Source organism: Leucothrix pacifica, assembly GCF_003172875.1.
GTDB lineage: Bacteria > Pseudomonadota > Gammaproteobacteria > Thiotrichales > Thiotrichaceae > Leucothrix > Leucothrix pacifica.
On sequence record NZ_QGKM01000076.1, the window covers coordinates 1 to 57,671 of the forward strand.

Sequence of the window (57,671 nt, forward strand, 5' to 3'; positions counted from 1 at the left end):
CCCAACTGAGGATTTTAGGATTATGTTTTTTGGCTTGTAACCATGTAATCACTGCACCTGCCGCAACAGCAATACTTTCGGTAGGTAAAGACATCTCAGGCGCTCTGATACGGTATAACAGCATAATGATGGCAAGCGCATGTAAAAAGACGGATACCCAGAACCACACATTCGCCCATTTTTTGTTCGCTCTGGATTTATTGGTATACCAATCCGCTTGATTATCAATACGTTGGGCTTGATACACCTCAAGACGTCTAATACCTGACAACGCTCTGATATTGGCCATCGACTCGGTAATCGCTTCAAACCCAACAGAGACATCCAAAGCATCACTTAAACGCCTGTTTTGACTCAGGATCTTTTTCATATCATCAATAAATAGAGTCGTCACTGCCTCATGAGTATGACTATCATCATAAGGCTCTGCCCGCATTGCCCAGCGCCATGCCCTGGTTTTTACTGACTCCGCTACGGCACGACCGTTATACCACGTGTCATCAGGCCGCTTTAGCCGTAAATAAATAAGTATTCCGAGCGTTAGCAGAAATAAAATAGCCGACGCGATCGCACCGAACTCATCAGAGGGCCACAGGTAAGTCACTGTCGCTGCCACTACCAATAGAAACAGATATAGCTTTAAGCCTAAGAAATAATTAGCCTGTGCATTAACCGATGCAGCATCTGCTGAGCGAAACAAACCGGGTAATTGATCATCATCTAATATCGGTTGACTCATTTATATCTCGCTATCTTGTTGCTTGTTTAGCCACTCAGTAATATCCGCCAACACCTCATCCTTCTCCGGCTCATTGATCAACTCATGGTACAGGCCATTATAAATCTTCAATGTCTTATCCTCTGACGAGATCAGTTGGTACAAGCGATCAGCGCCGGCAGGGTCTACGATCAGATCATCAGTCCCTTGCAAAATCAACATGGGCAGGCGGATATGATGTGCCTCTTTATTCACTCGCGCCATCGCATCGACCAGCTCTGCTAATAAGCGCACGGAGGTTTTCCCTTTTTCAACCAAAGGATCATTATTGGCAAGCTCAACCACCAAAGGATCACGTGAAATATACTGACCTTGAATCGACGACATACCGTATTTAGGGAAAATAGCCGACATCAACTTACCACCATAGCGCTTTAAAGGCGGAACGCCGCCGATAACTTTGAGTGCAGGTGCTGACAAAATCGTCCCGGCGAATTCTTGTTGATGATCAATCAAATAATGAGTGGCGATTAAACCGCCCATGCTGTGACCAAATAAATACAATGGCAGATCAGGATGCTGCTGTTTGATTTCAGTTAAATACTGAGTAATGACCTGAGTGAAATCAGAGAAATGAGTGATGAATTTTCGATCACCATCAGAACGACCATGACCGATATGATCCCAGCTATAAACCGCATAGTTCTGCGGTAACAGGCAATCCAATAAGTTACTGTAACGACTACTGTGCTCACCCAAGCCATGAACGAGCAAAATGACTGCCTTAATCTCTTGGTCAGGCAGCCAGCATTGTTGGAAGATCCTATTATTCTTAAGATCTGTCATGTAGCTTTGGGTATATTTCATTGCTACTTCCCAACGAGTTATATCAAATCAACCATCTGTTTTAGGCGTTGATGGTTTACGGCGGCGCCTTGGTCCCCGGGTTTTCTTCGCGCCCGATGGCTGCTTGTCTGACTTGCTACCACCCGAGCGGGAGCGGTTATGACCATGTCCCGACTTACCACTCTTTGCTTTATTATGACCTTGTACACGGTCACGTTGCACCCGCTTAGGCTTGTTCAACTCTGGCAACAAATCACTGGTCACATCGGCCATTGGAATTTTCGCACCGATATATTTCTCAATGTCCGGCAGATAGAACGCAGTATCTTCACAGGCAAAGCTATGTGATTCACCAGACGCCCCCGCACGTGCGGTACGGCCGATACGATGCACATAATCTTCTTCAGACTGAGGCAAATCAAAGTTAAACACATGTGTCACATCATCAATATGTAAACCACGCGCTGCAACATCCGTCGCAATCAATACCTGATGCTTACCCTGTTCAAATTCTGAGAGGTAGCGTTGACGTTTGTTCTGTTTCACATCACCTGAAATCATGACCGCATCAATACCGTTACCGCGCATGAAGTCATCAATGTTTTCCGCATTCCGCTTGGTATTTACAAACACAATGCAGCGCTTCGGACCAAGCTTTTGAATCAAACCGATCAGTAACGGAATTTTCTCGTCATTAGATGGATAGTAAACCCATTGCTCGACCCGATCCGCACTTTTGGTATCCGCTTTAATCTCAACCTTTTGCGGGTTGTTCATATGCTCATATGCCAGTTCCAGAACCCTGGAGGACAAGGTCGCAGAGAACAGCATATTCAAACGTTTCTCAGGATTAGGCAAACGACGCATCAAAAAACGAATATCTTTAATGAACCCCAGATCGAACATACGATCCGCTTCATCCAAAACCAAACACTGACAACGTCGCAAGCTGTACAACTTTTGCTTATAAAAATCGATCAGGCGACCCGGTGTGCCAATCAGGATATCCGCACCGGCAGCGATAGCATTTTTCTGCTTCTCATAACCTGTGCCGCCATAGGCCAACGCAATCTTCAGTCCACTTTCATTAGTAAAAACCTCTGCATCCTTCGCCACCTGAATCGCCAACTCGCGCGTTGGCACCATAATCAACGTACGTACATGACGTGCTTCGTGATTTTCCAATGGATTTGACAGCAAATGCTGAATAACCGCCAGCATGAAGGCTGCGGTTTTGCCGGTTCCGGTCTGAGCCAGACCCGCAACATCCTTACCTGCCAAAGAGATAGGAAGGCTTTCTGCCTGTATCGGGGTGCAAAATTCGAAGCCGGTTTTTTCTACTGCTTTTTCGATTACCGGTAGCAGCCCGAGGTCGCTGAAGCGAACGTCTGATAAATGTGTTGTATTAGTCATGTTCTGAGCTTAACACGTCATCATTAATAAGCGTATTTGTTTTGGGGATATTGAAATCGCTCATCACCTCCTCTCAAAACCGTAGCATCCTGCTCTAAGTCCGGCATTACTGTTACGAAGACCTTTCGCGCTTGCGCGTCGGTGAAGTAATGATAATGTCGGACTTGGAGCACACTACATTTTAAGACAAACTCTTATCGACGATTTCGAAGACGTCGTTGGAGATGCCATTGGTTTGATGAATTCGCTCCAGACATGCCTTCATCAACTGCGCACGAACAGGTTCTAACTGTCGCCATTTCGCTAGCGCACGCACCAGTCTTGAAGCAACTTGCGGATTACGCGTGTCCAAATCAATCACGAAGTCAGTCAGGAACGTATAACCTTCACCATCTGCACGGTGGAAGTTCACCGGATTAGCCATGGCGAACCGCCCTATCAATGAACGAATCTTGTTAGGGTTGTTCGCATCAAATGATGGGTGAGATTGCAAAGCTTTTACTTGCTCCAGGGTATTTGGCAAGCTGGAACCGGCTTGAATCATAAACCATTTATCCATCACCAAAGGATTGTCTTTCCACTGAGTTTCAAATACTTCCAGAGCTTTGGTTCTCTCAGGACAATCGATGTCAGCCAAAGCACTTAGTGCAGCCAAACGATCCGTCATATTGTTAGCATTTTCAAACTGTGCAAAACACTGCTGATGGATCATCTCATCATCGATACTCGCAAGATAAGACAGACAAACATTTTTCAGACGGCGGCGCCCCATACTAGCCGCATCAATGGCATACTCCTCATCTTGATTCAGGCTGTCATAGCACGCATCAAGCGATAAGCGCATGCCGTTGGCGAGCGTGCGAATGAAAAACTCACGCACCTCATGAATCGCTTCAGGATCAGCCTCGGCGACTTCACCCGCAATGTCAGATTCACCCGGCAGACTCAAGGCTTCAGCACGTAAAGCATGATCTAAGTCTTGGTTATCAAGCACTTGTTGATAGGCATTCACCACCTCAGGGGATACGCCAATAGCGCGCCCTGCTTTGCGGTCTTCCAGCATCTGTAGCATCAGTTGCTGTGCCAAACGTTGACTCGCTTCCCAACGATTAAAATCATCGCTGTCGTGTTGCATGAGGAAAATATAGTCCTCTGTGCTGTAATCAAAGTGGTATTTCACTGGGGCCGAGAAATCACACAACAAAGAAGGTAATGGCTTTTCAGCAACATCCACAAAGGTAACGCTCTGTTGCTGCTCGGTAATTTTGACAACACGCTGCGTATCCGCGGCAATATCATTATCATCCGTTTTCAGCACAATAGTCTTACCTTGAGGATTCAACAGAGATAATTTAAACGGAATCAGGAATGGCGCTTTGTCATCAGACTCTGGCGTTGCAGGGCAACTTTGCACGAAGTTCAGAGTGCAACGTTTGTTGGCAGCGTCATAATCCATGGTCACGGCAACTTCTGGTGTACCAGCTTGGTCATACCACGTCTGCATTTGTGACAAATCAGCCTCATTGGCATCCGCCATTGCCGCAAGGAAGTCTTCAGTGGTTACCGCTTGACCATCATGACGCTCAAAGTACAAATCCATGCCTTTGCGGAAACCCTCACGACCCAGTAAGGTATGATACAAGCGCACAACTTCCGCGCCTTTCTCATACACCGTCACGGTGTAGAAGTTATTAATTTCAATAAATGAAGCTGGGCGGATGGGGTGTGCCATTGGGCTGGCATCCTCCGCAAACTGATGCGTGCGCAACATACGCACGTCTTCAATACGTTTGACCGGACGTGAATGCAAGTCAGCAGTGAATTCCTGATCACGGAATACCGTTAAACCTTCTTTTAAACTTAACTGGAACCAATCACGGCAAGTGACGCGGTTACCTGTCCAGTTATGGAAGTACTCATGACCAATCACCGCTTCGATATTGATGTAATCCACATCGGTAGCGGTGTCAGGACTCGCGAAGACCAATTTAGAGTTAAAGACATTCAGTCCCTTATTCTCCATTGCCCCCATATTAAAGTCATCAACCGCCACAATCATGTAGATATCAAGATCGTATTCCAGACCAAAACGCTCTTCGTCCCACTTCATGGCACGTTTCAGTGATTGCATCGCATGATCACAACGCGACACATTATGCGCTTCGGTGTAGATTTCTAACGCTACTTTACGACCCGACATCGTGGTGTATTCATCACTGACGCACGATAAATTACCTGCTACCAAGGCAAACAGGTAAGCCGGTTTAATAAAAGGGTCATGCCAAACAGCAAAATGGCGTCCATTATCAAGGTCACCCTTTTCTATACAGTTTCCATTTGAAAGCAGTACAGGATTCGTTGCCTTGTCTGCTGTCATTCGCGTGGTGAAAATCGACATAACATCCGGACGGTCCAGGAAGTAAGTAATTTTACGGAAGCCTTCTGCCTCACACTGCGTACAGTAATTACCACTAGACTGATATAAACCTTCCAGAGACGTATTTTTCTGTGGATAGATACGACTCTGTACTTCCAACTCAAAGGCTTGCGGTAAGTCCCGCAAGCTTAGATGAGTCTCATCCAACTCATAACTATTCTCATCTAATAAAACACCATCAATCTTAACGCTTAGCAGTTCTTGCGACTCACCATGTAAAGCTAGCGTCGTGGCATCCGGTTGCTGTGGATGGCGATGATACTTCACCGTTGATGTCACAATTGTCGACTCATCATTCAAGTCAACATTCAGGTGGATTGTCTCTGCCTCATAAAAAGGCACCTGATATTCTTCCAAGCGAATGACCTGTGCTTGTCCTTGTTTCATATCTAAAATTCTCTTTTCGTAAATTATTAACGAACCACCTGATCAAAAATTAGACCAGAATTAATCTATAAATCGTGTAAGAAGCTCAACCTGACATTATGGTAATCTTTTGAGAATACTCGGCTTCGGCAACTTAAACCCTTTGGACGGGATAATTGGCGTATCCGCTGTGCTTGTATCATCTGACTGACTATCGGGCTTAATATCACTGACTTCAATAAGGGGGGCAGATTGATTTGCCAGCGCCTCTAATTCACGGTGCGCTTTCTTCGCCCGAACTAAATACCCACCAAGTGCCCCACCTGCCGTGGTGATTGTCATTAACCCAAAGGTCAGCAACTCAATCACCAACATCAAAATACCCGCACCAACCGTGGCAGCAAAGGCCAGACCGACCTTAAGGTTAGCGCCGCGATGTGTCTTTCGTGACTCGCTGGCGATCTGTTTATGTGTTTTATCAATCAGCTTAGACTTCGCTTTTTCCGCTTTGACATGGATATTTTCACGCTCTTTTGCGAACGCTAATTTGGTTTTATTAACCGCTTCCTGAGTGCTGTTCTTTGCGACAGAACCAAACCACAATGCGACAAATATTCCCAACAGGACAATCGGCAAAAGCACCGCAATCCATGCTTTCCCTTCGATAGGTTGTGGAATAAATAAACATATCCCGAGTGTCGCCAGCTGTAGGAGCAGTACTCCGGGCAAAAAACGCAGCATAAAATGAACCTATTTAGCTGATGATGAATCCAATAGAGGTTATCATACCGTATTAAATATTGGGTCTTAGGATTAATCTACCAATGCAAAACGTTGATCAACACGAAATCAAGAAATTCGAAGATATCGCTCACCGCTGGTGGGATGCAGAGAGTGAATTTAAGCCTCTGCATCAAATCAACCCGCTGCGATTGAATTATATTGAGCGACTTGCCGGGGGCTTGGCTGGTAAGAAAGTGATCGACATTGGCTGTGGTGGCGGAATCCTATCTGAGAGCATGGCACTTCGTGATGCAGAGGTTACTGGTATTGATATGGGTGAAACACCTCTGTCAGTGGCTCAGCTTCACAGTCTCGAAGCAGGCGTTGAAATTGATTACCAGCAAATCACCGCTGAGGAAATGGCTGCCCAACGCCCTGCTCAATATGATGTCGTGACCTGCATGGAAATGCTGGAACACGTTCCTGACCCGGGCGCAATTATCGCAGCGTGTGCTGCACTCGTTAAACCGGATGGACATATTTTCTTTTCCACAATCAATCGCAATCCCAAATCGTTTGCGATGATGATTGTTGGCGCTGAATATTTTTTGCGCATGTTACCTAAGGGTACCCATGAGTACGCAAAATTTATTCGCCCATCTGAATTAGAAAGCTGGGGCCGTGAAAGCGGTTTAAAGTTGGAAGACATAAGCGGGATGACTTATAACCCTGTCTTCCAAAGTTACAAAATTGGGAACGACGTGGACGTCAATTACCTGATGCATTTTACTAAGGACAAACTGTCATGATTCGATCTTTAAACAAAAGATTACTCTTCATATTATCGTTAATCGCAGTACTCGGCTTAACAGGCTGCTCCGTAAGATACGACAATGTCGCTGTTGACCCGGTCAGCAAGCGTACTATTGTTAAAAATATGGATTTGAGAACTCAACAAGAAGTAGCAGCAGTGACGAAAGCGCTGATGTCTCTGGGCCCTAATATTGACCCCGCAGAAGCACGTCTGCTTGCACACGAAGCGGTAAACTACCCTAAAGTATTGGCTAACCAGTACAACTTAGTTCGGCCTGCTTACCTACAAAATATCCTCGTAAACTATGGTTACCGTGAGAATGGTCTATGCTGGCAGTGGACGCGTGATATGGCGAAGCACATACAGGCACGCCAATGGAAAAGTTTTGACTTCTTCCACGGCACCGCAAACCGCCGTCGCTACAATGAGCACAACTCACTGGTTGTAGCAGCGAAAGGTAAAGGCGTTCGTGAAGGCATGTTGCTTGACCCTTGGAGAGACTCGGGTAAGCTTTACTGGAAGCGTACCACGGAAGATCCTAAGTACTACTGGACTCGTTTCACAAACTAAGTAATGACGGGTAGTCTGAGTTCGATCATCAAGCTACCCACAGTTACTCAAAAGGGAGCCCTGTTTGGCTCCCTTTTTTTATCGTTTGCAAAAGGATTAGCAATCGTGAAATCAATATCGCTCACCGTGACATTCGTCAGCCTATCTTTGTTACTTAGTGCCTGCTCGGATAAAAAGACATCGGAATATCAGAACTTGTCTGAGAAACCACCGTTATCCATCGTACCGCACTCATCTGAAGTGAGTGAGTCAGTTATTCAAACCCGACTGCGCTTGCATCTGGACAATCTACAGCAAAAACTGGAACAGGATATTCCGGCAACCTTGTATGACTCACCTGGTGAGGTGAAGCAAAAATGTGTGCGAATTTTTGGCAAAAAACACTGCGAAGAGTTTCAGGTCGGTGGATGGGCTAAACGCACTGGCCCTGTGCAGTTACACGCACTCAACAATGGTTATTTACGTGTGCAAATTCCGCTGCAATACAAACTAAATGCCACTGCTGATGGCCGCTTGATTCGTGGCTTATTGCGAGAAGTCGATTTTAAAACCGCCTCATTCACCGCAGTCGCTGACTTAAGACCAGTGATGGATACAAACTGGCGTCTAAACCTACTGCATCAAACGCAGATTGTTTGGCAAAAGCCGCCACAGGTAAGCGTATTAGGCATTCGCTTTGATATTCAGAACCAAATTGAAAAGCCCCTGAAAAAAGCACTCAACAAGGCGCTGGCGAAGCAACAAAAGAAACTGGCCAGCGACGACCGGATCTATCAGCAGATGGAGAAATTCTGGACTCGTCTACAAACACCGCGCTCACTCAGCGATAAATTTCCTCTCTGGATTCGCGCTAACCCCAGCGAACTCGCGTTATCAGAACTTCGTATTGTTGGTGATGCCATAGAACTGGACTTATCACTTCGTGCAAAGCTACGCACAGCCAGTGATGAAGCCTCCTTAAGTGCTGCAGCGACACCACTCCCACCGCTTAGTCATACCGCTATCAGCGCTTCTCAAATACGCATCAATCTGCCGCTAGCGTTGGACTATCAGGTCATGGCCGAGCGCTTGCAGCAAGGTTTAAAAAACAAACCCATTAATATCAGCGAGCGCAATACCAGCATTCAGGTGAATGAAGTTGAGATTTATCCCAATAATGACCGACTGGTCTTAGCGACTAAAGTGACGCTTAATGGCTTTAACAATTGGTTTAATAGTGATGGTGAGATTTACATTTCCGGACGTCCGGTGGTGGATAATCAAACTAAAACCGTGCGACTTGCGGAGGCAGCGTTTTCCCGCCAGCTGGATAGTCCGTTTTGGAGTGTGGCGACTCAGCTTATGAAGAACCAATTACTGGAGAGTTTGCAAAAGTCTTTAGTACATGATTTTTCTCACGATTATCAGCAGTTATACGACTCGTTAAATCAGCAATTACAGGGAAAGCAGTCTGGTGATATGCGCTTGCAGGGTGTTTTTCAGGGATTGGTGATTAAGGATATTTATCCGGATTTGGATGAGTTGCGGCTGGTGTTGGAGGCTTCTGGGGTGGTGGATGTTGAGGTTGTGTTGGATTAGTTGCTTTCTAAGTCCGCAATAACATATTTGTAACTTCCTCGAAGCGACTATTTCGCAGTGTATTGCTAAATAGTCTTGACTATTCCGCAATTCACTGCAAAATAGTCAATCATGAAAAGAACTCAACAACCCCTTATTAAGAAAGACTTATCACGTAAAATGGTCTTTCTGACCGGCCCCCGTCAGGTTGGAAAAACCAGCTTAGCCAAAGCCATCGCAGCAGATTACAAGTCATCAGTCTATTTAAACTATGACAGCATGGCTGACCGGAAAATGATAATTGATATGGCTTGGCTACCTTCCACTGATTTGTTGATTCTTGATGAATTACATAAAATGCCAGAGTGGAAAAACTACCTTAAAGGTCTCTATGACACTAAAGTTGAACGACTACAGATTCTGGTCACTGGCAGCGCTCGTCTTGAAACCTTCCGCCAAAGCGGCGATTCACTAGCCGGACGTTTTTTCAGACATCGTCTAAATCCATTGTCATTAGCTGAAATTCCGGAGGAAGACGAACACACTTTGGACTTATTAATGGAACGTGGGGGCTTTCCCGAAGCTTATTTAGCCGAGTCGTTGGCTGAGTCAAACCGCTGGCGTTTACAGTATATCGATGGCCTGATCCGTACCGATATACTCGACTTTGAAAAAATCCACGACTTTCGTGCGATCCAACTCACCTTAGAACTGCTGCAAAACCGCGTAGGATCACCGCTCTCTTATTCGAGCTTAGCGCGTGATGTCAGTGTTTCCCCCAATACGATTAAACGCTATATCGAAATTTTTGAAGCTTTGTACATCATATTTCGGGTTACTCCTTATCATCGAAATATCGCTCGCTCTTTACAGAAAGATGCCAAAATTTATTTCTATGATACGGGCATGGTGAAAGGTGATGATGGCGTCAGATTTGAGAATCTAGTCGCTATCAGCTTACTCAAACACCTGAATGCCATTGAGGACTATCAAGGCAAGCCGACAGCACTCCGGATGCTACGCACAAAAGAACAAAAGGAGATTGATTTTGTATTGGTGGTCGATGAAAAGCCGGTGCAAATGTTGGAGATAAAACTATCTGATCCCACCATCAGTCCGTCGTTACGCTATTTCTATGAAAAATATAATATACCGGCAGTACAGCTAGTGAAAAACCTGCGCCATGAACGAGCAGATAATGGAATCGAGGTACGACGTGCGCTTAACTACCTTGGCCAGCTTGAGTTGTGAACACCAAATCTGTGAGTAGCCGCCACCAAGCTACTCTATGATCCAATCACCCGCGGCTCCGCCTCAAGCCAAACCCCAAACCGCTCCTCAACAGACTTCTGAATCCGCTCTGCCACCGCCCAAACCTCAGCACCACTAGCATCACCATGATTCACCAACACCAACGCATGCTTCTCATAAACACCAGCATCGCCATCCCGAAAAGCCTTCCATTCACACTGATCAATAAGCCAACCAGCCGAGGTTTTGATTAACCCATTGTTTCCCGCCACCGGATAGCCCGGAATACTCTCAAACCGCGCCTTCAACTCATGCCATTGCTCAATCGGCATTATCGGATTTTTGAAGAAACTCCCCGCATTACCAATCACTTTAGGATCTGGCAATTTACTCTGCCGAAGCGCAATAACAGTATCGCTGATGAGTCGAGCACTCGGCTCCTGCCCTGCTATCGCCGAATCCACCCCAGCATAAGCCGTAATCCACTGCGCTTGTTTAGGCAGACGAAATGTAACAGCGATAATCAACCACCGGTCCGGCTGCTGACTCTTAAAAAAGCTATCACGATAAGCAAATTGGCAATCTTCGACGCTAAATTCTCGGTGTTCTCCGGTCAGCAAATCAACAGCCTGCAATGACTGCATGCGATCGGCCAATTCCACCCCATAGGCACCAATATTCTGCATCGGTGCAGCGCCAACCGTTCCGGGAATCAGCGATAAATTCTCCAGTCCGGCATAGCCCTGATCAATCGTCCAACGTACAAACTCATGCCAGTTTTCACCGCCAGCGGCTTGCACATAATAGGCATCATCATCTTCAGACACTTGTGTGCGACCTTTGAGATTGATCAATACCACCAAACCGTCATAGCCACTGCGAAACAACATATTGCTGCCGCCACCGAGTAACAAACAAGGCGTGTCAGTGTGCTCTGCGCGCCATTGAATCAGGGCATCCACATCTTCCGGCGCGTTAATTTTTGTAAAAAAACGAGCGGAAACATCAATACCAAAGCTATTGAGTACTTTTAATGAGTAATTTTCTTGTATTTGCATGGGGCGCATTTTACAGAATTAAGCGTATAATACCCCTCTTTTGAACACCTCAGGCTGTAATTAATATGTCTCACTCTGTCAACAAAGTCGTACTCGCCTACTCCGGCGGACTCGATACCTCAATCATCGCTAAGTGGCTTTCTGATACTTATGGCTGCGAAGTCGTTACGTTCACCGCTGACATCGGACAGGGTGAAGAAGTTGAACCAGCTCGCGCTAAGGCGCAGGCGATGGGCATCAAAGAAATCTACATCGAAGATCTGCGCGAAGAGTTTGTTCGTGATTACGTTTTCCCGATGTTCCGTGCCAACACAATTTATGAAGGTGAATACCTGCTAGGTACGTCGATCGCTCGCCCTTTGATTGCTAAGCGTTTGATTGAAATCGCTAATGAGACCGGTGCAGATGCAATCTCTCACGGTGCGACCGGTAAAGGTAATGATCAGGTACGTTTTGAGCTGGGCGCATACGCGCTTAAGCCAGGTGTACAAGTGATTGCGCCTTGGCGTGAATGGGATCTGAACTCTCGTGAATCATTAATGAACTACGCTGAAAAGCATGGCATCCCCATCGATTACCAAAAGCAGGCAACAAAGTCTCCTTACTCAATGGATGCGAATTTGCTGCACATCTCTTACGAGGGTGGCATTCTGGAAGATCCTTGGGCAGAAGCAGAAGAAGAAATGTGGCGCTGGTCAGTGTCTCCTGAAAATGCACCAGACACACCAACTTACATTGAACTGACCTATGAAAATGGTGACCCGGTTGCACTAGACGGTGAGCGTTTATCACCTGCAACTATGTTGGAAACTCTAAACAAAATCGGTGGTGATAACGGTGTTGGTCGTTTGGATATCGTTGAGAATCGTTACGTCGGCATGAAGTCACGCGGTTGTTACGAGACACCGGGCGGCACCATCATGATGAAAGGTCACCGTGCCATTGAGTCTTTGACATTAGATCGTGAAGTCGCTCACTTGAAAGACGCGCTGATGCCAAAATATGCAGAGATGATTTACAACGGCTATTGGTGGAGTCCTGAGCGTGAAATGATGCAGAAAATGATTGATGCATCACAAGAACACGTTAACGGTAAAGTACGCCTGAAGCTGTACAAAGGTGCTGTAACAGCGGTTGGCCGTAGCTCTGAAAAAGACAGCCTGTTTGATGAGAAGATCGCGACGTTTGAAGATGACGAAGGTTCTTACAATCAGGCAGATGCAGAAGGCTTCATCAAACTGAATGCACTACGTTTACGCATTGCTGCAGGTCGTAAAGGCTAATTCATGAGTCTTGAAGACCGCATTACTAACCTCGAAATCCTGCTCACCCAGCAGGATGACGTGGTGGATACACTAAACCGACTGGTTCACGATCAACGTTTACAAGTTGAGGCTTTACAGCAGCAAGTGAAGCGTTTAGAAGAAAAGCTCGGTAATAGCGGTGGTAGCAATATGGCGTCTGAAAAAGACGAAACGCCACCCCCGCATTACTGATGGAAAAGCAAGTAACATTGGCGGTTAGTGGGCATGATGAGTGCCCACCCGCCGATTTAGAACAGCTCTCCAAACTACTGCGTTGCCCACTTTATACAGCGGCAAGCGATGCAGAATACGTCCTCCATAAAAGCCCTACCCGGCTTGAATTATTTAACCCAAAGCAACCCAATACCAAGGCGATCTTTGCTGATTTTGTTGAAGGCAAAGTGCGCCATAGACGTTTGTATGGTGGTGGCAAAGGGCAAGATTTATCTAAGGCACTTGGCCTACAGAAATTCCCAAATGCAACGATTATTGATGCCACTGCTGGCTTAGGGAGTGACTCGTTTGTGATGGCGACGTTGGGTTGTAATGTAACGATGTTAGAGCGTAATCCTGTTGTGCAGCTATTGCTGAGTGATGCGCTAGCACGTGCCGATAGTAGTGACGATTCAGAGGTTGAGGAGATTTCAGCACGTATGCGCCTTGTTCAGCAGCCTTCGATTGAGTATCTCACAGCACTTGAGCCTGAAGATTACCCGCAGCTTATTTACTTAGACCCGATGTTTCCTGAGCGTGGTAAACAAGCACAAGTGAAGAAGGAAATGCGCTTCTTTCATGATGTGGTTGGGGATGATAATGATAGTCCGGAACTATTGGATATTGCTATACAGCGAGCGGTTGAGCGGATTATTGTTAAGCGTCCGTTACGTGCTGAGACGCTGAATGATCGTAAGCCTGACTTTAAGATTAAGGGTAAGACGATTCGGTATGATGTTTATTTGGGTACGAGGCATAACTGACCAAATCAGCATTAATCAAATCTTTAGCAAACAACAGTAAACACTTAATTACAAAAGCTTTGTGTTTTGTCTCCTCCAACCCCTTTAAAACCACCTCTTACAAACACCAATCAGTCCTTCCAACTGCCTATTCAAACAGCTAATCCTTGCGACACTACCCTATAACTCTGTTGCGTCTCATATTGACAGCAAGAATCAAGGAATGGATATGGAATAATGAAGGGATTCAGCTACTCAAAGCTACTACTGCTAAGCAGTCTTAATGCCGGCAGCCAGGCACAGCCACCTGCGGAGATTAAATTAGCACTGACACAACTCACTGGCCAGCAATGTGAAAGCGCCACATTTAGCGAAAGAAAAACGCTACCAGGCGACTGTATTACCTACCGTATTAAGGTCGAGAACGTGGGTGGCAAAGACGCCCGCAATGTGGAGGTTTCAGGCCTAATACCAAAGCACACGATCCTTCGCAGCAATTTTCGTGATGTGGCCACTCAGGAAAAACTAAACACTGTCGTTGAACAAAAAGCGGACGGTACGCGAGTGATTAAGACTACCCTTGGCTCACTACCCTCAAAAGGAAACAGCACCGTTATTTTAGAGTATTCTGTTATGGTTTTGTGACCTCAATCACAAACCATGTGGCGCACTTTTCTTAAGCCCATACTCAACCGCCATAACAGCAGCAGTAATCCGCGAACTAATCTCCAGTTTTCGAAGAATCGCCTTTACATGCAACTTCACGGTACCGTCAGAAATCCCCAAATTCCGTGCAATGACTTTATTACTTTGCCCTTCTGCAAGGTGTAACAAAATCTCATATTCACGTGGTGTCAGACACTCAAAGGGGTTCGGTTTTTGCGGGGCCTGCGCTTGCTTGGTACCCTGAACGGCACTAGCCAGAACGGGCGCAAGATCAGACGCGACAACCGTTTTACCATTAATAATTTCACCAATCGCAACCACCAGCTCATCCGGTTCCATATCTTTCATCAGGTAGCCTTGAGCACCTAACTGCAGTGCACCAACAAGGTCTTCCTCATCACTGCTTGTGGTCAGCATCGCAACCGGCAAATCAGGCTTGGCTTGCTTGATCATTTTCAATACGCTGAGACCATTCATTTCAGGCATCCGCATATCCAGCAACACGATATCCAACTCTTTTTCAGATACCAGCTTAATACCATCGTTGCCACTTGCAACCGATGCGACAACTTCGATGCCTCTGCGCTTTAACAGGTCCTCAAGACCAGCACGGAATAAAGTATGATCATCAATCAATAAGACTTGTTGTTTCATCGTATTAGCTTCCTGAAGGTTTGGGTGAGGCAGTGTCTGCTACCGGCACCTTAAAATTCAATTGTAGTAACAGGCCTTCGCCATCTGAGTCGAACTGCAACTCGCCATTTAAACGCTCCGCACGCTCTTTCATCACTGATAAACCGATGTGCTCACCAGTCTCTGCGTTCGGGCCGGGACGATCATCTGAGAGCCCTTCCCCATCATCTTCAATCAGAATACTGCACTCACCATCTTCTGAGCTATACATGAGAATTCGCACAGTCTCTGAACCACTGTGTTTGCGGATATTCGCCAAGGCTTCCTGCACAATTCTGATAACTTCAATCTCTGCATCACGCGACAGGTCTTTTAAGTCCCAATTGTGATAGAAAAACACATCAAAGCCCGTATCACGGCGGTAACGCTCGACTATTCGTTCTACAGCCCTTAAGACACCCTTGCCGTCAATTGGTGCTCTAAAGTGGGTAATTAAGCTGCGTAATTCGGCATAAGCATCATCAATACCACCTTCCAGTCCTTCCAGCTCCTGCCAAAGCACTTCCTCATCACCTCTTCTCAACGAATCATCAAACAGACGCACTTTATAACGCAAGCTAGCCAAGGTCTGAGCCAAGGAATCGTGCAATTCATGCGCCATTCGTGTGCGCTCCTGAATGACAGATAACAAGCGTGAATTTTCTTCGACACCAGCTTGCTCAATGGCCATCCCAAGATGCTTTCCAATACTTTGCAGTAATGCATCTTCATCGGTAATACTGGATTCAAGTTCACCACCACGCGGTACAAACAAGTTGTAAACACCAATCGATTTGCCTTGATAACGTAATGGGATTGCCAACATTTCACAGTCCTCTGACTCGCTAAAGTCGGTGCTCTCCGTCAGACTGCATTGTGGCATTTCTGTGAGACGGCTTACGCAATTATCCGCAAAGCTTTTGACACAGACACACTGCTCGTTTTCTAATGACCAATGTACATCACTAAGCATCGGGCCTAGGCCAATACTTGCGACCAAACGTAAGCTATCGTCTTTGTCCAACAGGCGAACAGCTGCTGCCTTAGCATTCGTTACTCCCTGAATAGTTTGCAAAAAACGCTGCAATAAATCATCCAAATCGGACGAGCTGTTTATGCAATCCGCCACATCATAAAGCACACTGAGATGGTATTTTTTCTCCGCCAGATACGTTTCCTGTTGCTCAACATACAGACGTTGTTGTTCGGCCATACCCTCATAGTCAGAAGAAATCACATTGATATGTTGGCGAATACCTTTTGAAGGACAGTAATCCGTATGAAAAGGCATTCGGACCGACAAATCGCCATTCAACAGACTCGTCGCCCAGTCAGATAAATCGTTGGAAAGCCGGTTAAACTCCTGCCACATCCAGTACAGCATTAAAAACATGCCCGCACCTGCCGCCAGCCATAACACACTCATTACTGCAGGTAACCACACGGGATGTTTACCGGACGCCATGATCCAAAAGTAAATCACCCCCATCGTCACGAATAACAGCAATAGCATCAGCAATACTACGACTGCCCTTTTTGGCACTTTGATACTCGGCTTGGTGAGCTTTAGGCCACTCGCCAAACTATTGTCTGTATCCGATTCGATGGTTGACATAACTACCTCATCAATCGTTGCTGGATTGCGCAGGTGGTCGGTAATTGGGGTCGTTAGGATTGATAAAGATAAACTCTAATGTACCCTCAATTTCAACGTAATCCAGCGTCATACCTTTTGCCAGAGGTGCACTATTTTGATCAACAATCAACAATACACCTTGACTCTGCAATTGCTCATCAGTGGGGTCTACCTTGTCATCAAAGCCCATTTGGTAATGAAATGAACCACCCGGTCCATTCGGGTGAACAGCAATGCGTAGTGGCAACCCCATCGCGCCCGACTCTTCAATCGAGCGCATCACTTGTTGCGCAGCAGCTTTACTTACTGTAATCATAAAATCCCTCCACCGGGTTGATGATCCGGCTTTCTATGCTGTTTAACAAAGGCCACAAATCGCCTGGCCCAATGGTGCTGTTCGGTGTCTCTGAGATGAGAATAGGAGGCCAGTAAATTCTTGTAAACCCAGCCGTCTTCCTCTCCGGTAATACCCTTTCCCCGCCGTACTTTATAAGCAAATTTACCCTGCTGTTTTAACTCTTCAAGACAGGAGTAGTGAAACTCATGAGCACCGATAATCGACGTTCCCGCTCCACCCGGCCAAGGCATAGCAGCAGTCTCTTCCAGCTTAACATAGCCCCGCCCCTGCGGCTTGACGTGCATCACAGCATCTGCAGGAATAACCCCGACCATGTCTGCCATTTGCTCACCCCAAATCAAGCGTTTTGACAGATACATCAGGCCGCCGCACTCCGCATATGTCGGCAAGCCTGCTTCAATGGCCTGACGGATCGACTCACGCATCCGCACATTTTTTCCCAACTCCTGCATATGCGTTTCCGGGAAACCACCCCCGATAAATAATCCGTCAATATCAGGCAATTTACTATCTTCCAGGGTATTCACCGGAATTAACTCTGCACCTGCCATCTGCAACGCATGAAGGTCACTTTGATAATAAAAGCTAAACGCTCTGTCCTGACAAATACCAATCCGCACCGTGCAATTCGGTACATCAGGGACCGGCATGGCAGGAAAAGTTGGTAATTCACCTCCCTGCTTTGCAATTGCCAAACACGCCTCTAAATCAACTTGATCCGCAACCTGTCGGCCAATGGCCTGAATAATTGCAGCGGATTGTTTGTTTTCATTACTGGGCATTAAACCCAAGTGGCGCTCAGTCAGCTCCATGTCTTTATGCCGGTTTACCACGCCCAATACGGGTATATCCGTGTATTCTTCAGCAACACTTCTAAGCTTAGCGGCATGTCTTGCACCACCTGCCAGATTGAAGATCACTCCTGCAATGTTTATCTCAGGATCAAACTGTTGGTAGCCTAACAGTAATGGCGCTATACCGCGGGATACACCACGCGTATCAATCACCAACACAACCGGGGACTTCAGTAATTTTGCCATGCCCGCATTGGAGTCGCTACCATCCATTGACATGCCGTCATAAAGACCTTTATTACCCTCTATTACTGTGATGTCAGCATCGACGCGACGCTGCTGAAATACCCGCAGTATTTCTTCATGCGCCATGGTATTAAAGTCAAGATTGCAGGCACAACGCTGACTTGCCTGAGACAGCCAAAGAGGATCAATATAATCCGGACCTTTCTTATAAGGCTGTACAACTAAACCACTTTGATGGAATGCGGCGCACAGCCCAATGGATAGAGTTGTTTTCCCTGAGGACTTGTGTGCAGCGGAGATATACAGGTGTGACATTAGCGACTCCACCTTATTTCAGACAAAAAAGCCGACAGTAAGAGCCGGCTTAAAACACAACGAGAAGAAGATGTTGCGTTTGTTTTACTCATCGGCCACCGCTGCATCTGCCAGTGTTTCAGGCAGTAAACGTAAGGCTTTTACAGCGACAACTACTAACGCTAAGGAAAGAGCAACACCACCTAAACCCAAGGCGAACTCTGGTAACGAAGCGGAGTATGACGTGCTGCTACCATCGTAATAACTACTCTCTACTTCAGCGTTCGGGAACAACACCAAAGGATAAAGCTGTCCGCCTACGATAATCACATAAAGCTGGGAAATGCCACCGAATATCGCCAAGCCCGCTGCGCTTAATAAAGCGAGCTGATTATTCTTAAGCGAAGGCAACCAAATTAACAGTAACGGCAATAAACTTCCCAGAATCACCTGACCCAGCCAGAATAACCACGTTATTTTATCACCACCAGTCAGAATATAAGCCTCAACGCCGTGATGCTCAGTCGCATATAAATTGCTTACGTGACGCACTATTTCAAAGAACAATACCAGCGCAATAAAGATCGCCAAGGTATAACGCAAGCGGTTCTGTATTTCGTTGCCCAGTTCACGGTTTGTCAGCTTATAGAGTGCGATCAGTACCAACGTAAATACGGCCGTTCCGAACACATAGGATGCCGCGATAAATAACGGTGCCAATATCGCCGCATCATAATACTGTCTGGCCACTAAAAATCCGAAGATCGACCCAGTACCAGTTGTTAGAATAAAGCGCCAGACAAAACCAACATAACCCGCAGGCTTGTAGGCCGCTTTAGCCATTTTACGGCGATCCATCATGGACCAGAGGTAAATCCCCATAATCACCAGAAAGCCGTTATACAGCAGGATATTCCAGGCAAAGATCGACTTAAAGTTGTAGTAGGTCATGGCGATAATCAGACGGTCCGCATGACCCAAGTCCAATACCAGTACTGCCAAACCACCCAACAACAATGACACCGCTACAATCAACGACAGGCGTCCTAGTGGCTGGTAGATCTTTTTATTGAACACAGTACCCAGCGAGCCAATATTCGCTGCACCCGAGGCGGCAACAATCAGGAAAATAGCAAATACATGCGGCATTCCCCACACCACCTGATTATTCATGCCCGTCACGTAATGACCGTGGTGCTCAACATAGAAAAACGAAATTGCAGCGGCTGCAATAAAGGCACCTAACACGCCCAAAATACCGAGGAAGCTTGTGTTATCTGTATCTAATTCGCTAAAAACAGGTTTAGTCGCCACGTTAAATCCCCCAGTACCGAACGCCGGTATTTAAACCAAGATCCGCACGAATCTGCTGTGCGCCATACTTTGCCAGTGCTTTACTAATAGCACTTTCAGGATCATTCAGATCACCAAATACAGCCGCTTGAGGTGCTGCTTCGATACAGGCAGACTGCTCGCCTTTATCCACTCGATGAACACACATATTGCAAGATTCAACGGTACCAATCCCGCGAGGTGACTGAGGCTTTTGATTCTCAAGATGCTCATGGACGAAGCTACGCGCTTTATACGGACAGGCCATCATGCAATAACGACAACCAATACAAATGTGCTTATCTACCAAGACAATGCCGTCATCACGCTTGAATGACGCACCCGTTGGGCAAACATCGACACATGGCGCAGTATCACAATGCTGACACATCACCGGCAATGAGGTTTCATGCTTAGTCAGCTTGTCTTTGAATGTAACCTTACGCACCCACTGACTTTGTTGCTCAGGAGACGAGTGAGGGTCATTTCCCCAACCATGCTCTTTCTTACAGGCAGCGATCATACCATCGCCACCATCAGATAATTTATTGGTATCAATCAACATACCCCAGCGCACTTTATCGCTGATGGGTTGATCATCCGGCTTTGCCTGCACTTCGCGCAGAATCAACCCCGGCGCTAATGTCACTGCCGCTGCAGCGGTTAAACCACCTAAAAAACGGCGACGGTAGCGATCAATCAGATTAGCTTGCTTCTGCTCACTCATGGCTTCACCACCTCCGCGGTTTCTAGCGCCGGACGGTCAGCGTGGCACTGGAAACAATCCAATTTAACGGCCACTTCAATATGGCAGGTCACACAGAAATGTTCTTCATCCGTGTGCTTCACCACCTTACTGACAGTTGGTGCTGGCACATGACAGTCAATACAGGCGTTAAAACTATGTTTCGTTGTACGAATACCTTGGTACATCGTCTCATCACGCTTATGTGTCAATCGATGCATGTGATTAGTCCGCATATCCGCAATGTGCAGCACCTTTTGCTCTTCCGTCTGGAACTGCTTAACAGCAGGCATCAATGCTGGCGGCTTACTGTCACAACCCGCCAATAAAAATACCATTAGCGTAGACAATAATGCTGGTAACAACGTTATCCGATTTAGTAGGCGTGAACACTCCATGTTGTGTTAACCACCTAAGCCCATTTCGATGTAACCCGTTGGGCAAACATCAGCACAAATGTGGCAACCAATACATCTGTCATAATCAGTATCGACGTAACGACCTGTGGTTGACTCAGCTTTCTTCACACGGAATACCGCATCCTGAGGACAGTAGATGACACAGTTGTCACATTCAAAACACATACCACAACTCATGCATCGACCTGCTTCTTCAACCACCTGCTCTTCAGCCAGCGCGTTGACACGCTCCATAAAGTGACCAATAACTTGTTCAGAGTTCGGCACATCTTCCGTTCTTAAATGACGGTCCACCTTTTCAAAGTGACCTAAGAAAAGCTCGCTAGAGGCGACAATCTCATGCTCAGAACGGTCGTCGTAGTTATGTACTGCGAATTTAGCATGCTGTGTGCCTCGCAAATCATCAGCTTTAGCTTCTTCATATGCCACTGGCTCAAGCTCAGCTTCACGCAACTTATCCATTAAGTCGAAGTGGTGCTTATCAACCTTAGGACGCTTCACCTGATCTTCATTATTCAGGTAATGATTAATACTTTCTGCCGCAATCGATGCCTGACCAATTGCCGTTGTCAGCAAGTGAGGACGAACAATATCACCCGCTGCAAAGTGGCCTGGCTTGCCCGGTACTTGATAGAACTGATCCGAATCAATCAGATTACGACCATTATCAAAGTCCTCAACACCGTCTAAGTCACCGTATTGACCGATCGCTGACACGATTAAGTCTGCTTCGATAATGGTTTCTTTTCCGCCCTCTTTTGGCTTAGGCATACTGCCTTCCATCACACACTCAACAACCTTGAGCGCAACACCGCGTCCATTCTCATCAACCAGAATTTCAACTGGCATGACCTCATTCAGAATAGTGACACCTTCAATCAGTGCATCATTTACTTCATGCTCAGCTGCAGTCATTTGATCCTGAGCAAACAATGAGGTTAATGTGACTTCAGCGGGAACCTTGTTTGCAGGGTTTTCAGTGTGAACTTCACGACCGTAAACCACTTCTTCCGGCTTCTCGTTATAATCCGCCAGTGTTCCGATACGACGTGATACTGATACAACATCAATCGACGTATCACCACCACCCACACACACAACCTTTGGTGCAGTGTAGTTCATCTTGCCGCTGTTAAATTGCTCCAGGAAGTTAACCGCCGGCACCGCGTTAGGCACATCCTTCCAGTTATCAACAAACAAACCACGACCGTTCTTACAACCCAAAGTCCACAAGATTGCATCGTAGTCTTTCTCTAATTCTTCAACGCTGACATCACGACCGATACGGGTACTAGTGCGTACTTCAACACCTTCCATATCCGTGATACGAGCGATTTCAGCATCCAGTTTGTCACGTGGTACACGATAACTAGGAATACCATAGCGAGCCATGCCACCTAATTCTTCATGATCATCAAATACCGTTGAGCCGTGTCCCATCATGCGTAATTGGAAGGCTGCAGCCAATCCAGCCACACCACCACCGATGATGGCAATCTTTTTGCCAGACATTGCCTCAGGAGGATTAAAGGAAAAACCACCTTCAATCGCTGAATCACCGATGTATTGCTCGACTGAATTAATGCCAACAAAATCATCAACATCATTACGGTTACAGCCGGTTTCACAAGGTGCCGGACACACTCGTCCCATCATCGAAGGGAATGGATTTGCACGGGTTGAGCGACGGAATGCATATTCCTGCATGCTCATGCCAGCCGGCGCTTTTTCTATGCCGCGAACGATCTGCAACCATCCACGAATATCTTCTCCGGACGGACAACTACCCTGACAAGGTGGCGTCTTCTGAATATAAGTCGGGCATTTGTAAGACGTATCCTCTAAAAAGATTTTGTCTTGCATATTGCTCCAGGTAAAGTCGTCATCTTCATAACGTCTGAAGGTATGCACTTTCATAGTATCAGGTGATGTAGCCATGCTGTTATTCTCCATCCTCATCTTCGTCAACTTGTCCGGTTAAGATCAGTGCGCTGCTTACCAGTTGATGAACACTTACGATTTGATCCATAGTAAAACCATAATACGGAATTACTTTGGTGAATTGCGATTTACAAATAGCGCAGATTGCCGCCATGTGAGTTACGCCGTGATTATCGGTAACATGCTTTAATGCCTGCATGCGAGGTTGAGCACCTTTGACCCGGATATCCATCAGGTCATCAGTCAGGATGCCGCCACCGCCACCGCAGCAGAAAGTCGCATCCTTGGTTGTATCGGCCGGCATATCCACATAGTTATTGCAGACTGCCTTAATAACGTTTCGCGGCACATCGAACTGGCCGCCCTCTTCCTCACCCATACGTGAACCACGTGCCACATTACAAGAGTCATGGAAGGTAAGTGTCATGTCGTCGTTTCGTGACTTATCAATATTGAGCTTTCCATCGCGTAGTGCCGGCCAGGTAATTTCCAGCACATGCTGAGGAACCGGGTAACGCTGATCCAGAAAATCAAACGGCCCCGCGAGTGTGTTTAAGAAGCTGTAAGCCACACGCCATGCATGACCACATTCTCCAAACACAATTCGTTTTACTCCTAAGTCCTGAGCGGCTTTACGAATACGCATCGATATCTTGCGCATATTTTCGTAACTACCGATGAACATACCGAAGTTGGCACCTTCAGAGGCGTAGGAGCTTAGTGTCCAACTCAAGCCCAACTCGTGGAAGACTTTGGCATAACCCATCAATCCATCGACATGAGGCTCAGCAAAGAAATCAGCTGAAGGTGTAATCAGTAGAATATCAGCGCCATGTTGATCCAGCGGCAACTTAACAGGAACGCCAGTTTCATCTTCGATATCTTCTTCAAGGCCTTCCAGTGTGTCGGCTAAAGCAGCTTGGGGTAATCCCAGATTGTTGCCAATCTTGTAGACTTTACCCATGATCTCGGTACAGTACTTCTGACCGCGACCAATATGATTCAATATCTCTCGTGCAGCCATCGAGACCTCTGCAGTGTCTATGCCATATGGGCAGAACACGGAGCAGCGACGACACTGCGAACACTGGTGGTAATAGTTGTACCAGTCATCGACCACTTCTTCAGTCAGATCGACCGCACCCACCAGCTTTGGAAAGTATTTTCCCGCAAAGGTAAAGTAACGGCGGTACACTTTTCGTAGCAAATCCTGACGTGCCACCGGCATATTCTTTGGATCAGAAGTGCCGATGTAATAGTGGCACTTATCCGTACAGGCTCCGCACTTCACGCAGATATCCAGATACACTTGTAACGAACGATAACGTCCCCGCAAGTCATCTAATTTATTCAGTGCCTCTTCTTTCCAGTTCGGAATCAGCGACCAGTTGCCGTCTTCATCTTGCTCAATGTCCGAAGGAAAATTCATTCCCTCCTGAAACTCAGGCTTAGAAATATAAGGCCCTTTACCAACCATGGTATCCGGAACCAGCGCGGGTACATCGACCAAGCCATCATCTGATGACAATTCTGGTGTTTCATAATCAGCCATGACTGCGCCCTCCTGATACTGACCCATCGCACAAAACACGATGACTCGTTACTAATCCGAACAAATAACTGCGACTAACAGATCCGACATTTACACCACTGCTGAACATCTTCATTTTTTAAGCTCACTGATGTAGTCAACATTCTGCTTATCCAGCTCTGCGGCCCACGGCGCAATATGACGTTCTTCACGTGAGTTATCGACCTGATTACGACTCGGACTAAAAAATACACCCGGCGCATGCAGCAGCTTACTAATCGGGAATATCATCATTAACAACACGACCGATGTCAGATGTAGCAGCAAAGTAAAATCAGCAGGCAGTGGTTGCCAGCTAAAATACTTAAGACCCTGGAAGAATGCTTTCACCATCACAATATCGGTGGGGTTCACAAACTTCATCATCAACCCACTGACACCAATCACCAGTAGTAATACCAGCATTAAGTAGTCAGAAGGTGCCGAGATGTAACGCACCCGATCTATCACTACGCGCCTTGCCATTAGGCCTAATAAGCCGAGAACCAACCCAAAACCTGCATACAAGCCGAACGGCTGAATGAAGCCAATGATTCCCCATACCGGATCAAGGAAATAGCGTAAGTGACGTAGCACGATCAACAATAAGGAATAGTGAAAAACTATTGAGATCGCCCATAATAATTTGTCAGCACGGAAAAGGCTTTGAAACAAAAACACTTCCCGTGCCATCCGCCAGGCCACACCCTGTTTAGTGAGTGGGGCCGGCATCGTTGGAATCTTCAGAGGTGCTGGTGTATTCCAGTACAAGCGAAGCTTGTTAGCGACGCCTAACACTAATATCAGCGTTGCCGCCCAGAACAATAAACCGTAAACAATTCCCAGAAACACCCTTGATTCTCCCCTTTCGGTTGATTAGTTAAATGACCTAACGATCAAACACAACCTGTTGGCTTTGGCAGACCAGCATACTTACACGCTTGCTTACCAGGACCATATGGGAACAATGAGTACAGATACTTAGAGTTACCTTTTTCCTTACCCAAACGTTTACCTACTGCTTTGGTTAGTACACGTACTGCCGGAGCAATCTGGTACTCTTCGTAATACTCACGCAGGAAGTTGATAATATCCCAGTGCTCATCTGTCAGCTCAACGTCTTCTTCAGCAGCCAGTGCTGTAGCCACATCAGCGTTCCATGAACCAAGATCTACCAGATAACCTTCTTCATCTTGCTCGTAAGTTGTACCATTAATCTCGAGTGCCATTAGCGCTCTCCTTCTTCTCTATTGTTTAAATAAGGCTGACTTTTATAACCAGCTTTGTGTTGTGTCGTTATCCACAGTCAGATCAACAAATCCTGCATAATCAACCGCTGTAACGCCTGTTATTATACGATCTTCACTCAAGCCGCGAGCGGCTAGATCACCAGACAATACATAAACAGACTTATCTTTTAAGGCCGCCTCAATACTCTCTGAAAAGCGTGTATTTTTTACCGCACCTACCGCTGCATCTTCGATCATCAGAATCGAGTCACCAGCTGATGCATGATTTAAACAAGACTCAAACGCTACGCGTTCAAACGGCGACTTGTTTACAATATGTAACATTGCCATATCAAATTCTCCTAGAAACTGATGACGACTTCTTGTTGAGCCATGATGCCCGCCATATCCGCACGATCTACCAAGTGGATAGATGGCTTCTCTTCGTAGTCATCATCTTCATCTTCCCACGTCAGATCCATTAGATCGTCAAGGGTCAGACCACGCTCTTCCAGTGACTCTTTCTCAACATAAAGCTTGTTGATTTCGTAATCACCCAACGCTTTGTAAGTCGCTGAGAAGTTCTTCTGGCCAATGCCTGTTGTATCCTGTCCTTTAGCGATTTGGTAAACACCATCATCGATGAACGCCAGTGATACATCCTGCTCAAACGCCGCTGAGATCAGCACGACTTCCAGAGACTCCAGCGCATACACTGTGCCATAAGGAGCCTTGCGATTTACAAACATGAATTTCTTAGTTGCCATGTCGCGCTCTCCTTAGTCGCCAAATACAAGTGTGCGGTCAGCCTGGATACCACCTTCAATCAGCTGACCCAGACCCGAAATACGGAAACCTTCAATGATATTATCGGCATCCATCCCCTGACGTTTCGCTTCATCAGCATCCATCAGACCACGGCGCTGAGCCGCGGCAATACAAATAACCAAATCAAGATCATGCTGCTTAGCAAGCTCTGACCACTCCTTCTGGATCTGACGGTCATCCTGAGGAGGAGCACTCAAACGTGTTCCGTTATTCACACCATCATGGTAGAAAAACACACGATAAATCTCGTGCCCTTTCTCCAGAGCCGCGCGTGCAAACTGCAGAGCAGTGTCTGAGGACTGGTGCTGATACGGCCCCTCATTAATCATTAACGTATATTTCATCAGTAAACCTTCCGATCAAAAACGGATATGCGTTGAAGAGTTCAGATTGTTTCGTGCACCGCGCCAGTTATCAATGTGATATTTCGTAAATGGCAGCCCGGTTACCTCAAAGAAACGAGGCCAGCCGATACGCTCAACCCACTCATTCATACGCTCCCAATCACGTCCACCTTCTTTGTAGCACTCCAGAATTTTCTTCACGACCGCAGTCGCTTCTGGCCAGCGTGGTGGGTTATTTGGGATACCTGCAGCTACTAAACGCTGGAATGTTGGCTTACCACGCGCATTCGAGTGATTACCACCGATCCAGATTGCTAATTGCGTGTACTGATGATCGTTGATCTGCATTGGCGGGCATGGTGGATAGCACGCACCACAACAAATACACTTCTTCTCGTCGACTTCCAGCGACGGCTTACCATCAACCATGGCAGGACGAATCGCTGCAACAGGGCATCGCGCAACCACCGATGGACGCTCACAGACATTACCAACCAAGCTATGGTCAATTTTAGGTGGCTTAGTGTGCTGTACATTGATCGCAATATCACCCTGACCACCACAGTTAATCTGGCAGCAAGAGGTTGTCATGTGTACACGGTTAGGCATGTTCCAGCTTTTGAATTCGTCATAGAACTCATCCATCATCGCCTTCACAACACCTGATGCATCCGTTCCAGGAATATCACAGTGCAACCAACCCTGAGTGTGTGACATCGACGTAATCGAGTTACGCGTCCCACCCACCGGGAAACCGGCATCTTCCAAGGCAGCAACTAAAGGCTGCACTTTAGATTCATCGTCCGTCTGGAACTCCATGTTAGAGCGAATAGTGAAGTGAATATATCCATCAGAATACTGATCGCCAATATCCATTAATTTACGCAGTGTGAATACATCCAAAATACGTTGAGTACCACAGCGAACGGTGTAAATTTTCTCGCCAGAGTAAGCGACATGAACCAACACACCAGGCTGAACATCTTCATGATATTTCCACTGGCCGTAGTTACGTCGCATGGTTGGGTGCATATATTGAAAACCGTCCGGACATCCTGACTCGATCGGTTCACGCATCACTTTTTTTGCTGCTGGAGCTGACATTTAATGATTCCTCAATTCTGTATCGATAGCTGTTAAACGACTGTTATACTGTCGAATTATTAGCTCGCCATCTTCTGTTCACGCACACGGTTGAACCATTCTTCCGCCGCTTCATCCCAACCATCTGTTCTGACATAAGAGCTATTACGCGGCTGCTTAATCATATTTGGATCTGGGTCAATGCCGACACCTTCCAGGAAATTAACCAGACCGATACGCTCGATCATCTCACCGCAACGCTCATGCTCCAGACCGTTTTCAGCCCAGTAGTCGATAACTTCTTCCGCCATCTCTACTAACTGCTCATAATCTTCTTCGGTTTCCAACTTCATGAATGGAACAATTACCGTACCCATTAAGTCACCGATTTTCAGCGTACGCTTACCACCCATTAAGATAGTGACACCTTTATCGTCACCCGGATGAATCGCTTTAGGTACTACGTTCATGCAATGCATGGAGCGAACACAATTGGTCTCATCAGCAATCAGTGAATTATCATCACCCAAAGACAAACTCTTTGACGTACAACGTGAAATCACATTATCCATCACATGCTCACGTCCCTTCTCCGCAACGTATGCTTTCCAGGCTTCCTGATCGATTTTCTTGTGGTCACGCCATGTTCCGATCACCGCGAAGTCAGAACGCTCAATGGCATTCATGCAGTCATTCGGGCAGCCAGACACTTTAAACTTAAACTTGTAAGGCAGTGCCGGACGGTGAACATCATCCGTAAAGTTGTTTAGCAATGTGCGATGAATGGCCTGCTCATTACAGTTAGACATCTCACAACGCGCCGCACCCACACAAGACATACCGGTACGAACACATGGGCCTGCACCACCTAAATCCCAACCGTACTCATTGATCTCATCAAAAAAGTGCTGGTAGCTGGCAGAGTCGGAACCGATGAACATGATGTTGCCTGTCTGACCGTGGAAAGTCTGAAGGCCTGAGCCCCATTTTTCCCAGCTATCAGCCAGTTGGCGTAACATGTCTGTCGTATAGTAGTTACCCGCAGGTGGCTGCACACGCAGCGTATGGAATTCTTTTGACTCAGGGAATTTATCACCCACTTCCGAGAAACGAGGAATAATACCACCACCGTAACCGAACACAGAGATGGTTCCACCTTTCCAGTAACCCATACGGGTTTCATAAGAATGTTCTAACTGACCTAGAAGACCATTGTTTACGTTACGGATACGCTCATCTGGATGATCGTCGCGCAGTGCTTTTATGCCTGAAATAAAACTAGGCCAAGGACCGTCTTCCAGAACATCCAACATCGGCGTTGGATACTTCTTCATTTCAGCCATGATATGCCTCCTGAGTATGAATATGGTTAGTGCTTTTAAACTATGCCGACTAGTGTATTTTGCTTGCTGGTTTCAGAGAATCCCCTTCATGGGATGGCGCTATTTTTAGCGTATACCCCAAAATGGATAGATACCCTTTCGATCAAATTTACTTACCATGATTAACGCCTTCCCAACTCTGGAAAACAATCGAACTCATGGAATTTTTTCCTGCCAAACTAAACGACCAAAATTATCTGAAATGGCGCGAGCAAAAACTGACGTCAGCCAACCGAAGTGCGCAGTCTAGGCTAATTCACCTAAAGAATGCAGCCTCCCTTAGAGATAGTGAACGACTTTCTATTATTACCGATTGTCTACACCATAATTTCGCCTTGTATCAATTTGATGATCCCTCTCAAAACGAAAAGTCAGCCGTACACCACTTTGCGAAACAAGTTGGACTACACTCACTGGACGGGAATATCTGTGCGGATCAGGACCAACTGACTTCCATCACGGTGACCAAGCACAAGGGCCAACACGACTATATTCCTTATACACCTAAGAAACTCAGCTGGCATACCGATGGTTATTACAATACTAAGGAACGGCAAATTAACGGCATGTTATTGCATTGTGCTAATCCGGCTTCTCAAGGTGGTGAGTCGTGGTTAATGGATCATGAGCTGATTTACCTACTCCTTCGGGATGAGAACCCGGAATACGTAAATGCTTTGTTTGCTGAGGATGCCTTGACTATTCCAGCCAATATTATTGATGGTGAAGTGATTCGACCTGCTCAAACCGGACCCGTATTCTCTATCACAAACAATGGGCGACTGCACATGCGTTACAGTGCGCGCTTGCGGAATATTGAATGGAAGGATGATCCTTTAGTCACTGAAGCAACTGAATTCTTACAGCAACTTTGGAAGGATGGTAGCTACTTCATTGTTAAACATACCTTACAAACAGGTCAGGGAGTGATTTGTAATAACGTCCTGCATTGCCGAACAGCATTTGAAGATGATTCCGAAAACAATCGCTTGCTGTTTCGTGGGCGGTATTACGAAGGTATCTCCTGATTCCATTTCTATAAGTACTCCAGACTAAACCCCGCTTTAAATAGACATACTTGCACTTACACAAGTGCCGATTCACCATATAATCAGGAACGACTTTTATTGGATTCTTGATGATGAAAACGCTTCACACGATTTTTTTTCTATGCCTGATAATACCGTTGATAAGTATTGCTGACTCCCACAAAGCTATTATCAGTAAAGCCAGTGGTGAGGTGGTTGATAATATTACTGCCCGCGGCACTGGAGGCACGTCACCTTTTGATGGCACGGTAGACAATAAATCTGACTTGGATGGTCTTGTGAAGCTTGCCTGGGGCGATGGTTGGTTAGGACTTCACCGTGGCCACGCCCCCATTGAAGAGGTATTAAAGGCGTTCCTAGGCATCAGCCATGAAGAAATGCATGTTTTGATGGAAGACCATGACCTAAATCTGGCGAAGACTTGTGAGTATTTTGGTTTTGAACCTGAAAATCTGATTGCAAGTTTGACGGCTAGTTTTGTACCGCTGGTCAAACAAGGTACTGAAAATGGTGTGATCAACGCTGATGAGGTTGAAACCTGGGTAGAGAAGATTCAAAGTGAATTTCGCAGGCGGGTTTATTGGGAGGGGTAATAATTGCCTATTCCTGTTTGTGCACCAATCTGAGATGAACACGCACTATAAAGCCTCATTACGACACGCTTATCTACAAGCACTTGCTCGGAGATGCATGGGGTCACTCATTGCTTGGCTTAGTTTTAATCGCAATACTGTCTACTACCACGTATTTTCTGGTGAGCCTGAAGCTGATGAGATAACAATGCTGCAAATGTTGTATCAACGATATGGAACAGCGACAGCCTGACACTTCGGAGTCTGAACAACAGAGCTAGCATAACCGAGCCATTCTCTATTCTAAAGATACCTTTCACATCGCGATGCGTTATTATCTCGTATCTGTGAGGAAATGAGGAACCACTATGAGCAACGCTAGCAAGCCACCCGGTATGATCAAACGTTTCATTACATCGGTTTGGTCATGGTTGTTACTGCTGCTCATCATTGCTGGCTATGTCGCTCTCACTATAAAAACCACGATCGATAATACCGGTTACATATTAACTCCCCCCGGGTTACCGCTCTACCAAGCTACCAGCGAAGCCAATACCATCCACTTAAACCCGACGGGTTGGCCTGATAAAAGTTCGCAAGCATACCGCCATAGTTCAGTGGGTGCTGCGACAATTCCAATCCCCTATTCATGGCTGTTGGCGCTTGAATCCCCCAAACAAGACCCGCTTAGGTTGCTCTCCGGAAAAGAGCCATTATTTGTCGATGAATATCTGCCCCGACTGGGCTTTATCAAACAGAAAAAGACAGCCAGCAACCCTAATGGATTACCAATCGGCCTTACTAAAACACCCAATGTTTACTTTCCGGGAATAGACAGAAAAGACACCGCAGCAGGCTTTAACTGTGCTGCTTGCCACACTGGCCAACTCATTCATGGTGACACTCGCTATATCGTTGATGGTGCCCCTGCAAATATCGACTTTGGCCTGCTAAACCAAACCTTAGGAGCAGCGCTGGCTCAAACCGTTATCTCTGCGAAAGTGCCTGTTTATAACGACCGCTTCTCACGATTCGCAGAGCGTGTATTGGGTAATAATGACAACCGATTATCCCGCCAACAATTATCCGCAGCACTGAGTAAGACCGTTCGTTTTATGTCCGAGGCTCAGGACAGTATCGAAGTTACCGAAGGATTTAGCCGACTGGACACTATGAACCGTATTGGCAACCAAGTCTTTGGTCACGCCATGCAGCGGAGCGAAAACCACACTGCGATCAATGCACCGGTAAACTTCCCACACCTCTGGACAACCCCTTGGTTCAACTGGTTGCAATACGATGGTTCTATCATGCAACCACTGGTTCGCAACACGAGTGAAACTCTGGGCACAAAAGCCTACCTCGATACACAAGGCCCTGCTGAACAGCGTTTCGCAACGTCTGCCGGTATATCTGACTTAGTTAAAATGCAGAATTGGCTGGCAGGTAAACACCCTAAACGTAATGACAACACATTCAACGGCTTAAGTGAGCCAACATGGCCCGAGACTTTCCCCGCCATTGATAAAGAAATGACCGAAAAGGGAAAAACGCTATACCAGCAGCACTGCCAAGAGTGCCATCTGCCGAGCGTTGATTCCGATGAGTTTTGGGAAGATAAAAACTGGCAAAAGATTACCTATGTCAGTAAGTTAAATACCATCACACAAACGCCTGACAGCTACCTAAAGCTGAATATCGTTCCCTTATCAGTGATTGGGACTGATGCAGCACAAGCTGAGGTAATGGCAAAACGCACGGTTGATACCACAGGACTCAATCTAGCCACTCAAGTATGCACACCCGCCAAGTCGGTAAACTCAACGATTACCTATGCCTCAGCGTTTGCTGGTATGGATGATATTCCGGCGGATATGACTGTGCTCAGGCACGTACCATTTAAGGATAGTGCAACAGCAAACTTTGGACTGGCACTGGGCGCAGTCGTTGACCAAACCAATCAGCAATGGTTTAAGCAGAACCACACACCACGAGCGGAGCAAGCAGGACTCGAGGGCAATCGACCGAATTGCTTGCAAGTTGGCAAAGGCTATAAAGCCAGACCGTTAAATGGCATTTGGGCAACCGCGCCCTTCCTCCATAATGGCTCCGTCCCTACACTCTATGACTTACTATCACCTCTGGAAGATCGACCTGACTTTGTACAACTAGGCAGCCATCACTTCGATGCCGGAAAAGTAGGAATTCAGCAGGATGAATCCTTAAATAAAAAGCTGATAGCGCAACAAAGTGCTTCTCATTCACTAACACCGGATTATAAGGATGGTCTTTTCATTCTGGATACACGACAAGCCGGTAATCGCAATACAGGACATGTATTTGATGATGAGGAAACAGAGTCAGTATCTGGCATTATTGGGCCAAAGCTCACTGAAGAGGAAAAGTTGGCGCTGATTGAGTATCTGAAAAGCCTTTGAAAAAACTCCGATGAGATTCACAGCAAGAAAAATCCGCCGATTATGACGCTCAGACTTTACTCAGACAGTCATAGGGACTGATTACCAGACTCTGTATTAGTGATCATTCTCAATGGTGATATTTCTCGGCAATATAGTCAGTGCTATGATAGAAAAAACAATCACCCATGGTTAGAGACCCGACCCTATGCTAGTACTCAGTGAAGTCCTTCTAAAAGAAGGTCACAACGTAAAATCCTTTGAAGAACTGGTGACATTAATCCAGCGTATTGCAGTGGAAAACGGTGAAATTCATTTTGAGGTAGACATCGAACCACCGGCTTATTCCGATCGCCCACACGAATGGCATGATCAGCTCAATCTCGCTTTTGAGTCAGCGCGCTAAGGATCATCATGTTCTGGGAAGAAGAGGAAGACAAAACACTGCCCTATCAGGCACCGGATGACATTGTCGATGTGTTGTTTGCATTGAAATGTAAAACGCTGCCACTGGATCACGCCTGGGCATTATCAGAAGCACTCCAGACTCAACTCCCATGGATTAAAGACGATGAACAACTAGGCATTCATCAAATTCATGTCGCAGAAAGCGCTAATGGCTGGATGCGCCCGGATGATTCGGAACGCGAACTGCTGTACCCTTCCCGCCGCACTAGACTCTCATTGCGTCTGCATAAAAATCGCCTGACAGATATCGAAGCCCTGAGCGGTCAAACCCTGAGTATTGATGGGCACAGCTTAACAATTGGCAGCATGAAAACGAAAGCGTTAATCAATGCCAGTGTGATTTTCTCTCGTTATGTCGCCTCAGATGCCACTGAATCAGAAAATGACTTTCTAATGCGCATGTCAGATGACATCTTTCAACTTACATCCGTTAAAGTGAAAAAAATGATGTGCGGAAAGTCTCATCACATTCAAACCCCAAGTGGCGCACTACACACCCGTCATTTAATGATCGCTGACTTAGACAGTGAGCCATCCATTACTATCCAACAATATGGCTTAGGCGAGCATCGTAAACTCGGTTGTGGCCTGTTCCTTGCACACAAAGGCATCAAATCACTCAAGCCCAATGAGTAATGAGTAATGAATAATGAATACTTCTTGCGATCCATATAAATCAGCATCGTCAACACAAGCAGACCTCTGAACAAGCTTGTCGTTATTTATTAACTACCCCCTTCGGGAAATAGCGATAGCATGATACTCACCCCTATAATTTGACCACTAGTGAAAGTATCGATGAGGAAACATTCATGGCTTACGAGGTTAATGGTAAATCCATTGAAACAAACGATAACGGCTATCTGCTAGAGGTAAACGATTGGGATGAAGCGGTGGCTGAGGCAATCGCTGCTGAGGAAAGTATTGAACTAACTGAAAAACACTGGGATGTACTAAAGTACCTTCGTGATCAGTTCATCAACAATAATGGTAACCAGCCGAATGAGCGCACCATCGTAAAAGATATGAAAGATGTTTGGGGAAGCAAGCCTTCAAGTAAGGATATGTATCAACTATTCCCGGGCATGACCAGCAAGCAAGGCGGCAAGATTGCCGGCCTACCGGAAAGTCGTCGTAAAGGCGGATATTAATCCCTTGGCACAGGAGCCTCCAAATGGATGAGCGTAAAGCAGAATTAATTAAAGAAATGTTAGAGATGCAGGCAAAATTCACTGCCCATGAGCAATCTGGCAAATTTTCTCCCGAAGATTATTACGTCGGTGAGTGGAAAGAATACCGTGACCGCTACACAGAAATCGCAAGTGAGGTACGTGAAATTGCCTCAAAGGAAGCAAATTTCTGGAAATAAGTATCTTATAAAGCGTCCGTCAGATCCAACTCTGAGTCATTAGGAGTGATTATATTTCACTCCACATTCTGAGTAGATTGGAATAGACCTGATCAAGTCTGGCTTTCTCAGCATCGTTTTGAGAGGTCAGACTTTCGCGTATTTGGGAGATATTAAATAGCATCTCTCGTTGCTCCGTCGCTTTAACCATACTTTGTGCCCAAGTCACTGCCACTAAACGCTCACCGGCTGTTACCGCTTTCACCTCATGCAAACTCCCGGATGGGTAAATCACTGCATCACCTGCCTCCAGCTTTACCAATTCTTCACCGTATTGAGTGTGAATCAGCAACTCACCACCGTCATAATCATCAGGAGAATTAAGGAAAATTGTCGTCGACACATCACTGCGATATCGTCCTGTTATCGGGCCCATGACAGCATCATCGACATGAGCACCGTAACGCATTCCCTGTTGGTATCTTGAGTAAAATGCAGTCGCGACTTTTAATGGCAACACTGCTGCCTGGTACTCACTATGATTGACAAGAGAGGACATCACTAACTGATTTAACTGCTGATGTAACGGACTTTGCAAAGACAATTCCCGATTATGTTTTACACCTGCCGCTAAACTACCCGCTGACAAACTTCCATCGACAAATATTGCCCCATCAAGCAAGCTTTGAGCCTGCCTGACAGCACGGTTAGTCAGCACATTTTTGATCCTTAAAATCATTATAGTTAACCTTAGTTTAGACTGTTTTATTTAGCCGATGTATTTAGTAGAATCGCACACCACGAAGAAGAGGAAATAAGATGAAACTGACTGTTTTTATCGATGAAGAACAACATGATATAGATATTCCTGACTTTATTCTGAGTGAAGCGAAAGACTACTTTGACATGATGGATAAAGACATGGATCAAGGCTACCAAATGAGCCGAAGCTGGGTTGAAAACCCTGACTTATTCCAGCGCTGTCAAATCGCTGGCGACAAAATTCTGACCGCAATTCAAACCGAAAACCGTGAAACTTCAGCACTTATGGCTGGCTATATTTTATCGCGTGTGCCACAAGCTAAGACCCTTTATCTTACACAAAACGGTGATATGACCGAGCACGATTTAGAAACTTGATTATCGGAAAGTTATCCATGTGGTAGCTATATATTTTACGCCACTCACCATCTCAACAGCCCGATGCTCATGTGTCCAAAACGGTGGAAACAAAATCATCTTTCCTTTTTCGGGCGTCACCTTCACTCCCTGATGCAAAAACTCAGTTTCCCCACCCGGCCCGGCCACATCATTTAAATACCACAATGCCACTAACTGCCGCGAGGCTAAGTCATTATTATCCGCATCAACATGCCAATGGTAATACTCACCGGCTTCATAACGTTGTAGATTGTATCCCATATCCTTAAAACGGCGCATATCCTGAAAGAAGGGGTAGCTTTGTTGAAATTCTCTTATCGCCAAACCAAGCGAACGAAATAAATTGTTATCGACATCTTTCCAATGCGCTTTACCACTGACGACTAAGTCTGTGGTCTTCTTTAGCTGCTGGTTTTGACCAACATTAGAACCCACTCTTCCCTCGTATTGTTCTTCACGGTGAGACTCAAACCGTTCAACCATATTGTCACAAAGAAATCCCGGTAGGGCATTGGGGATAGAATAGATAAAACTATTGGGTTTCAGTTCTGTCATGGATCAAAAATCCTTTATAATTAGACTCATAGTCATCTAGGAGCTTAAACCATGCGCATCAGAATCAAAACCCGCTGGAGCAAAGAAAACCGTGAAATTTCGGTGGAAGATTCAATTAGTGTATTGGCGTTTAATAGCTGGAAAATTGGCATGCAAGCCTTGCTGGAAATCGAAAACCAAGATTTTGACATTGACCATCAAATGCAACGCATTCAGGTACTCGAAGAAATTTCAGCCTTTATGATTCAGTCTGTTGATCGCATGATTCATGGTACTACCAGTGATGAAGACCGCGCCGAAATCATTACTTATTACGCAAAGAAAATGGCTGATCATGTCCATGAAAATGCCCGGGATTTTGGAGATCTTGATGATTATCGCTCACCATTTATTCACAAACTCAATGACCGCTTCCCGGCTTATGCTGAGACTAAATGGAATGAAGATGACGACGAGCCAGGATTTTCTATGAGCCGTGAATTCGCGACAAATGTTGCGGCGGTACTGGGAGATCGCGACCGCAAATGGGCACTGGATTATATTCAACAGGTTTTATTGCCAGACTTTTTCCCCGTTTTCAAACGCACCATTAAGTCCATTGGCCTGATTGAAGACAGAAAAATGCCCGAACAAGCCGGGCATTAGATCTTTCGTTTTATTACTGATTAAGCCATTACAGCTTAGTCATTACTAAACCTTCTTTACCATTACGGTCGTAGAATACCAGCGTTCCTTCATCAGTCTGCTGCACGCTACCCATGCGACGCATAATACGTAGGTATGAACCTTCGATATTGCCCAAGTGAATAGTTGGCTTTCCTTCACCCTGGCTAACAACCATACACGGCTCACGCGTACGATCGATCTGTGAAATAACAAAGCCAGTTGCACCGATCTGCTTAAATTTAGCAGCATATTTATTACAACCTGTATCACCTGTCATTGTGTCCAGGTTTACTGTCATCGACAACGTCACAGGCGTAGGAATCTTGTTACCGTAGGTCTCCGATACTCTCCACTTAGTACCCAATAAAGACGGTCCACCACTGTTTAGCGGGCAAGATTGTGTTTCACGATCAGTAATACCATCCAGCTCTTCATCTGCAGCATAACTTGCTGAGGAAACTAAAAGTGCTGTTAATGCGCTAATCGCATAAAAATTTAATGTTTGTTTCTTTCCGTTGGCTTTCACAAAGGACCTCCCTGAAAAATATCCCTTTAGGCTAAAATAAAACAAAAATGTGTTTTCCTTACCACACCTACACATAATATAGGAAAAATCTCCGGCATATTGAGAATAATTTAACCTAAATATAATTATGATACTGATAATTATATTTAATGCCTCAAATTCCACAATATTTAAGCAATCCGTGCATCAAAGATTTCCTTCCGTGAAGATAACATACTATTGCATAGATTCTTATCCTGTGTTAAAAATCGTCAACACTTCTTACAAGAGCCCCCAGAAGCCACCGGAAGTGATCATAAAAACAATAATAAATAATAATAATTAAAGCGATTTAAAAGATTTAATTTTATTCCCGGAGTATTACAAATATGGCACTTAAGTCATGCCTGCGCGTTGCGAAATTCTTCGCAGTTGCTGCACTGTTCCATGTTGGCGCAAGCCAAGCCGCGATGTCTGATATTTATGGCAACCCATCTGAACTAAACCACCACGTAGGGAAAGGCAAATGGTTGGTAGTAAAAGTTTGGCGTTCCGACTGCGGTATCTGCATGTCAACCATGCACGAAACCAATTCAGCCCGCGATACAATCCCTAACACTGAGATTGTTGGTGTTTCACTTGACGGAGATGCCCGTGTAGCCAATCAGGCGCTACGTCGCGTTCGCGTCAATTTCAAAAACCTAGTGTCTAACGCTAATGAGTTTAATCGCTATATCAAGCGAAGCACGCGTCGTAATATCACAGGCTACCCAACCTATATGATCTACGCACCTAACGGCAAACTCAAGGCGATGCAGACAGGTGACGTTAAGCCTTCAGAGCTTAGACGTTATATTAGTCGTCAGACTGCATTATAAGTTCAATCTATTTTCAATAATAAGTTTCAGGCAAACAAAAGCCACCTTAAAGGTGGCTCTGCCTCGACGCTAAAGCTTTAACAGGTTGTTACATCAGTGTTCCGGACGCATATGCGGGAACAAGATCACATCACGAATTGATGGCGCGTCAGTGAATAGCATCACTAAGCGATCAATACCGATCCCCTCACCTGCTGTTGGTGGCATACCGTATTCAAGCGCTTGCACATAATCTTCATCATAGTGCATCGCTTCATCATCGCCTGCGTCTTTCTCTTCGACTTGCTTGCGGAAGCGTTCTGCCTGATCTTCAGCATCATTAAGCTCAGAGAATCCGTTCCCGATCTCACGCCCACCGATAAAGAACTCAAAACGATCCGTCACGAATGGATCACTGTCGCTACGACGTGCCAGCGGCGATACTTCAGCCGGATACTCTGTAATAAAGGTAGGATCATTTAATTGCTCTTCTACCGTCTCCTCGAATATCTCTGTGATGATTTTACCAAGACCAAAACCTTCTTTAATATGGATATTCAGAGATTCCGCCACTTTAGAGGCGCGGTACTCTGTTTCCAGATCAGCAGGTACCAAATCTTTATTGTAATGAAGAATCGATTCTTTCATGGTCATACGAACGAATGGCTTGCCAAAGTCAAAGGTCGAGCCTTGGTACTCTACTTCCGCATTGCCATACACTTCAGTTGCCAGACCACGGAATAATTCTTCCGTCGTATCCATAAGGTCTTTGTACGTGGCATACGCCTGATAGAACTCGATCATAGTGAATTCTGGATTATGGCGTGTCGATAAACCTTCGTTACGAAAGTTACGATTGATTTCAAAGACGCGATCAAAACCACCGACAACTAAACGCTTCAGGTACAGTTCCGGCGCAATACGCAGATACATATCGATATCTAGCGCGTTGTGGTGCGTAACAAAAGGACGTGCCGTCGCACCACCCGGAATAACCTGTAACATGGGCGTTTCAACTTCCATGAAGTCACGCTGCGTAAAGTAGTTACGGATATAGGCAACAATCTTAGAACGCATCTTGAAAGCATCACGCGTTTCCTGACTCATAATCAAATCAAGATAGCGCTGGCGGTAGCGTTGCTCGTGATCCGTCAGGCCGTGAAATTTTTCAGGCAATGGACGCAAAGACTTAGTCAGGAGCTTTAGTTCATCCAACTTAACGGATAGCTCACCCTTGTTGGTTTTGAACATCGTACCGGCTGCACCGACGATATCACCGATATCCCAGCCTTTGAATGCATCGTAAAGCTCATCACCCAGCATGCCTTTTTGCACATAAAGCTGTAAACGGCCCGTTGAATCACTAATGGTGATAAAACTGGCTTTACCCATGACACGTTTAAGCATGATACGACCAGCAACCCTGACACGGTGAGGGTTTTCTGCCAGCCACTCCTTATCCTTTTCTTCAAACTCAGCCTGCAATGCCGCTGCATCGTGCTCACGTTTGAAGTCATTAGGAAATGCCACACCAGCTTCACGAATCGCTGCCAGCTTCTCACGACGTAAGGTAATTAACTGGTTTTCATCCTGTTCTTGTATTGAATCCTGTTCACTCATTGCTCTACTCTCTTACAGACCGTTTTTCAGGCTTGCTTCTATAAATTGATCAAGGGAACCATCAAGCACTGCTTGTGTGCTGCCTGTTTCAACGCCGGTTCTGTGATCCTTAATTCTTGATGCGTCCAGTACATAAGAACGAATCTGACTACCCCAACCGATATCCGACTTGTTGTCTTCCATCTCCTGGTTTTCAGCATTACGCTTTTGAATTTCTTGCTCATAAAGACGCGCCCGCAATTGCTTCATTGCAGTGGCTTTATTCTGATGCTGAGAGCGACCGTTCTGACATTGCACCACCGTATTGGTCGGTACGTGCGTAATACGAACTGCAGACTCCGTTTTGTTTACGTGCTGACCACCCGCTCCTGAGGCGCGGTATACGTCGATTCGTAAATCAGAGGGATCGATATCAATCTCAATATCATCATCAATCTCAGGCGATACAAACACCGAGCAGAATGAGGTATGACGACGACCACCCGAATCAAATGGTGATTTACGTACTAAACGGTGCACACCAATTTCGGTGCGCAACCAACCGAATGCATAATCACCTTCAAATTTGATCGTGGCTGACTTGATACCCGCTACATCACCCGGGGAGGCTTCCATTAATTCTACTTTAAAGCCCTTGGCCTCACCCCAGCGCAAGTACATACGTAAGACCATTTCACCCCAGTCCTGCGCCTCTGTACCGCCAGAACCCGACTGAATGTCTAAGAAGGCATTACAAGGATCCATTTCGCCGGAAAACATACGTTTGAATTCCAAACCGGCAAGGTCTTTTTCAAAGCCATTAATCTCTTCGATAACATCCGCGACCGCTTCTTCATCACCATCGGCTTCAGACATTTCCAGAAGTTCCTGAGCATCGTTCAGGCCTTCATCCAGACGCTCAACGGTCAGTACTACATCTTCCAGACGTGTACGTTCCTTGCCGAGTTGCAAGGCACGCTCCTGATCATTCCAGACACTGGGATCTTCTAATTCGCGAACAACTTCTTCTAATTGCTCTTTTTTCTCAGCATAGTCAAAGATACCCCCTAAGCGCTTCAAGGCGCGACTTCAGGTCTTTGATATGAGTATAAGTCGGATTTAATTCCATAATTCAGGCTAGCTAGTTCGTTGGGATGGCTATGATACATGATCATATTAGGCCGTAGATAGATTTTTGATAGATTCGTCAGTTATTTGCCAACCATTTCACGGGTGCATTGGTGTAATCACCCATCAGAATCCAGTATCATAGCCACTTTGTTTTACTGGAGAAGTTATCATGCCATCATTTGATGTCGTTTCTGAAGTTGATCTTCACGAAGTTCGTAATGCCACGGATCAGGCTAATAAAGAAGTGACCACCCGCTTTGACTTTAAAGGCAGTGATGCCAGTTTCGAGCTGAAAGATGACATTATCACTCTGAAAGCTGAAAACACATTCCAGTTAAAGCAGATGATGGATATTCTGCGCGCCAAGTTTGCCAAGCGAAATGTTGATTCCGGTGCGCTTGACCCTCAGGACCCTAGTGAAACAGGTATCAACAGTGCCAGCCAGAAAGTACTTCTGAAACAGGGTCTCGACTCTGACAATGGTAAGAAAGTCGTCAAAGCGATTAAAGCCGCTAAACTCAAGGTACAGTCACAAATTCAAGGCGAGCAGGTCCGTGTAACCGGTAAAAAGCGTGATGATTTGCAACAGGCGATTGCACTACTTCGTGAGCAGGAGCTGGGACTACCACTACAGTTCACAAACTTCAGAGATTAATTTATCTCCTAACGTCATTATCTCATTCAGTGATCGTGACGTTTGACCCAAATATAAATATAAAAAAGGCTCGCTAAGCGAGCCTTTTTTATTCCAACCGAATCGTACAGACCCGATAAACTAGATGTAGCTTTTCAAGGTCTCTGCATGGCGAATCCATCCTGCTACCGTTGCAATATCAGGTGACTGATTAACCTTTTCAACACGCTGATTAACTGAGCTGATCAGCTGAATCAGTTTCTCAGGGTTAGCATCTGCAAGTGCTTTAGATGAATATACACCACTTAACTCAAGCACTTCAGCCATTGGCCCATCGATACCTTTAACCCGAAGTAAATCAGCTATTGATACCCAAGAAGACACTACCCATGGCTCACGACCCAATGCTTTAGAGATCAACTTTGTCCCGTCATCATCAGCACACTTATCAAGGAGGTTCTGAGTGGTTGTGATGCCCATGTCATGCAAGTGACGGCGATTATCACTACCAATCGAACGAATCACTTCGATACGGTAATTCTCATCATTAGGGGATGCTTTGGCAGTCGCAGTCACAACATCCGATGTTGTGTCTTCAACTTTCTCTTTCACTTTCTCAAAGCCACCACGCGCCATTTCACTGAGTTTTGACCAGCCTGAGCTACGGCCGCTTCCGGATGCTGACATCGCAGCAGTTGCAGCACCACCCGCCAACATACCCGATGCAACACCTGAGTAGTCTTTAGGAGCCTGAGGGACTTCCGGCTGATTTTGTAACGCAGTCACTTTCAGCTGACTAGCACGTAACTCATTGTCTAACTGCTGCTGACGGCGGCTGCTTTCAGTCAGTGCTTTTTGAGTTTCATCAAGCTTTTGCTCTGCCAAACTTAGCTGCTGAGTTTGTGCTTGTGTTTTCTTTTGCAACTCAACAAACTCAAGCTCTCGCTCCTCAAGCTTTCCTTTGACTTCATTCAGCTCACTTTCTTTAGCTTTAACGGCTTTATTAAGCTCTGAAACGTGCTCATCGCCCTGATGCAGTTTGCTATCCATTTCACGACGGGCGACTTCAAAGAACTCTTGCTTCTGCTTTAGCTCTTTTGATACTTCGCCCAAAGTGTTTTCACTGACTTTAAGCTGCTCATCGTACTCACCCAGCTTGCGTTTAGCTTCCTGCAGTTCTGTTGCCGCAGCACTAGCTTTTTGGCGCTCAGCTTCAAGCTCAGTCGTTAGAGAGGACTTTGTTTCCTCAAGAGTAGTTAGGTTTGCAGCAAGCTTCTGGTGCATCTGATCAAGCTTTTCATCACGCGCTTTAATTGATTGCTCCGCATCTTTCAGCTTAGCTGAATACGCTTCAACCTGAGCGGCGCCACTTCTCAACTCTTTAGATTCGCCATCCATTTGCGCCTGAGTTAACTGTAGTTTGTTTTGAGTATCAGACAACTGCTGAGCAGTTTCTTTGAACTGCGACTGCAATTGCTCCACTTCAACTTCACGCTGTTTAAGCTGTTGCTTATAGGTCGCTACCTCTTTGCTACCAGCAGTATTACCCTTCTCACTTTCCAGTAAACGCTTGGATAAAATGTCGCGCTCTTCCGTCAGTTTGAGGTACATATCGCCCTGACGTACGCTAGCAGTATTTAACTCTTCAACCTTTGCACTGTACTCATCACGTTCCGCTTCAAGATTTGCCACGCGCTGTGACCACTCCTGATTGACTTTATTCAATTCACGACGCGAGCCGCCACGCATTAGCCATCCTGCGATTAAACCAATCAATGCAGCAATCAGCAGGAATATCCAAATTTGTAGAACCAGATAGCTCATTATTTTAGTCCTTTAACAATCAATTCAATTCGGCGGTTTTGAGCACGCCCTTTCTCCGTTTTATTACTGGCAATTGGTTTTGCTTCCCCATGACCCACTGCCAACAAACGCTTTTCAGCCAATCCCAGACCCGCAAGCAAACTGCTTACAGCCTCAGCCCGACTTTTACTTAACTTCTTATTGGCCGCTGCTGCACCATTTGAATCCGTATATCCATGAACCTGAATCTGGTGATCAGGACAACGGCTCGCTACCTGCGCAACTTTTTCCAACAAGACTAAACTACTTTTCTCAACCTCGGTTGAGCCACTTTGAAACTGGATTTTCTCTTGCTTCAGTAGCGCATCAAATTCAGTCTGACAAAACTTTTCAGCGTACTTAGACGAACCAACCATCGGAACCGCTTCATTGTTTTGCACCACCTGCTTAGGACTAGCAATGTCAAATGCTACATCCGTGCTTGCAAAATCACTCGACAAAGATTGCACTAAAGACTCTGCTTGATCACTAACATCCTGTGAGACTGCAACACCTTTGACTAAGGCCTGATCACCATCAAGGTTCACACTTCCCTCCTGCAGCAACTGCAATGCACTGATACTCTTAAGTGTATTGTCCTGCCAGTTTGCGGGAGGTGCTTCGGAACTGACATCAACCTGCCAACGTGCTCTCACCGGATCAGCACCCACTGATTGCATGTGTGCATCAACTGCCTGCTTGTACTCAGGATTAGGCACAACGCCTTCAAACACATAAACGCCGATATCATCTTTACTGATATTCATTCGATACGGAATCGCATTGGCATTGATATCGACCTTAGCAACCGCCACATCAGCTGCTACCGGCTCAGCTGACTTTGACTCATTGTCAGACTGCTCTGCCACTTCCTGAGTGGGCTCTTCCACTTTTTCAGCGACTTGCCCGGTCTCAGGCGCTTGTGTTGGCTCTGCTTCAACCTCAGGCTCTTTAATATCTGATGCAGCAACGCTCGCGAGTTGAATATTGTCAGTCAACTGGCGAACACCATAGACATTTGCGGTCTCCAAAGCATGTTGCTTCAGTTGCTCACTCGGCGCTGAACCAGACAGCGTTACATCCCGGCCATCAACTGCCACATTAACCCAGTCCAAACTGTTGGAGGCTAATGCTTCTGTTGAACGTTTTTGGATATCGGACTGAATGGCAGGCGCTTTGAGCTGGTAAATTGCAAACCAGCCTAATACGGCTATTGCAATCAACGCCAAAATGAAGATCAATAGTTTTTTCATCAGATGTTAAGTCCTTTTATTCGTTATATCAGTCAATGTATAGGTGACAATCAACTTGATAATATTTCACTATCTTACTGAATATAGGCGCTTAATGTAATTCAACACCTGTTAATCAGTCAAGGCTATCTATGATTTCGGCCATGATCGGGAAGAACATTTCTGCAGCTTTTAGTCTGTCAGCAAGACCCGCTTGGTCATCAACCGCACTTCCCACAAACGCGCTGATACTGTAACGCTTACCCCGTATCACCACGCTCGCGATCAGCCACTGATCTCTTAAGGCCTGCTGCTTAGTGTAACTTTGACCGGATTTGGTTGATAAAAATCTGATATTCCTTAACCTCAGTAATTCTTTCAGACTACCATCCCTGTTATTTAGCTCATGTGTGAGCAACTGTTTCATGGTTTCTTTAGCAGCCTGCGTCCGCAGATAATTGCCATTCAAACGAATCGTTGACGGCGTTTCACTGAACTCCAGATAGCGACGACTTTGCTCCATATCCGTCACCAGGAACTGAGAAATACTCTGCAGTGCTTTTGGATCACCTACCCCATGTAGTACCTCACTGAGCTGATGAATCAACTCAAGCATCTGCATCGGATTAGACTGCACCACGCCATAACTCATCTCATAAGCCAATTGCTCTGCATGACTGGCTTTGCCCTCACGGCTACGAAGATCCTTCAATGAAAAATTTCGGTATAACGATTGTAATTCTTCGGGGCTAGCTTGTTTACGTACCGCATTGAACAAGGGCAATGAGGCTCGTAATTCGGTTGAATCTAAGAAACTTGCTGTATGGCCCGACTCATTAGGGGTGTCACAGTTTATGAGGCCACGGGGAAAGCCTTCGACAGAGCTTGGCAGATTCCGATAGGTTTGATTACAGAATAATGACTCAGGCTTGTTGCCCTTGGAAGCTAACAACACCGAGGCCGGGATTGTCGATAACACGCCGATTGCACGGTCCTGCACATCACCACGCTTAAAGTAGCGAACTAACTGGCCAGCCTGATCAGCAACAATAACCTGAATATGCGCGCCAGAATTTTCAGGCTGCTCACCCAACGTTTTTCTGATACCACAGCTGGTACAACGACGCTGAAACTCTTTTAACCGGCTGAGTAAACGCGCCTGAAACTGCAGATTATCAGCAACTGGCAGACTGATCTGTGCATCACTGATTAGCTTGGTTCCATTTGACTCTGCATATTCATCCGATAAGCGTGAGTAAATCAAACTTTCGAAGTCACCGAGTGCCAGCTCTGAGCGCTTTCGCAAATTCCTTCGTTTAAGAATTTCAGTAGGAGACTGGGGAGAATTACTTTCTAAGCGAGCACTTTGCGGCTCGCGAATACGCTGCAGGTCTTTGCTGATTTCTATTGCTAAATTATTCTGATCACGTGCGTACAGGGTCAGACTGACCTCATCCGCGTTAGCTTTCAGGTCATCCCAATTTTCCAGATCCAAAACCGCATGCCGCTCTAACTGCGCCATTGCCAGAAGGGCTTGCTCAGCATTTGATAGTTGTTCCGGGCGCTTATTAAAGACGGTTTCTGCAACCGCTCTCAAACCATAAACGTCATCAGCTTCACCTCTCAAGGCATTATGCATAGCGGTCCATCGCTTAAACTCAGAACCATTATTACGCGCCAGATACGGGAACGCATGCTTGGCTAAGCGAACCGCTGACAAGGTATTACAAAAGTCACTGAACCATCCAAAACAACGCTCATCCGCATTACCTTGGACTTGCAAGGCATTACTGAGCTGTTTGATCAGACTATTGTTAGGTTGACTAAATGGATTGAGTGACGCAACAACATCTGTAGTGGCGATCCCCTTGTAATGGCGTTGTCGCCAAAACAACAAATCACTAATGCCGGTATTCTGATAATCCCATCTCAACTGACGTCCGGTTTGGTGATCCAATACATCCCAATACACCGGTGGCACTAATTCAATCGATAGGCTTCCTACCGAGGAATCTTGTCGCTGAGGGTTTGGCATTGCACCAACCAAACGCCCCTGGCTGTCCAGCAGCGCAGTTGCAGTATGTTGTTGGTGTAATTGTTGGTAGCGAGCCAACATCTGCGGATCAGGATCACCGGATAAATAACCATATAAGCCTGCGACGCTTAGCACGGCCAAAACCAGCACAAACTTCACACCGCTCAGGAAAAACTCAGCAATACTTCGGGTATTGAAAAAGAACAGCCACCGAAACACTTGCCAGAACATTCTGACCACAGCTTCAATGAGCGCAAAGACTACGCTAACCGCATAGCGCCAGTCACTCAGCGGTAACTTGCCAGCACGCTCGCCTTTATTCCCATAACCACTCTGTACGATGTCGTGTCCAAAGTAGCGCAGCGCATGAATCCGTACCCAGTCTACGCTCTCACGAACTAACCAAAATAGTTTTAATAAGGCCAGGTACACGATTCATCACTTTCTTCTGCTTGATCATGCTGCTGAACCGCCACACTCAATGCCTGTTTCAGCTCATCCCACTGCGTCGCACTCATGCGGTACACATTGAAGGTCAAATGCTCCGCATCGTCTCCCAAAATGGAGTACACCTCATTACGAACACCTCGTGGTATCCAGCTATAAGGCACTTGCCGCAACATAGCCGGTCTGATGCGCTCACTGGCTAAGACTTCAAATAACTCCAGCAGCTCACTGGCCATACGATTACCGTGCACGGGTGAGCTTGGAATAATGAAGAAATGCTGACCCAGGCTATCGTGCAGATAAGGTTGCACATTGCTGGCCAGATGCTTCATATCTGTAATACCGCGAAGTTTTGAAGCATCTTCTGCACTGAAGTACTCACCCTCGAAAGAATCACTCATCCAATTACGACGTCTTGATATATAGCCGTCTGCCAGACCAACAATTAACAACACAAAGTCAACCAGAGCACCTAGCAACAAAGGAATATAATCATCCCGACGTGTTGAATCCTTACCCTGCTCCATCAAGGGCTGAAGGTTTTCTCCTCTCCACCAGGCACCGATCAGTCCCGGAATAGAGCGAATTACATCCATCGCACGATTCAGAACGTTACGCTGATCATAAGGGTTGAACAGCTGGACATCTTCCATAAACGGCAAGTTTTCAATACTGGCCAACATGGCGTTACCGTTCAGCGTAATGGTGTTATCCGGACATGGAATATTACCAGCCGCTGTTGGGACGATACGCTGACGTTTTTCACCTACCCGTTGCGCAATCACCCGTGATGACTCCACCAGTACTGGTGCATTACGACTGGTATTAATCTCATGCACGATGCCATTAATCTCACTTTGCAGGGAGGCAACGTCCTGAGTGTCAGGGCGATAATTTTCGATAATGGTTTGCAGCTGGGTAATGTCTTGTTTTACTTTAGCGCCCAGTGGTTCGATGCTGCTGGCAATTGCTGAAAACACCAATGCTTCATTATTTCGGAAAGTACGGCGAGGTCCTTTACCCGGCACTGAGCCATCACCACAACTCCCACCGAAATTTTCTTCTTCGCGGGCGCGTCTTTCAGAGTAGAGCTTTAGCTGTTTACTCCCTCGCTCCACCGCTTCAAATGACAATAAGTAATCTTGTGCACCATCACGCACATTGTTTAGCTGTGCCGTAAAGTTCTCTTGTGCGTACCCCTCTGCACGCAACAACTTGTAGTAGAATCCGTAACTGAAAAACACACTAATACACATCATCAGCACGTACAGCGGCAACCAGCGAAACTTAACCAAGAGCCTGCGCGACAGTGCCATTTTGCGCAGTGAGTAAACCAATACTAACTGGATGCAAAACACCACCAGCCCCAGCACAACGATGCTGATCCAAGAAGCATCCTCTGGCGTTGCAAAAGAGAAACGAACCAATCCATCATAGCTGGTATAAAACGAGATGACGGATAGTAATATGATTAAGACCACGGGCGTGGTTCTGGCGTTCGTGAAGAAGCCAGCAAGCATGCCTAAAAAGGTAGGGTTTGCCATGTATTCCTTACGCCATGCCAATAAAGTTGTGAGCAGTACCTAGTTTTCTGTATTCCATTTCAGATCTCGGATTTATAGGCGTGACAATATACCCGCTGAGCTGCGGATTGCAAACTTAACATCATGTTACCGATGCGTCATCAAACGCATTTTAGTCTGTAAGCCACTTTGGCGCTGTACCTGCTGATTCACTGTGTAAGCAAATATCGCTGGTGAAGCCACGATATCGACCTTCTGCTTGGCGCGTGTTATGGCGGTGTATAGTAATTCACGGGATAACAATGGATTATTATTAGCCGGTAACACAATCATCACATGGGTAAATTCTGAGCCCTGACTTTTATGTATTGTCATAGCGTAGACCGTTTGATGTTCTGGCAATCGCCCCGGCATTACGGGCCTCAACGAGCCATCACTTTGTTCAAACCATACACGCATTTGATCTCGCTCTGCATCATACAAGCACAGACCGATATCACCGTTGAATAAGCCTAGAGCCGGATCATTACGGTTGATCATCACCGGCCGGCCATGATACCAAGTCAGATGTGTCGCAATGCCTTGCCCCTGCAAGCCTTTTTCTAAAGCCTGATTTAATCCTTCAACGCCATGAGCCCCTTGCCGAAGAGCGGCTAACACCTGAAACTTTGAAAACTCCGCAAACGCTGCTTCCGGATCAGCACTGCGCTTTATTTGTTGAATATACGCTTGATAATGTGCCTGCATATGCTCCACTGGATCGGCTACCACCTCGCTCACCACATCCTGCGCCGGATCTTGCAGGATCTGCCACGCTTGTTTTGCCTGACAATGATTCACCGCCAATGCCATATCCTTAATCGGCCCGCTGAAGCGCCAGGTCTTTTTAAGCTGCAAGGTGTGTTGAGGTAAGCTGGCACACAAGTCACTAAGCGCTGCACCAGACTCCACGGAGGCAAGCTGATCCTGATCACCCAGCAATATCAATCTGGCATCAGGGTGCAAGGCATCAATGACTTTACTCATCATCGCCAAATCAATCATGGACGCCTCATCAACCACCAACATATCGCAGCTCAAAGGCTTTTTGGCGTGATGTCTGAATTGTGTGGATTGATTAATAGGCCCCAATAAGCGATGCAACGTACTGACCTTATCCGGAATAGACTCAAGTAAGACATCACCCAAGTCAGTCATCCCCTGCTTTCCTTCCATTAATGACTGCTGCAAGCGCATCGCTGCTTTACCAGTTGGTGCTGCCAGTGCGATAGATAACTCACCATTATGAATCTCCTGCAATAATGCAAGAATCTTGAGCACGGTCGTGGTTTTCCCGGTACCAGGGCCACCGGTAATTATACTGAAAGACTGCTGAGCACTGCAGGCAGCGGCTTCACGCTGCCAATCCGTTTCCTCTGCCTCATTCTGAGAACCAAAGTACTTATCCAGCAACGCATCTAAGTCGGCTGGCTTATCGATCTGACGTTCAATGCGTTTGCTAATGCTCGCAACAAGACGAGACTCGTATCGCCAGTAACGTTGTAGATACAGATGATCACCTTCTAAAATCAGTGGCGTGTTATCAGATGCCGACACCAGCGATGAACTCAATAGCAATGATTGCTGAGATTCATTCACGGTTATACAACTGTGCCCTGCACTTTGCGCAGCGGATAAATCCAATACCATTTGTCTAAAGTCAGTTTGCTGCTCAGCAGATACACCAGAGCGCCCTGTTAAAAACTCTGCCAGAGCCTGATCCAACCTTGAATACACAACATTAGGCGCACTCATGAATTCACCCCCGACAACACATCGCTGATCCCCTGAATAACATCTAAAGAGGGACGGTCAACAAATACGCCTTGCATTGGCAGAGTTTGATCCATACCACGCAAGAATAAATACTTCACACCGCCAAAGTGTTGCTCATATTGATAGTCCGGCAAACGCTGTTCCAGATAATGATGTAATACCACCGAATACAAAAAGTATTGCAGTCCGTAATTATGTGCCTGCATCGCCTTCTCAATATTGCTGTGGTCGTACTGATCCAAGGCATTGGACTTGTAATCCATCACGTAATACCGACCGTCATACTCACAAATCAGATCGATAAAGCCTGTCAGTTGACCACTTAGCTCACGATGCGACAGAGACTGGCAGGCTGGTTGCTCTGCTAACAAGCGATTTAAGCCCTGAGTCTGCAAGTCATTAATCGCAAAATAAAAAGGCATTTCTTTGAGGCATGCGCTGTCTTCAAGACTGGCAAGGGTAAACTGAGAGTTGTGCGCATCTAATGGTGCAGTAACTGATTTGATCAGCAAGTCATCCAGTGCCTGTTCACCTGTTTCATCCAGTGACAATCCATACCGTAAGCAACTACGCTCACGTTGCTTGGCGTAGTTTTCGTAATCTTTCGGTTTCTGCTTCCCCAGATCCTTCAGAAAGCTAAAACTGTTATGTTCCAGTAAGTCATGCAGCACGTTTCCGGTATGTGCGCCTTTGGGTAGCTGATAAACGACTTCCTCTTCGGTAGCTTCCTCCGGTTGCTCCACAACCAGATCGCCAACGTCCTCGACATCCACCGGTTCCTGAGATTTATCGATCGGTAGTTCGTGATTTTGCGTGTGATGACTGAGGTAAGCTAAGGCTGAGTAACTACTCATTTGCCAGCGTTGTTTTATTTCTTTTTCTTGCTGCCGCGCTAATAAGCTTCCTGCCTCAGCGCCCTTTACATCAGCACGTAATAATTCATCCTCTGCCGGGATTATGGCGAATTCAAAACAATCAGCTGATTCACTCAAGCCTTTTAGCTTATCCAGCCAATTTTCCTCAGGACTATGCGGTTTTAGCAAGTAGGCAAAAGCAGAATTATTGTCCCTCTTAGCGGATCTCACAGTCGCCCATGGCATATAGCAACGTGCCGCAGCGCGGGTCACTGAGACGTATAACAAACGCAAATCTTCCGCTCGCTGTTCAAATTTAGCCTGCTCAAAACGCTCCATTTGCTTGGTCGTACCCAAATCAGCAATGAGCTGATCACCCTCATGACAGATCACTACCTTGTCGCCAGTCGGTTTTTGTCCGGCATCCTTCTCACCCCATAACTCAGGGCAAAAAACGACGGGATATTCCAAGCCCTTAGCACTGTGAATCGTAACGATACTAACAGCAGCTTCATCCTGCTCCAGACGAAGCTCCTGACCATCACTGGTTTGTTCGCCTTGTAGTGCCAGATTGAGCCATTGCACTGTTTTGTGCATATCCAATCGTTCATCGCTTGCCGCCTGCTGTAACAGCTCCAGCATATGATTGAGGTTGGTAATGCGACGTTCCGGTTGTTCCAACCTACTTAGATTCTGCAATACTTGATGCCTGGACATTAAAGCCCGCATCATGGCCATCAAACCTTTTTGCTGCCATTGCTGCTGAAAAAGCTGAAAATCACTCACATATTCTTGCAGCTTCATATCATCCCGACACACAGCATCATAAGCCTGCCCATCTAAGCCAAACCAAGGTAATGTCAGTGCCTGTCGCACGCGTTGTAAGTTTGCGGGTTGTAATAAGGCATGTAATAAGTGGAGTAGATTGACCGCCTCCTCACTCTCAAACACTGAGTGCTTGCTGTTAAGTACTGCGGGAATACCTACTGCTTGTAAATAGCGTTGATAAGTGGCTGCCTCTTCATTGCCGCGCACTAAAATAGCAATATCTTGTGGCTCCAATGGCACCGTATCGCTGGCGGAATCCCCCTTGCCCGCACCGTTGTTCTCATCCAACAAGCGCACAATCTCATTGACCACTTGTATACGAATTGCTTCTTTAGCAAAACCGGAAGTCCAATAGCCGTCAGGCTTACCCGGAAAGTCTTCCAGCATCCACAGCACCATGGTATGTGCAGTCTCACCATGCCACCACAACTTGTCGGTAGTGTTGCCTGCTTTTACCGGATAATAGGGAATATCCTCCAGCAAAAAAGGCTTGTCGATGCCAGCAAACAATTGATTGACCGAGTTAACCAGCTTCGGGTGAGAGCGAAAGTTTGTTTCCAGTGTATAGGCACGTTGCGCTGCGTGCTTTGCGGAGAGGTAAGAGTAAATATCGGCACCGCGGAATTTATAGATCGCCTGCTTGGGATCACCAATAAGGTACAGATAGTGCTGAGGTGTGGCGTAGACAGTTGAAAAAATATTCCACTGTTGTTGATCCGTATCCTGAAACTCATCAATTAAAGCAACCGCGAACTGTCTTCTTAACGCAGCCTGTAATAACTCGCCACCATCCGCCTCTAACACCCGTGCCAGACGAATAATTAAGTCGTTAAACGACAATACTTTTTGCGTGGACTGACTGGATTGCAAGTGCTCCTCAAGATAAGCCAGCAACCCTAAGCGAAACGCTAAACCAACCTGATCCAGTTTTTCTAACAAAGCGTCTAAATCATTAGTTTGTGTGATACCAATGTCGGCAAAAAACGCCTGTTTTCTTTCCTCTGACGTGAGGCCGCCTTTTTTTCTGAATTTATTACCGTGTAGTGACGCCACTAATGAGTCGTATGAAAAAATCTGAAGACTAGTGGTTGGCGCCGCCCCTTCTGGATTGCTAAGCCATGTCACGACGTCATCGCTTGCCATAGCCAATCGCTCAGCAACCCCGGCTTTAAAAATGTCCGCAAACGAAGTTACCAATTCCATCAATGGCTGAATCACAGACTGCTCAAAGCCACGTAAGGCTTCGATATCTGAGCGAATACCAACAAATAACTTATCTAAATCCAAATCAGACGGATATGTTTGCATCCCCTCTTTAATGGACCGAATGCTGCTTAGCAACGCCGCCGGTGTTTTGTATTGTGCAGTACAGATAGATACTTTCTGTGCATCGGCCACATACAACTGTCGTCGCCAATAATCCTCCGCCAGCGATAACTTTAAGTGATCCACACTACTGCTCAACTCAGCATCAAACAATTGCCCGCTCTCTAAGGCATATTGACGAAGCATACGCTGACAAAAGCTGTGAATCGTGAAGATGGATGCGTTATCAATAGACGCTAAGGCGGTTGCGACACGTTCTGCTACCTGCTGCTTATCCTCCAACTGATTCGCCCACGCTGTAAAGGCTGGGTCTTGCTCTTTATTTAGCGGGTTATCCGGGTCTGTGATAAATCGCTTTAAGTCCTGCAATCGCATACGAATACGCGTACGCAATTCCTGAGTCGCCGCCTTGGTAAACGTCACGACCAGCACTTTCTCAATGGGCAATTGCTGCTCCACCACAAAGCGCAACACCAACATGGCAATCGAAAAGGTTTTTCCGGTTCCCGCGCTGGCCTCGATCAGGTTTATGCCCGTCTCAAGCTCAGTGTTAAAAGCATCAAACGGCAATGGCTGGAGCTCAAATTGGGACATGGGCGATTCTTTGGAAGTCAGCGAGGCCATATTGATACCACATATCGGATAATCGGCAAGTGCTTTTTAAATAAAGATAAGGTTCAGCAACCCAATCATAAGATTAAATAAAAAGGCTAATGACGTTGGAAAATCGCAGCTATAAAGAGAAAATTTTGCTCTACGGTTCATTACTTGGACTCCTGGCACTAGTTCCTATTACAGTGTACCGTTTTTTAAGTGGTGATTACCTGATCGCTGCACTCGAGACACTACTTGCCATTGGTGTTGGTTCAGTGTCCGTCTATGTCTGGCATACCGGAAAAACCTTAGTGCCCGGTTTTTTAGTATCCCTATTCTCTTTGACTACCATCGTTGTCATTCTCCATGTCAAAAATCCGGCGGTTGCGTATTGGCTGTTCCCCATCAGTCTGGCTTGTTACAGCATCGTTGATCATCGCTCGGCGTCAGTGCTTAATTTGTTAGCGGTATTCTTTGCATTCCCCGCCATATATCCCAGGGCAGACTTACATCAGGTTTTGGTGTTTTACAGTGCATTTACAATACAGTCATTTTTCGCTTACATATTTACAGTCGCTAACTTAAATCATAACCAGCAGTTATCTCAGCTTGCAGAGCGAGATGCACTAACAGGCGCACTCAATCGACGCGCACTTGATGAAAACATGCTGATTGCGATCAATAAACTGAAACGTAATCACTCGTTTAATAAGTCATTAATTATTCTGGATCTGGATCATTTTAAAGACATCAACGATACCTATGGACACAGTACGGGCGATGAAATACTGATACGAATTGCCAGACTTATCCGGTCAAATATTCGCTTGTCAGATAGCTTATTCCGTTATGGTGGAGAGGAGTTTGTTATTCTGGTTGATAATGCCAACCTTCAGGAAGCCAAAACACTTGCAGAGGGCATTCGTGAGCGCGTGGAAATGGGCAACATTTTTGAGAAACGCAGCATCACCATTTCACTTGGCGTGGCCGAACTAAAACATAACCTCTCAGCAGATGCATGGCTAAAGTCAGCTGATGATGCTCTTTATGAAGCAAAGCGCAGTGGTCGCAATAAGGTGTGTGTCGCGAGCAACGCTGGAACTGAGTTAGCTGTTGCCGCCTAAGGTGAGCTGAGGACTTCGTCTAACGGCCTGTCCAACATAAAGCCATCCGCTCCGATCTCAATAAATCGCCTGATGATATCCCCTCTTTCCGATGCTGCATTCTGTCGCCAGAAAATCACCCCTTTGCCAACAGAGTGAAGTGCCGCAATCAGGGCAGGATCTGCATAGCGAGGGGTAATCGGCAAGCCGACTAACTCCACAAACGTAGGTAGCCGGGACATATCGAAGTTATTTGTGAACAAGGCCAGCAATGGAATATTCGGATTCATCTGATATACCGCCAGCAAATCCTGATGATTAAAACTCTGAATCACCACATTGTTCAGATAATCGTATTGATTCAATAATGCAATCAGGCGTTGCGTAATACCGGGATACAAATGACTCTGTTTGATCTCAATCCACAGAGGTATGCGGTACTGTTTGGCCAGAATGATGACCTCTTCCAGAGAAGGTATATTACTCTTAAGAAACGCTTGCTTCGACTGGGTATTTTCAACGCGCTGACTACCGATTTCAGCGATCACAGGCTCGTGCGTCACCAGCAACACATTGTCTGCACTCTGACGAATGTCCAACTCTAGCCCGTCAGCCCCACTGTCAATGGCATATTGAAATGCTTGCAGTGTGGATTCCGGATTCATCGCCGCATAGCCCCTGTGGGCAATATCGAGCACACCATTAGCGGATGGATTCGCATTCGCTAATAATGGGAGTAGAAGCAGACAACTCAGAAGCAATTGTTTCATTAGACATACTCGCTATTGCAGAGTCTTAAGCATAGCGTATTTACACAAGCATCGTGTCAATCTTGAGTACGAACCTGTCATACAGAACAATCAATAGAAAGCCCAGCTCCTGATAATCACGAATCTGCTGTGGCGCCTGTGCCGAGACACTCACGTAGTCCGGAAAATCTTCCGCAGAGATATCGTACCAACTCGCATGAGTCTCACAGATATGTACCGGCACATCACTATCAGTAATTCGCTGAACTTGTTCGTGTGTACCTTTAAATGTCATCTGATTTTGTTTGGTTAATGAAAACTGCTCTCTGCCATGAGAAACAATCGCCAGTTCTATCTCCGGAAACTTTTCCTTCAATTGTTTCTGATAGACTTCAAAACGATCCAAAGCAGACTTGAGATAATCTTTATTACCTGACACTACCTCAAAAACAACACCCTCAGGAGCGTTCTCCATGGCTAAGACCTGATTTACCTTGTCTTCATTCGCCTGCGCCAGACTTGTCACACCAAGCACTAGTGAGAACACCAGTACCCATAAACTACGTAATAATTGAGTCAAATACATTATTAGCTACCCTCTTAAGATTTTAAGTAATCTACGTTTAGTCAGGGATTTCAGATCAATTAATTTAAGACAGTATTGCAATCAACACCACATCAAGATGTCTTAGAAGCTAACAGCTGAAATACCTGCACACTTCTCCATCACTTTTTTGTCTAATAAACAGGCTTGTACTAGATTCGGCCAACCGTTACTCTGCGTTTAAAATTTTAAGGAATGATTATGA

The 57,671-nt window shown here is 46.1% G+C and carries 57 protein-coding genes (1 of these 57 running past the window's edge); 22 read left to right on the top strand and 35 right to left on the bottom strand.

Annotation, left to right across the window (positions count from 1 at the left end; all coding sequences use genetic code 11):
* The 5 genes from DKW60_RS19240 to DKW60_RS19260 all read right to left on the bottom strand — a co-directional run.
* Positions 1-739: DUF4231 domain-containing protein (locus tag DKW60_RS19240; RefSeq protein ID WP_109839296.1), on the bottom strand; the 739-nt coding region annotated here is incomplete at its 3' end.
* Positions 740-1,585 (bottom strand): alpha/beta hydrolase, encoded by an 846-nt coding sequence (locus tag DKW60_RS19245; protein WP_109839297.1) that lies wholly within the window; start codon positions 1,583-1,585, stop codon positions 740-742.
* Positions 1,586-1,612: 27 nt separating this feature from the next.
* Positions 1,613-2,977: a DEAD/DEAH box helicase gene (locus tag DKW60_RS19250; protein WP_109839298.1), complete on the bottom strand. Its 1,365-nt coding sequence runs from the start codon at positions 2,975-2,977 to the stop codon at positions 1,613-1,615.
* A 181-nt stretch (positions 2,978-3,158) separates the two neighbouring features.
* Positions 3,159-5,801, bottom strand: a complete 2,643-nt coding sequence (gene pepN / locus DKW60_RS19255; protein ID WP_109839299.1) for an aminopeptidase N — start codon at positions 5,799-5,801, stop codon at positions 3,159-3,161.
* Between the two features lie 96 nt (positions 5,802-5,897).
* Entirely contained in the window at positions 5,898-6,521 is a 624-nt protein-coding gene (locus DKW60_RS19260) for a hypothetical protein (protein WP_109839300.1), read from the bottom strand.
* Positions 6,522-6,604: 83 nt separating this feature from the next.
* Here DKW60_RS19260 and ubiG point away from each other — a divergent pair, with 83 nt between their 5' ends.
* The 4 genes from ubiG to DKW60_RS19280 all read left to right on the top strand — a co-directional run bounded on the left by ubiG (position 6,605) and on the right by DKW60_RS19280 (position 10,695).
* Positions 6,605-7,312 (top strand): bifunctional 2-polyprenyl-6-hydroxyphenol methylase/3-demethylubiquinol 3-O-methyltransferase UbiG, encoded by a 708-nt coding sequence (ubiG, locus tag DKW60_RS19265; protein ID WP_109839301.1) that lies wholly within the window; start codon positions 6,605-6,607, stop codon positions 7,310-7,312.
* Positions 7,309-7,887, top strand: coding sequence for a hypothetical protein (locus tag DKW60_RS19270; protein WP_109839302.1), 579 nt, complete (start codon positions 7,309-7,311; stop codon positions 7,885-7,887). The genes ubiG and DKW60_RS19270 overlap by 4 nt, the downstream gene beginning before the upstream one ends.
* 105 nt (positions 7,888-7,992) lie before the next feature.
* Positions 7,993-9,465 carry a DUF4403 family protein gene (locus tag DKW60_RS19275; protein WP_181389802.1) on the top strand — a complete coding sequence of 491 codons (1,473 nt, stop codon included), beginning with the start codon at positions 7,993-7,995 and terminating at the stop codon, positions 9,463-9,465.
* Between the two features lie 111 nt (positions 9,466-9,576).
* Positions 9,577-10,695 carry an ATP-binding protein gene (locus DKW60_RS19280; protein ID WP_109839304.1) on the top strand — a complete coding sequence of 373 codons (1,119 nt, stop codon included), beginning with the start codon at positions 9,577-9,579 and terminating at the stop codon, positions 10,693-10,695.
* A gap of 35 nt (positions 10,696-10,730) precedes the next feature.
* Here the strand turns inward: DKW60_RS19280 and murB are convergent, their stop codons facing one another.
* A complete protein-coding gene (gene murB / locus DKW60_RS19285) occupies positions 10,731-11,753 on the bottom strand; it encodes a UDP-N-acetylmuramate dehydrogenase (protein WP_109839359.1) in 1,023 nt (340 codons plus the stop codon).
* Positions 11,754-11,818: 65 nt separating this feature from the next.
* On the opposite strand from murB, the gene DKW60_RS19290 reads away from it, so the two are divergent.
* From DKW60_RS19290 to DKW60_RS19305, 4 genes are all read left to right on the top strand, one after another.
* Positions 11,819-13,036: an argininosuccinate synthase gene (locus DKW60_RS19290; protein WP_109839305.1), complete on the top strand. Its 1,218-nt coding sequence runs from the start codon at positions 11,819-11,821 to the stop codon at positions 13,034-13,036.
* A gap of 3 nt (positions 13,037-13,039) precedes the next feature.
* Positions 13,040-13,249: a SlyX family protein gene (locus tag DKW60_RS19295; RefSeq protein WP_109839306.1), complete on the top strand. Its 210-nt coding sequence runs from the start codon at positions 13,040-13,042 to the stop codon at positions 13,247-13,249.
* Positions 13,249-14,034, top strand: coding sequence for a class I SAM-dependent methyltransferase (locus DKW60_RS19300; RefSeq protein ID WP_109839307.1), 786 nt, complete (start codon positions 13,249-13,251; stop codon positions 14,032-14,034). The genes DKW60_RS19295 and DKW60_RS19300 overlap by 1 nt, the downstream gene beginning before the upstream one ends.
* A gap of 216 nt (positions 14,035-14,250) precedes the next feature.
* Positions 14,251-14,658 carry a DUF11 domain-containing protein gene (locus DKW60_RS19305; RefSeq protein ID WP_109839308.1) on the top strand — a complete coding sequence of 136 codons (408 nt, stop codon included), beginning with the start codon at positions 14,251-14,253 and terminating at the stop codon, positions 14,656-14,658.
* 6 nt (positions 14,659-14,664) lie between these two features.
* Here DKW60_RS19305 and DKW60_RS19310 read toward each other — a convergent pair whose 3' ends face one another.
* From DKW60_RS19310 to dsrA, 16 genes are all read right to left on the bottom strand, one after another.
* Positions 14,665-15,333: a response regulator gene (locus DKW60_RS19310; RefSeq protein ID WP_109839309.1), complete on the bottom strand. Its 669-nt coding sequence runs from the start codon at positions 15,331-15,333 to the stop codon at positions 14,665-14,667.
* 4 nt (positions 15,334-15,337) lie between these two features.
* On the bottom strand, positions 15,338-16,966 hold the full coding sequence (locus tag DKW60_RS19315) for a GAF domain-containing sensor histidine kinase (protein ID WP_109839310.1): 1,629 nt from the start codon (positions 16,964-16,966) through the stop codon (positions 15,338-15,340).
* Positions 16,967-16,976: 10 nt separating this feature from the next.
* On the bottom strand, positions 16,977-17,303 hold the full coding sequence (locus tag DKW60_RS19320) for a HesB/IscA family protein (protein WP_109839311.1): 327 nt from the start codon (positions 17,301-17,303) through the stop codon (positions 16,977-16,979).
* Positions 17,300-18,700, bottom strand: a complete 1,401-nt coding sequence (locus DKW60_RS19325; protein ID WP_109839312.1) for a cobyrinic acid a,c-diamide synthase CobB — start codon at positions 18,698-18,700, stop codon at positions 17,300-17,302. The genes DKW60_RS19320 and DKW60_RS19325 overlap by 4 nt, the downstream gene beginning before the upstream one ends.
* Before the next feature lie 84 nt (positions 18,701-18,784).
* Complete coding sequence (gene nrfD, locus DKW60_RS19330; protein ID WP_219988843.1) at positions 18,785-19,993, bottom strand: NrfD/PsrC family molybdoenzyme membrane anchor subunit; 1,209 nt, start codon at positions 19,991-19,993, stop codon at positions 18,785-18,787.
* 1 nt (position 19,994) lies between these two features.
* Positions 19,995-20,738 (bottom strand): sulfate reduction electron transfer complex DsrMKJOP subunit DsrO, encoded by a 744-nt coding sequence (gene dsrO / locus DKW60_RS19335; protein WP_109839313.1) that lies wholly within the window; start codon positions 20,736-20,738, stop codon positions 19,995-19,997.
* On the bottom strand, positions 20,735-21,154 hold the full coding sequence (locus DKW60_RS19340; protein WP_146203529.1) for a hypothetical protein: 420 nt from the start codon (positions 21,152-21,154) through the stop codon (positions 20,735-20,737). Before DKW60_RS19340 ends, dsrO begins: the two co-directional genes overlap by 4 nt.
* Before the next feature lie 6 nt (positions 21,155-21,160).
* Positions 21,161-23,113 carry an NAD(P)-binding protein gene (locus DKW60_RS19345; RefSeq protein WP_109839315.1) on the bottom strand — a complete coding sequence of 651 codons (1,953 nt, stop codon included), beginning with the start codon at positions 23,111-23,113 and terminating at the stop codon, positions 21,161-21,163.
* A 4-nt stretch (positions 23,114-23,117) separates the two neighbouring features.
* A complete protein-coding gene (dsrK, locus tag DKW60_RS19350; RefSeq protein WP_109839316.1) occupies positions 23,118-24,668 on the bottom strand; it encodes a sulfate reduction electron transfer complex DsrMKJOP subunit DsrK in 1,551 nt (516 codons plus the stop codon).
* A gap of 111 nt (positions 24,669-24,779) precedes the next feature.
* The gene (locus DKW60_RS19355) at positions 24,780-25,538 is read right to left on the bottom strand and encodes a respiratory nitrate reductase subunit gamma (RefSeq protein ID WP_109839317.1); all 759 of its coding nucleotides are present in this window, start codon (positions 25,536-25,538) and stop codon (positions 24,780-24,782) included.
* A gap of 44 nt (positions 25,539-25,582) precedes the next feature.
* Complete coding sequence (locus DKW60_RS19360; RefSeq protein WP_109839318.1) at positions 25,583-25,915, bottom strand: TusE/DsrC/DsvC family sulfur relay protein; 333 nt, start codon at positions 25,913-25,915, stop codon at positions 25,583-25,585.
* A gap of 42 nt (positions 25,916-25,957) precedes the next feature.
* On the bottom strand, positions 25,958-26,266 hold the full coding sequence (gene tusB / locus DKW60_RS19365; RefSeq protein WP_109839319.1) for a sulfurtransferase complex subunit TusB: 309 nt from the start codon (positions 26,264-26,266) through the stop codon (positions 25,958-25,960).
* Positions 26,267-26,277: 11 nt separating this feature from the next.
* Positions 26,278-26,682: a sulfurtransferase complex subunit TusC gene (tusC, locus tag DKW60_RS19370; protein ID WP_109839320.1), complete on the bottom strand. Its 405-nt coding sequence runs from the start codon at positions 26,680-26,682 to the stop codon at positions 26,278-26,280.
* A 12-nt stretch (positions 26,683-26,694) separates the two neighbouring features.
* Positions 26,695-27,087, bottom strand: coding sequence for a sulfurtransferase complex subunit TusD (tusD, locus tag DKW60_RS19375; protein WP_109839321.1), 393 nt, complete (start codon positions 27,085-27,087; stop codon positions 26,695-26,697).
* 15 nt (positions 27,088-27,102) lie between these two features.
* Positions 27,103-28,191, bottom strand: coding sequence for a dissimilatory-type sulfite reductase subunit beta (dsrB, locus tag DKW60_RS19380; RefSeq protein WP_109839322.1), 1,089 nt, complete (start codon positions 28,189-28,191; stop codon positions 27,103-27,105).
* 59 nt (positions 28,192-28,250) lie between these two features.
* Positions 28,251-29,513, bottom strand: a complete 1,263-nt coding sequence (gene dsrA / locus DKW60_RS19385) for a dissimilatory-type sulfite reductase subunit alpha (RefSeq protein ID WP_109839323.1) — start codon at positions 29,511-29,513, stop codon at positions 28,251-28,253.
* Between the two features lie 197 nt (positions 29,514-29,710).
* Between dsrA and DKW60_RS19390 the strand changes: the two genes are divergently transcribed.
* The 8 genes from DKW60_RS19390 to DKW60_RS19420 all read left to right on the top strand — a co-directional run bounded on the left by DKW60_RS19390 (position 29,711) and on the right by DKW60_RS19420 (position 35,427).
* On the top strand, positions 29,711-30,580 hold the full coding sequence (locus DKW60_RS19390; RefSeq protein ID WP_109839324.1) for a TauD/TfdA family dioxygenase: 870 nt from the start codon (positions 29,711-29,713) through the stop codon (positions 30,578-30,580).
* A 110-nt stretch (positions 30,581-30,690) separates the two neighbouring features.
* Positions 30,691-31,194 carry a hypothetical protein gene (locus DKW60_RS19395; RefSeq protein ID WP_109839325.1) on the top strand — a complete coding sequence of 168 codons (504 nt, stop codon included), beginning with the start codon at positions 30,691-30,693 and terminating at the stop codon, positions 31,192-31,194.
* Between the two features lie 97 nt (positions 31,195-31,291).
* Positions 31,292-31,426 (top strand): hypothetical protein, encoded by a 135-nt coding sequence (locus DKW60_RS24540; RefSeq protein ID WP_281271870.1) that lies wholly within the window; start codon positions 31,292-31,294, stop codon positions 31,424-31,426.
* Between the two features lie 115 nt (positions 31,427-31,541).
* Positions 31,542-33,611, top strand: coding sequence for a di-heme-cytochrome C peroxidase (locus DKW60_RS19400; protein ID WP_109839326.1), 2,070 nt, complete (start codon positions 31,542-31,544; stop codon positions 33,609-33,611).
* Positions 33,612-33,798: 187 nt separating this feature from the next.
* Positions 33,799-33,996 carry a hypothetical protein gene (locus DKW60_RS19405; RefSeq protein ID WP_109839327.1) on the top strand — a complete coding sequence of 66 codons (198 nt, stop codon included), beginning with the start codon at positions 33,799-33,801 and terminating at the stop codon, positions 33,994-33,996.
* An 8-nt stretch (positions 33,997-34,004) separates the two neighbouring features.
* Positions 34,005-34,694, top strand: a complete 690-nt coding sequence (gene cas6 / locus DKW60_RS19410; RefSeq protein ID WP_109839328.1) for a type I-MYXAN CRISPR-associated protein Cas6/Cmx6 — start codon at positions 34,005-34,007, stop codon at positions 34,692-34,694.
* A 176-nt stretch (positions 34,695-34,870) separates the two neighbouring features.
* Positions 34,871-35,209 (top strand): TusE/DsrC/DsvC family sulfur relay protein, encoded by a 339-nt coding sequence (locus DKW60_RS19415; protein WP_109839329.1) that lies wholly within the window; start codon positions 34,871-34,873, stop codon positions 35,207-35,209.
* Between the two features lie 23 nt (positions 35,210-35,232).
* A complete protein-coding gene (locus tag DKW60_RS19420; RefSeq protein WP_109839330.1) occupies positions 35,233-35,427 on the top strand; it encodes a hypothetical protein in 195 nt (64 codons plus the stop codon).
* Positions 35,428-35,476: 49 nt separating this feature from the next.
* Here DKW60_RS19420 and DKW60_RS19425 read toward each other — a convergent pair whose 3' ends face one another.
* The gene (locus DKW60_RS19425) at positions 35,477-36,145 is read right to left on the bottom strand and encodes a Fe2+-dependent dioxygenase (protein WP_109839331.1); all 669 of its coding nucleotides are present in this window, start codon (positions 36,143-36,145) and stop codon (positions 35,477-35,479) included.
* 80 nt (positions 36,146-36,225) lie between these two features.
* Between DKW60_RS19425 and DKW60_RS19430 the strand changes: the two genes are divergently transcribed.
* Positions 36,226-36,546: a hypothetical protein gene (locus DKW60_RS19430; RefSeq protein WP_109839332.1), complete on the top strand. Its 321-nt coding sequence runs from the start codon at positions 36,226-36,228 to the stop codon at positions 36,544-36,546.
* Here the strand turns inward: DKW60_RS19430 and DKW60_RS19435 are convergent, their stop codons facing one another.
* Positions 36,547-37,122, bottom strand: coding sequence for a 2OG-Fe(II) oxygenase (locus DKW60_RS19435; RefSeq protein WP_109839333.1), 576 nt, complete (start codon positions 37,120-37,122; stop codon positions 36,547-36,549).
* A 51-nt stretch (positions 37,123-37,173) separates the two neighbouring features.
* On the opposite strand from DKW60_RS19435, the gene DKW60_RS19440 reads away from it, so the two are divergent.
* Positions 37,174-37,767, top strand: a complete 594-nt coding sequence (locus tag DKW60_RS19440) for a hypothetical protein (protein WP_109839334.1) — start codon at positions 37,174-37,176, stop codon at positions 37,765-37,767.
* Positions 37,768-37,795: 28 nt separating this feature from the next.
* On the opposite strand, the gene DKW60_RS19445 is transcribed toward DKW60_RS19440, so the two are convergent.
* The gene (locus DKW60_RS19445; protein WP_181389803.1) at positions 37,796-38,314 is read right to left on the bottom strand and encodes an META domain-containing protein; all 519 of its coding nucleotides are present in this window, start codon (positions 38,312-38,314) and stop codon (positions 37,796-37,798) included.
* A 368-nt stretch (positions 38,315-38,682) separates the two neighbouring features.
* Between DKW60_RS19445 and DKW60_RS19450 the strand changes: the two genes are divergently transcribed.
* Entirely contained in the window at positions 38,683-39,171 is a 489-nt protein-coding gene (locus tag DKW60_RS19450; RefSeq protein WP_109839336.1) for a TlpA family protein disulfide reductase, read from the top strand.
* Positions 39,172-39,264: 93 nt separating this feature from the next.
* Here DKW60_RS19450 and lysS read toward each other — a convergent pair whose 3' ends face one another.
* On the bottom strand, positions 39,265-40,770 hold the full coding sequence (lysS, locus tag DKW60_RS19455) for a lysine--tRNA ligase (protein ID WP_109839337.1): 1,506 nt from the start codon (positions 40,768-40,770) through the stop codon (positions 39,265-39,267).
* Between the two features lie 12 nt (positions 40,771-40,782).
* Positions 40,783-41,878 (bottom strand): peptide chain release factor 2 gene (prfB, locus tag DKW60_RS19460; protein ID WP_109839338.1). Its coding sequence is split into 2 segments (ribosomal slippage): positions 40,783-41,805 and positions 41,807-41,878, totalling 1,095 coding nucleotides; the frame shifts between segments, so codons are not numbered across the junction.
* Between the two features lie 171 nt (positions 41,879-42,049).
* Between prfB and DKW60_RS19465 the strand changes: the two genes are divergently transcribed.
* A complete protein-coding gene (locus tag DKW60_RS19465) occupies positions 42,050-42,535 on the top strand; it encodes a YajQ family cyclic di-GMP-binding protein (RefSeq protein WP_109839339.1) in 486 nt (161 codons plus the stop codon).
* 120 nt (positions 42,536-42,655) lie between these two features.
* Here DKW60_RS19465 and DKW60_RS19470 read toward each other — a convergent pair whose 3' ends face one another.
* From DKW60_RS19470 to recB, 6 genes are all read right to left on the bottom strand, one after another.
* Entirely contained in the window at positions 42,656-44,338 is a 1,683-nt protein-coding gene (locus DKW60_RS19470; protein ID WP_109839340.1) for a DUF4332 domain-containing protein, read from the bottom strand.
* Positions 44,338-45,609 (bottom strand): OmpA family protein, encoded by a 1,272-nt coding sequence (locus DKW60_RS19475; RefSeq protein WP_109839341.1) that lies wholly within the window; start codon positions 45,607-45,609, stop codon positions 44,338-44,340. Before DKW60_RS19475 ends, DKW60_RS19470 begins: the two co-directional genes overlap by 1 nt.
* A gap of 115 nt (positions 45,610-45,724) precedes the next feature.
* Positions 45,725-48,055 (bottom strand): hypothetical protein, encoded by a 2,331-nt coding sequence (locus DKW60_RS19480; RefSeq protein ID WP_109839342.1) that lies wholly within the window; start codon positions 48,053-48,055, stop codon positions 45,725-45,727.
* The gene (locus DKW60_RS19485) at positions 48,037-49,614 is read right to left on the bottom strand and encodes a hypothetical protein (protein WP_109839343.1); all 1,578 of its coding nucleotides are present in this window, start codon (positions 49,612-49,614) and stop codon (positions 48,037-48,039) included. Before DKW60_RS19485 ends, DKW60_RS19480 begins: the two co-directional genes overlap by 19 nt.
* A 126-nt stretch (positions 49,615-49,740) precedes the next feature.
* On the bottom strand, positions 49,741-51,387 hold the full coding sequence (gene recD / locus DKW60_RS19490) for an exodeoxyribonuclease V subunit alpha (protein ID WP_109839344.1): 1,647 nt from the start codon (positions 51,385-51,387) through the stop codon (positions 49,741-49,743).
* A complete protein-coding gene (gene recB / locus DKW60_RS19495) occupies positions 51,384-55,010 on the bottom strand; it encodes an exodeoxyribonuclease V subunit beta (RefSeq protein WP_181389804.1) in 3,627 nt (1,208 codons plus the stop codon). The genes recD and recB overlap by 4 nt, the downstream gene beginning before the upstream one ends.
* Before the next feature lie 125 nt (positions 55,011-55,135).
* Between recB and DKW60_RS19500 the strand changes: the two genes are divergently transcribed.
* The gene (locus DKW60_RS19500; RefSeq protein WP_181389805.1) at positions 55,136-56,134 is read left to right on the top strand and encodes a GGDEF domain-containing protein; all 999 of its coding nucleotides are present in this window, start codon (positions 55,136-55,138) and stop codon (positions 56,132-56,134) included.
* Here the strand turns inward: DKW60_RS19500 and DKW60_RS19505 are convergent.
* Positions 56,131-56,883, bottom strand: coding sequence for a glycerophosphodiester phosphodiesterase (locus tag DKW60_RS19505; protein ID WP_109839347.1), 753 nt, complete (start codon positions 56,881-56,883; stop codon positions 56,131-56,133). The two genes, DKW60_RS19500 and DKW60_RS19505, sit on opposite strands and share 4 nt — an antisense overlap.
* Before the next feature lie 40 nt (positions 56,884-56,923).
* A complete protein-coding gene (locus tag DKW60_RS19510) occupies positions 56,924-57,448 on the bottom strand; it encodes a hypothetical protein (RefSeq protein WP_109839348.1) in 525 nt (174 codons plus the stop codon).
* Positions 57,449-57,667: 219 nt separating this feature from the next.
* Here DKW60_RS19510 and DKW60_RS19515 point away from each other — a divergent pair, with 219 nt between their 5' ends.
* A protein-coding gene (locus DKW60_RS19515) for a sialate O-acetylesterase (protein ID WP_109839349.1) crosses the window boundary here: on the top strand, positions 57,668-57,671 show its 5' portion. It continues 731 nt past the right edge of the window; only the first 4 of its 735 coding nucleotides appear in the window; its start codon is at positions 57,668-57,670; its stop codon lies beyond the right edge, outside the window.

Coding starts and splice junctions, on each gene's coding strand:
- DKW60_RS19245 (WP_109839297.1), bottom strand. CDS start 1,585: ATGAAATATACCCAAAGCTACATGACAGATCTTAAGAATAATAGGATC.
- DKW60_RS19250 (WP_109839298.1), bottom strand. CDS start 2,977: ATGACTAATACAACACATTTATCAGACGTTCGCTTCAGCGACCTCGGG.
- pepN (WP_109839299.1), bottom strand. CDS start 5,801: ATGAAACAAGGACAAGCACAGGTCATTCGCTTGGAAGAATATCAGGTG.
- DKW60_RS19260 (WP_109839300.1), bottom strand. CDS start 6,521: ATGCTGCGTTTTTTGCCCGGAGTACTGCTCCTACAGCTGGCGACACTC.
- ubiG (WP_109839301.1), top strand. CDS start 6,605: ATGCAAAACGTTGATCAACACGAAATCAAGAAATTCGAAGATATCGCT.
- DKW60_RS19270 (WP_109839302.1), top strand. CDS start 7,309: ATGATTCGATCTTTAAACAAAAGATTACTCTTCATATTATCGTTAATC.
- DKW60_RS19280 (WP_109839304.1), top strand. CDS start 9,577: ATGAAAAGAACTCAACAACCCCTTATTAAGAAAGACTTATCACGTAAA.
- murB (WP_109839359.1), bottom strand. CDS start 11,753: ATGCAAATACAAGAAAATTACTCATTAAAAGTACTCAATAGCTTTGGT.
- DKW60_RS19290 (WP_109839305.1), top strand. CDS start 11,819: ATGTCTCACTCTGTCAACAAAGTCGTACTCGCCTACTCCGGCGGACTC.
- DKW60_RS19295 (WP_109839306.1), top strand. CDS start 13,040: ATGAGTCTTGAAGACCGCATTACTAACCTCGAAATCCTGCTCACCCAG.
- DKW60_RS19300 (WP_109839307.1), top strand. CDS start 13,249: ATGGAAAAGCAAGTAACATTGGCGGTTAGTGGGCATGATGAGTGCCCA.
- DKW60_RS19305 (WP_109839308.1), top strand. CDS start 14,251: ATGAAGGGATTCAGCTACTCAAAGCTACTACTGCTAAGCAGTCTTAAT.
- DKW60_RS19310 (WP_109839309.1), bottom strand. CDS start 15,333: ATGAAACAACAAGTCTTATTGATTGATGATCATACTTTATTCCGTGCT.
- DKW60_RS19315 (WP_109839310.1), bottom strand. CDS start 16,966: ATGTCAACCATCGAATCGGATACAGACAATAGTTTGGCGAGTGGCCTA.
- DKW60_RS19320 (WP_109839311.1), bottom strand. CDS start 17,303: ATGATTACAGTAAGTAAAGCTGCTGCGCAACAAGTGATGCGCTCGATT.
- DKW60_RS19325 (WP_109839312.1), bottom strand. CDS start 18,700: ATGTCACACCTGTATATCTCCGCTGCACACAAGTCCTCAGGGAAAACA.
- dsrO (WP_109839313.1), bottom strand. CDS start 20,738: ATGAGTGAGCAGAAGCAAGCTAATCTGATTGATCGCTACCGTCGCCGT.
- DKW60_RS19340 (WP_146203529.1), bottom strand. CDS start 21,154: ATGGAGTGTTCACGCCTACTAAATCGGATAACGTTGTTACCAGCATTA.
- DKW60_RS19345 (WP_109839315.1), bottom strand. CDS start 23,113: ATGGCTACATCACCTGATACTATGAAAGTGCATACCTTCAGACGTTAT.
- dsrK (WP_109839316.1), bottom strand. CDS start 24,668: ATGGCTGATTATGAAACACCAGAATTGTCATCAGATGATGGCTTGGTC.
- DKW60_RS19360 (WP_109839318.1), bottom strand. CDS start 25,915: ATGGCACTCGAGATTAATGGTACAACTTACGAGCAAGATGAAGAAGGT.
- tusB (WP_109839319.1), bottom strand. CDS start 26,266: ATGGCAATGTTACATATTGTAAACAAGTCGCCGTTTGAACGCGTAGCG.
- tusC (WP_109839320.1), bottom strand. CDS start 26,682: ATGGCAACTAAGAAATTCATGTTTGTAAATCGCAAGGCTCCTTATGGC.
- tusD (WP_109839321.1), bottom strand. CDS start 27,087: ATGAAATATACGTTAATGATTAATGAGGGGCCGTATCAGCACCAGTCC.
- dsrB (WP_109839322.1), bottom strand. CDS start 28,191: ATGTCAGCTCCAGCAGCAAAAAAAGTGATGCGTGAACCGATCGAGTCA.
- dsrA (WP_109839323.1), bottom strand. CDS start 29,513: ATGGCTGAAATGAAGAAGTATCCAACGCCGATGTTGGATGTTCTGGAA.
- DKW60_RS19390 (WP_109839324.1), top strand. CDS start 29,711: ATGGAATTTTTTCCTGCCAAACTAAACGACCAAAATTATCTGAAATGG.
- DKW60_RS19395 (WP_109839325.1), top strand. CDS start 30,691: ATGATGAAAACGCTTCACACGATTTTTTTTCTATGCCTGATAATACCG.
- DKW60_RS24540 (WP_281271870.1), top strand. CDS start 31,292: ATGGGGTCACTCATTGCTTGGCTTAGTTTTAATCGCAATACTGTCTAC.
- DKW60_RS19400 (WP_109839326.1), top strand. CDS start 31,542: ATGAGCAACGCTAGCAAGCCACCCGGTATGATCAAACGTTTCATTACA.
- DKW60_RS19405 (WP_109839327.1), top strand. CDS start 33,799: ATGCTAGTACTCAGTGAAGTCCTTCTAAAAGAAGGTCACAACGTAAAA.
- cas6 (WP_109839328.1), top strand. CDS start 34,005: ATGTTCTGGGAAGAAGAGGAAGACAAAACACTGCCCTATCAGGCACCG.
- DKW60_RS19415 (WP_109839329.1), top strand. CDS start 34,871: ATGGCTTACGAGGTTAATGGTAAATCCATTGAAACAAACGATAACGGC.
- DKW60_RS19420 (WP_109839330.1), top strand. CDS start 35,233: ATGGATGAGCGTAAAGCAGAATTAATTAAAGAAATGTTAGAGATGCAG.
- DKW60_RS19425 (WP_109839331.1), bottom strand. CDS start 36,145: ATGATTTTAAGGATCAAAAATGTGCTGACTAACCGTGCTGTCAGGCAG.
- DKW60_RS19430 (WP_109839332.1), top strand. CDS start 36,226: ATGAAACTGACTGTTTTTATCGATGAAGAACAACATGATATAGATATT.
- DKW60_RS19435 (WP_109839333.1), bottom strand. CDS start 37,122: ATGACAGAACTGAAACCCAATAGTTTTATCTATTCTATCCCCAATGCC.
- DKW60_RS19440 (WP_109839334.1), top strand. CDS start 37,174: ATGCGCATCAGAATCAAAACCCGCTGGAGCAAAGAAAACCGTGAAATT.
- DKW60_RS19450 (WP_109839336.1), top strand. CDS start 38,683: ATGGCACTTAAGTCATGCCTGCGCGTTGCGAAATTCTTCGCAGTTGCT.
- lysS (WP_109839337.1), bottom strand. CDS start 40,770: ATGAGTGAACAGGATTCAATACAAGAACAGGATGAAAACCAGTTAATT.
- DKW60_RS19465 (WP_109839339.1), top strand. CDS start 42,050: ATGCCATCATTTGATGTCGTTTCTGAAGTTGATCTTCACGAAGTTCGT.
- DKW60_RS19470 (WP_109839340.1), bottom strand. CDS start 44,338: ATGAGCTATCTGGTTCTACAAATTTGGATATTCCTGCTGATTGCTGCA.
- DKW60_RS19475 (WP_109839341.1), bottom strand. CDS start 45,609: ATGAAAAAACTATTGATCTTCATTTTGGCGTTGATTGCAATAGCCGTA.
- DKW60_RS19485 (WP_109839343.1), bottom strand. CDS start 49,614: ATGGCAAACCCTACCTTTTTAGGCATGCTTGCTGGCTTCTTCACGAAC.
- recD (WP_109839344.1), bottom strand. CDS start 51,387: ATGAGTGCGCCTAATGTTGTGTATTCAAGGTTGGATCAGGCTCTGGCA.
- recB (WP_181389804.1), bottom strand. CDS start 55,010: ATGTCCCAATTTGAGCTCCAGCCATTGCCGTTTGATGCTTTTAACACT.
- DKW60_RS19505 (WP_109839347.1), bottom strand. CDS start 56,883: ATGAAACAATTGCTTCTGAGTTGTCTGCTTCTACTCCCATTATTAGCG.
- DKW60_RS19510 (WP_109839348.1), bottom strand. CDS start 57,448: ATGTATTTGACTCAATTATTACGTAGTTTATGGGTACTGGTGTTCTCA.